The 57671-nt window shown below is 37.4% G+C and carries 49 protein-coding genes and 1 riboswitch (2 of these 50 running past the window's edge); of the genes, 24 read left to right on the top strand and 25 right to left on the bottom strand.

The features are described 5' to 3' along the window. On the bottom strand, positions 1-129 hold the 5' portion of the coding sequence (locus CXF79_RS19970; protein WP_198560106.1) for a putative bifunctional diguanylate cyclase/phosphodiesterase. It extends 1764 nt beyond the left edge of the window; only the first 129 of its 1893 coding nucleotides appear in the window; the start codon lies at positions 127-129; the stop codon falls past the left edge of the window. A 336-nt stretch (positions 130-465) separates the two neighbouring features. Between CXF79_RS19970 and rraA the strand changes: the two genes are divergently transcribed. Then, positions 466-963, top strand: a complete 498-nt coding sequence (gene rraA, locus CXF79_RS19975) for a ribonuclease E activity regulator RraA (protein ID WP_101157435.1) — start codon at positions 466-468, stop codon at positions 961-963. A 36-nt stretch (positions 964-999) separates the two neighbouring features. On the opposite strand, the gene CXF79_RS19980 is transcribed toward rraA, so the two are convergent. The 5 genes from CXF79_RS19980 to orn all read right to left on the bottom strand — a co-directional run bounded on the left by CXF79_RS19980 (position 1000) and on the right by orn (position 8111). Further along, complete coding sequence (locus CXF79_RS19980) at positions 1000-2613, bottom strand: GGDEF domain-containing phosphodiesterase (RefSeq protein WP_101157437.1); 1614 nt, start codon at positions 2611-2613, stop codon at positions 1000-1002. A 99-nt stretch (positions 2614-2712) separates the two neighbouring features. Next, the gene (locus CXF79_RS19985; RefSeq protein ID WP_011045106.1) at positions 2713-3249 is read right to left on the bottom strand and encodes a hypothetical protein; all 537 of its coding nucleotides are present in this window, start codon (positions 3247-3249) and stop codon (positions 2713-2715) included. Next, positions 3249-5192: a tetratricopeptide repeat protein gene (locus CXF79_RS19990; protein WP_101157439.1), complete on the bottom strand. Its 1944-nt coding sequence runs from the start codon at positions 5190-5192 to the stop codon at positions 3249-3251. Before CXF79_RS19990 ends, CXF79_RS19985 begins: the two co-directional genes overlap by 1 nt. A 115-nt stretch (positions 5193-5307) precedes the next feature. After that, positions 5308-5390: riboswitch (cyclic di-GMP riboswitch) on the top strand. A 305-nt stretch (positions 5391-5695) separates the two neighbouring features. Beyond that, a complete protein-coding gene (locus CXF79_RS19995; protein WP_101157441.1) occupies positions 5696-7483 on the bottom strand; it encodes a DUF885 domain-containing protein in 1788 nt (595 codons plus the stop codon). Positions 7484-7565: 82 nt separating this feature from the next. Then, on the bottom strand, positions 7566-8111 hold the full coding sequence (orn, locus tag CXF79_RS20000; protein ID WP_101157443.1) for an oligoribonuclease: 546 nt from the start codon (positions 8109-8111) through the stop codon (positions 7566-7568). A gap of 115 nt (positions 8112-8226) precedes the next feature. Between orn and rsgA the strand changes: the two genes are divergently transcribed. The 5 genes from rsgA (at position 8227) to CXF79_RS20025 (ending at position 13938) form a co-directional block, all read left to right on the top strand. Next, positions 8227-9285: a small ribosomal subunit biogenesis GTPase RsgA gene (rsgA, locus tag CXF79_RS20005; RefSeq protein ID WP_011045110.1), complete on the top strand. Its 1059-nt coding sequence runs from the start codon at positions 8227-8229 to the stop codon at positions 9283-9285. Positions 9286-9349: 64 nt separating this feature from the next. Next, positions 9350-10189: an archaetidylserine decarboxylase gene (gene asd / locus CXF79_RS20010; RefSeq protein WP_101158259.1), complete on the top strand. Its 840-nt coding sequence runs from the start codon at positions 9350-9352 to the stop codon at positions 10187-10189. Between the two features lie 146 nt (positions 10190-10335). Next, the gene (locus tag CXF79_RS20015) at positions 10336-10716 is read left to right on the top strand and encodes a BlaI/MecI/CopY family transcriptional regulator (RefSeq protein ID WP_011045112.1); all 381 of its coding nucleotides are present in this window, start codon (positions 10336-10338) and stop codon (positions 10714-10716) included. Positions 10717-10734: 18 nt separating this feature from the next. Next, complete coding sequence (locus CXF79_RS20020) at positions 10735-12837, top strand: M56 family metallopeptidase (protein WP_101157445.1); 2103 nt, start codon at positions 10735-10737, stop codon at positions 12835-12837. Between the two features lie 96 nt (positions 12838-12933). After that, positions 12934-13938, top strand: a complete 1005-nt coding sequence (locus CXF79_RS20025; RefSeq protein ID WP_101157447.1) for an alpha/beta fold hydrolase — start codon at positions 12934-12936, stop codon at positions 13936-13938. 34 nt (positions 13939-13972) lie between these two features. Here CXF79_RS20025 and CXF79_RS20030 read toward each other — a convergent pair whose 3' ends face one another. Next, the gene (locus CXF79_RS20030; RefSeq protein ID WP_011045115.1) at positions 13973-14878 is read right to left on the bottom strand and encodes a cation diffusion facilitator family transporter; all 906 of its coding nucleotides are present in this window, start codon (positions 14876-14878) and stop codon (positions 13973-13975) included. Positions 14879-15156: 278 nt separating this feature from the next. Between CXF79_RS20030 and trmL the strand changes: the two genes are divergently transcribed. Next, positions 15157-15621 (top strand): tRNA (uridine(34)/cytosine(34)/5-carboxymethylaminomethyluridine(34)-2'-O)-methyltransferase TrmL, encoded by a 465-nt coding sequence (gene trmL / locus CXF79_RS20035; RefSeq protein ID WP_011045116.1) that lies wholly within the window; start codon positions 15157-15159, stop codon positions 15619-15621. 121 nt (positions 15622-15742) lie between these two features. Here the strand turns inward: trmL and gpsA are convergent, their stop codons facing one another. Genes gpsA through CXF79_RS20055 form a run of 4 tightly spaced genes read right to left on the bottom strand, consistent with a single transcriptional unit; the run spans position 15743 to position 18073 of the window. Next, positions 15743-16747 (bottom strand): NAD(P)H-dependent glycerol-3-phosphate dehydrogenase, encoded by a 1005-nt coding sequence (gene gpsA / locus CXF79_RS20040; protein ID WP_011045117.1) that lies wholly within the window; start codon positions 16745-16747, stop codon positions 15743-15745. Between the two features lie 48 nt (positions 16748-16795). Further along, positions 16796-17293 carry a protein-export chaperone SecB gene (secB, locus tag CXF79_RS20045; protein WP_011045118.1) on the bottom strand — a complete coding sequence of 166 codons (498 nt, stop codon included), beginning with the start codon at positions 17291-17293 and terminating at the stop codon, positions 16796-16798. A 38-nt stretch (positions 17294-17331) separates the two neighbouring features. After that, positions 17332-17592: a glutaredoxin 3 gene (grxC, locus tag CXF79_RS20050; protein ID WP_101157449.1), complete on the bottom strand. Its 261-nt coding sequence runs from the start codon at positions 17590-17592 to the stop codon at positions 17332-17334. A gap of 55 nt (positions 17593-17647) precedes the next feature. Further along, positions 17648-18073, bottom strand: coding sequence for a rhodanese-like domain-containing protein (locus CXF79_RS20055; protein WP_101157451.1), 426 nt, complete (start codon positions 18071-18073; stop codon positions 17648-17650). A gap of 211 nt (positions 18074-18284) precedes the next feature. Here CXF79_RS20055 and gpmI point away from each other — a divergent pair, with 211 nt between their 5' ends. The 3 genes from gpmI to CXF79_RS20070 all read left to right on the top strand — a co-directional run bounded on the left by gpmI (position 18285) and on the right by CXF79_RS20070 (position 22054). Continuing rightward, a complete protein-coding gene (gpmI, locus tag CXF79_RS20060) occupies positions 18285-19847 on the top strand; it encodes a 2,3-bisphosphoglycerate-independent phosphoglycerate mutase (protein WP_198560107.1) in 1563 nt (520 codons plus the stop codon). A 72-nt stretch (positions 19848-19919) separates the two neighbouring features. Then, on the top strand, positions 19920-21155 hold the full coding sequence (locus CXF79_RS20065) for a murein hydrolase activator EnvC family protein (RefSeq protein WP_101157453.1): 1236 nt from the start codon (positions 19920-19922) through the stop codon (positions 21153-21155). Positions 21156-21331: 176 nt separating this feature from the next. Continuing rightward, a complete protein-coding gene (locus tag CXF79_RS20070) occupies positions 21332-22054 on the top strand; it encodes a divergent polysaccharide deacetylase family protein (protein WP_232769260.1) in 723 nt (240 codons plus the stop codon). 56 nt (positions 22055-22110) lie between these two features. On the opposite strand, the gene CXF79_RS20075 is transcribed toward CXF79_RS20070, so the two are convergent. Further along, positions 22111-22875 (bottom strand): S1 family peptidase, encoded by a 765-nt coding sequence (locus tag CXF79_RS20075; protein ID WP_101157457.1) that lies wholly within the window; start codon positions 22873-22875, stop codon positions 22111-22113. A 431-nt stretch (positions 22876-23306) separates the two neighbouring features. On the opposite strand from CXF79_RS20075, the gene CXF79_RS20080 reads away from it, so the two are divergent. The 4 genes from CXF79_RS20080 to CXF79_RS20095 all read left to right on the top strand — a co-directional run bounded on the left by CXF79_RS20080 (position 23307) and on the right by CXF79_RS20095 (position 28803). After that, complete coding sequence (locus tag CXF79_RS20080; protein WP_101157459.1) at positions 23307-24911, top strand: acyl-CoA ligase (AMP-forming), exosortase A system-associated; 1605 nt, start codon at positions 23307-23309, stop codon at positions 24909-24911. A gap of 20 nt (positions 24912-24931) precedes the next feature. After that, positions 24932-26182, top strand: coding sequence for a pyridoxal-dependent decarboxylase, exosortase A system-associated (locus CXF79_RS20085; protein WP_101157461.1), 1251 nt, complete (start codon positions 24932-24934; stop codon positions 26180-26182). 88 nt (positions 26183-26270) lie between these two features. After that, positions 26271-27095: a PEP-CTERM/exosortase system-associated acyltransferase gene (locus CXF79_RS20090; RefSeq protein WP_101157463.1), complete on the top strand. Its 825-nt coding sequence runs from the start codon at positions 26271-26273 to the stop codon at positions 27093-27095. 34 nt (positions 27096-27129) lie between these two features. Then, positions 27130-28803 carry an FAD-binding protein gene (locus tag CXF79_RS20095; RefSeq protein ID WP_101157465.1) on the top strand — a complete coding sequence of 558 codons (1674 nt, stop codon included), beginning with the start codon at positions 27130-27132 and terminating at the stop codon, positions 28801-28803. A gap of 109 nt (positions 28804-28912) precedes the next feature. Here CXF79_RS20095 and CXF79_RS20100 read toward each other — a convergent pair whose 3' ends face one another. The 3 genes from CXF79_RS20100 to arfB form a co-directional block, all read right to left on the bottom strand. After that, complete coding sequence (locus tag CXF79_RS20100; protein ID WP_011045128.1) at positions 28913-29764, bottom strand: HDOD domain-containing protein; 852 nt, start codon at positions 29762-29764, stop codon at positions 28913-28915. Between the two features lie 116 nt (positions 29765-29880). Then, entirely contained in the window at positions 29881-30732 is an 852-nt protein-coding gene (locus CXF79_RS20105) for a DUF2797 domain-containing protein (RefSeq protein ID WP_011045129.1), read from the bottom strand. Positions 30733-30805: 73 nt separating this feature from the next. After that, the gene (arfB, locus tag CXF79_RS20110; RefSeq protein ID WP_011045130.1) at positions 30806-31219 is read right to left on the bottom strand and encodes an alternative ribosome rescue aminoacyl-tRNA hydrolase ArfB; all 414 of its coding nucleotides are present in this window, start codon (positions 31217-31219) and stop codon (positions 30806-30808) included. 54 nt (positions 31220-31273) lie between these two features. Here arfB and CXF79_RS20115 point away from each other — a divergent pair, with 54 nt between their 5' ends. Further along, positions 31274-31561 carry a GIY-YIG nuclease family protein gene (locus CXF79_RS20115; RefSeq protein WP_011045131.1) on the top strand — a complete coding sequence of 96 codons (288 nt, stop codon included), beginning with the start codon at positions 31274-31276 and terminating at the stop codon, positions 31559-31561. Between the two features lie 111 nt (positions 31562-31672). Beyond that, on the top strand, positions 31673-32380 hold the full coding sequence (locus CXF79_RS20120; protein WP_101158264.1) for a DUF3581 family protein: 708 nt from the start codon (positions 31673-31675) through the stop codon (positions 32378-32380). A gap of 6 nt (positions 32381-32386) precedes the next feature. On the opposite strand, the gene CXF79_RS20125 is transcribed toward CXF79_RS20120, so the two are convergent. Next, positions 32387-32920, bottom strand: a complete 534-nt coding sequence (locus CXF79_RS20125; RefSeq protein WP_232769261.1) for a hypothetical protein — start codon at positions 32918-32920, stop codon at positions 32387-32389. Between the two features lie 133 nt (positions 32921-33053). On the opposite strand from CXF79_RS20125, the gene CXF79_RS20130 reads away from it, so the two are divergent. Beyond that, on the top strand, positions 33054-33923 hold the full coding sequence (locus CXF79_RS20130; RefSeq protein ID WP_101157467.1) for a DNA ligase: 870 nt from the start codon (positions 33054-33056) through the stop codon (positions 33921-33923). Between the two features lie 38 nt (positions 33924-33961). Here the strand turns inward: CXF79_RS20130 and CXF79_RS20135 are convergent, their stop codons facing one another. From CXF79_RS20135 to CXF79_RS20175, 9 genes are all read right to left on the bottom strand, one after another. Beyond that, positions 33962-34861, bottom strand: a complete 900-nt coding sequence (locus CXF79_RS20135; RefSeq protein ID WP_101157470.1) for a class I SAM-dependent methyltransferase — start codon at positions 34859-34861, stop codon at positions 33962-33964. A 359-nt stretch (positions 34862-35220) separates the two neighbouring features. Then, the gene (locus CXF79_RS20140; RefSeq protein ID WP_101157472.1) at positions 35221-36645 is read right to left on the bottom strand and encodes a sodium-dependent transporter; all 1425 of its coding nucleotides are present in this window, start codon (positions 36643-36645) and stop codon (positions 35221-35223) included. A gap of 340 nt (positions 36646-36985) precedes the next feature. Then, entirely contained in the window at positions 36986-37828 is an 843-nt protein-coding gene (locus CXF79_RS20145; RefSeq protein WP_101157474.1) for an HDOD domain-containing protein, read from the bottom strand. A gap of 101 nt (positions 37829-37929) precedes the next feature. Next, positions 37930-38406 (bottom strand): winged helix-turn-helix transcriptional regulator, encoded by a 477-nt coding sequence (locus tag CXF79_RS20150; protein ID WP_101157476.1) that lies wholly within the window; start codon positions 38404-38406, stop codon positions 37930-37932. A gap of 165 nt (positions 38407-38571) precedes the next feature. Further along, the gene (gene putA, locus CXF79_RS20155; RefSeq protein ID WP_101157478.1) at positions 38572-42399 is read right to left on the bottom strand and encodes a bifunctional proline dehydrogenase/L-glutamate gamma-semialdehyde dehydrogenase PutA; all 3828 of its coding nucleotides are present in this window, start codon (positions 42397-42399) and stop codon (positions 38572-38574) included. A gap of 245 nt (positions 42400-42644) precedes the next feature. After that, positions 42645-45263, bottom strand: coding sequence for a sensor domain-containing phosphodiesterase (locus tag CXF79_RS20160; RefSeq protein WP_232769262.1), 2619 nt, complete (start codon positions 45261-45263; stop codon positions 42645-42647). A 74-nt stretch (positions 45264-45337) separates the two neighbouring features. Continuing rightward, a complete protein-coding gene (locus tag CXF79_RS20165; protein ID WP_101157480.1) occupies positions 45338-45640 on the bottom strand; it encodes a hypothetical protein in 303 nt (100 codons plus the stop codon). A 150-nt stretch (positions 45641-45790) separates the two neighbouring features. Continuing rightward, a complete protein-coding gene (locus CXF79_RS20170) occupies positions 45791-46513 on the bottom strand; it encodes a pseudouridine synthase (RefSeq protein ID WP_101157482.1) in 723 nt (240 codons plus the stop codon). 21 nt (positions 46514-46534) lie between these two features. After that, a complete protein-coding gene (locus tag CXF79_RS20175) occupies positions 46535-46963 on the bottom strand; it encodes a hypothetical protein (protein WP_011045144.1) in 429 nt (142 codons plus the stop codon). A gap of 414 nt (positions 46964-47377) precedes the next feature. On the opposite strand from CXF79_RS20175, the gene CXF79_RS20180 reads away from it, so the two are divergent. The 7 genes from CXF79_RS20180 to CXF79_RS20210 all read left to right on the top strand — a co-directional run. Then, positions 47378-48616, top strand: a complete 1239-nt coding sequence (locus CXF79_RS20180) for an efflux RND transporter periplasmic adaptor subunit (RefSeq protein WP_101157484.1) — start codon at positions 47378-47380, stop codon at positions 48614-48616. Positions 48617-48736: 120 nt separating this feature from the next. Continuing rightward, positions 48737-49471, top strand: a complete 735-nt coding sequence (locus CXF79_RS20185; RefSeq protein WP_101157486.1) for an ABC transporter ATP-binding protein — start codon at positions 48737-48739, stop codon at positions 49469-49471. Beyond that, the gene (locus tag CXF79_RS20190) at positions 49468-51960 is read left to right on the top strand and encodes an ABC transporter permease (RefSeq protein WP_101157488.1); all 2493 of its coding nucleotides are present in this window, start codon (positions 49468-49470) and stop codon (positions 51958-51960) included. The genes CXF79_RS20185 and CXF79_RS20190 overlap by 4 nt, the downstream gene beginning before the upstream one ends. Before the next feature lie 199 nt (positions 51961-52159). Next, positions 52160-53512: a sigma-54-dependent transcriptional regulator gene (locus CXF79_RS20195; protein WP_011045148.1), complete on the top strand. Its 1353-nt coding sequence runs from the start codon at positions 52160-52162 to the stop codon at positions 53510-53512. Further along, on the top strand, positions 53502-54836 hold the full coding sequence (locus CXF79_RS20200; protein ID WP_198560108.1) for a sensor histidine kinase: 1335 nt from the start codon (positions 53502-53504) through the stop codon (positions 54834-54836). Before CXF79_RS20195 ends, CXF79_RS20200 begins: the two co-directional genes overlap by 11 nt. A gap of 205 nt (positions 54837-55041) precedes the next feature. After that, entirely contained in the window at positions 55042-57330 is a 2289-nt protein-coding gene (locus CXF79_RS20205) for a TonB-dependent receptor domain-containing protein (protein WP_101157490.1), read from the top strand. 84 nt (positions 57331-57414) lie between these two features. Then, on the top strand, positions 57415-57671 hold the 5' portion of the coding sequence (locus CXF79_RS20210; protein ID WP_101157492.1) for a sulfatase-like hydrolase/transferase. The gene runs 904 nt beyond the window's last position; only the first 257 of its 1161 coding nucleotides appear in the window; the start codon lies at positions 57415-57417; its stop codon lies beyond the right edge, outside the window.

Below are 57671 nucleotides of genomic sequence, written 5' to 3' on the forward strand. Positions count from 1 at the left end.
GAACGAATATTGGCAAATTTGTAGCAATAATTCAGCTAATATTTGCCAAGAGTCACTTGAAAAATTACGACTAGAATACGGCACAAAAGACTTAATCAGATAACTAAAATTTAGTGCACCTATACTCATTAGCCAATATTTAACATATTTACGCGAAAAGGTGCGATAAAAAATATAAAAGACAAATAATAGTACTGAAAAAACCACTGTTTGTGTCGAAAATAAAAAAGTTCGAGGTGTTATAAATTCGATCATAAAGAAATTTTAATCATGGCTATTAATATACCTGTCTGGAACGTGTAAGCTGCTAAAGTACTTTAGGTTAAACCACTAAACATGTGTGCTATTAAAGAGGCTTTTACCTTTAAATTCAAGTCATACCCGATAAATATATAATAGGTTTTATTTTTAACATAACAATATATACTGGCATAGCCCCTAATCTTCAGACGAAAGAGAACTAACATGCAATATAACACTTCTGAATTATGTGACTTTTATGCCGATTTGATTGATGTTGTTGACCCCATTTTTTGTAATTACGGTGGTCGCAGTTCATTTGCTGGCAAAGTTGTTACGTTAAAGTGTTTTGAGCATCTAGGTTTGATCAATGAACTCGTTGCTACAGATGGCACAGGGAAAGTATTGGTCATTGATGGTGGAGGATCCACGAGACGCGCTCTGATTGATTTAGGTATCGCGCAATGTGCTGCTAACAATGGTTGGGAAGGAATTGTTTGTTATGGCAGTGTACGTGATGTAGATGCTTTAGATGGAGTAGATATTGGTATACAGGCGCTCGGAGCAATTCCAGTTGGGGCAAGTGAGCAAAATATTGGAGAAACTGATATGGCGATTAATTTTGCCGGAGTGACCTTATTACCTGATGATTATATCTACGCTGATAATACCGGTATTATACTGTCGCCTGAAGCACTCGAGATTGCATCAAGTATAGCTTAGCCTACTACCAGAGACATAACTCCTAGTACCTAAGATCTAATAGATAGATGGTCTGACTTCTGGCGGTATTGATGCTGGGTGTTGCAAATACCACTTCTCTAACCAAATTTCTATCTCCTCAGGTACTACTCCTGGGTGAATGATATTACCTTGAATTAACTCTCCCCCCATGCCTGTAAATGCTTCCGAAGCTTCATGTCTGTCAATATCAGTACCCACAAGTGGAATTTTCATACTGCGAGTCAGTGTAACAAGTGCATTAGTTATCGCCTTATCTACGCGGTTACTACTATCATTTGTTAATTGCTGACAATTTATTTTAAGTTGATGAATTGCCATTTTTCTGACATAACGTAACGCCTCATAACTACCTGAAAAATTAGCGATGGAAATGTTTATATCTAATGATTTTAGCTGATCAATAATGGCTTTTACTCGATGACTTGCACTAAGCAATACTTGCTCACTTAGCTCAATCATTAAGTATTTACCGGCAATATTAAACTGTTTTAATTGTTGCTCAATATAATCAACCAAATCTACTTCAAATAAGCTTTCACTCGACAAAGTTACAGAAATACGTTGATGTACGCCTATTCTATGCAAGCTATCTAAAGTAGAGAAAGCTTTGTTAAGCATATATTTGGTCAAAAAATACAATTCACCACTATGCTCAGCAAGCTCAGAAAATTCAGATAACTCCAATGGTTTAACCGAGTCATGTTCATACCAATGAACCTTTAACTGAAAACCTACAATATAATGGTTATTAATATTTACTTGGGGCTTTAAATAACAAAATAACTTCTCTTCTTTAATATCTCGACGTAACGCTTCCATTCGAGCAAGCTGAACTTGGTTATATGAAATACTGTTATTATCAAAATAATTAATTTGCTGCTGCGTCTTTAAACCCTTAAGTAAAGCATCACCTGCGTGATCAATAATTTCATCAAAGTCATCACCATTTTCCCCTGAAATAGCAACACCAAAAGCAAGTTCAAAATTTACAGAAAAACTCTTAAAACTCATAGCATCAGGCACAGCGTCAGCTAATTGATGACACAATTCATTAAGCATACTTTTATCATCAAAACGGCTATCAGTTAAATTGTAAACTACCAAGAATTGTAGGCTTTGTAAGCGAGCTATTCTTACTGGTTGAGGATTAACACCAAAGCTTAGTAAACTTGTATTATCCTCTATTCTTTGCTGTAAACAGTACGCAAACTGCAATAATAACAAGTCAGAATTATGATAGCCCAGCAAACTATTTACTTGTTGAAAATTGATAGGCTTGAATACCACGGCAGCGTAACGTTGCCCAGTGTCAGCCTTGATAGCAACGTCAAAAGCTCTTAGCGCTTGCTGCGCAGTTGGTAAGTTTGTTGTCGGATCATGCGTATAAGAAAATAGCTCTTCAACGCTAATGGCTTTACTATCGTCAGTTAACGATGTAGAGATAAGTAGTTTTTGAATACAGAATAGAGCCAGAACACTGGCCGTAAGAACCATAAAAACATAGCTAACAATAGCGGTCAAATTAAGCGGGAGTTTATCACTATAAAGTTGCGCAAAAAGAGCCGATAAAGCAATAATTATAATTACTATGATAAGTAATACAAAGTACTTAACGTTAAAACGATTCATATTTAATCACCTATCCTAGGAGATTTTATCAAAGCAATTAGTTAGCCTAATAAAATTATTACCTTTTGTACAGAAATACTAAATTTTAAGGATGCCCTTTTAAGATAGACAGCTACTTTTTTGATCTATTACTAATGCGTGGGCGCAATCACCATCAACGGTTAGTAAGGCTTCAACTAAAAAAAGAAAACCATTTAAACTATCACTAGACCAATAGCGTTTTAATTGTTTATTACTCGTGACTAACATAGCAACGAATTTTTTATAAGCTGAGCTGTCTTGATTTTCAAAACACTTCTGACTAATAGCTTTAAGGCGACCTTTCCCTTTTAAACATTCTTGGAAAATAATACTGTAGTTATTAATTAATGGAGTGATCAATTCTGTATGTATTAAAAGTTGCTCATGCTCATTCGCCTTAGCATAAGCGATTAAACGCTTTAATCTTTCCTTAGCAAATTCCTGCTCACGTGTAGCAACAAGGGTCATCGACTCTACTAACACCTTATTTTCCTTGCGGGTAGATGAACTTTCTCGCTGTTGAGTTATTAGCTTTCTCTGCAATTTTTCTGCACGAAAAAAGAAGTAAATACTAATAAATACAAAAACAATCGTTATAACTGAAACAAAAAACATTAAGGTGCCTTAGACGGATTAACTTGCGCAATATTAACAGACTCAGCAATGCGTGCCAAAAATAGATACGGATCAATATCTTTAAAACCTGCCATATTTAACGAATATTTCATTGTCACTGAAAAATCACCTAAATTTGCAAAAGCTCTTGTATTTACAGCTTGCACTAGCTTGTCTAACTTTTCATTAACTTCTTGGCTACTTTGGTGCTCAAAAAGCAGTAAATACTCACCTTCATTTAACAATCCCACATAGTCAAACTCTGCTATATGTTCATTAATTACACTGGCCAAACCTTTAGTCACTTCACTAATCGTTTTACTATTAAAATGAAAAACAAGCTCCTGCCAATTCTCAACAACCAGATAACCTACATGGAAAGGGTATCGAAACTTCCTTGCCTTTTTAAAGGCCAATTGGTAAGTGAATTTTGTTTGCATCGGACTCGCCATACTATGACTTGGTTTTTCAAGCTCTTGATATGCCCTATTTATTTTTTGCGCTCTTGACCTCAAGAACAAACCTACCAAGGTGAGTATTAATAAAGCAACTAATACCGATAAACTTATAATAATGATACGTTGTTTTTCATACTTCCCTATAAAGCTACTTGATAGCTCACTGCTTTCAGCTAATTTAACAGCAAGTCTTTTTGACTCTTCAACAGGCTCAATTTTGGGTGTTTTCCCAACCGCTAAATGAGATAAACCCTGCATTATACTAAACGATTTTCTTTTATCATTAAGGTTGTCGAGTAATATTTGACTATATTTTTTACGCCAGTCATAAGCAAGTCGGTAGTTTTCTTGAGAAAAGTGCATTTCTGCAACCATTCGATAAAAGCCTGTATATTCTGACGCAATATTCTTACCGTTAAGAAGGCGTACCACTTCATTTAGTAAGGCATAACCTTCAGTTATTTGTTCAACACCTAATTTAGCACTAACCAGAGCAACCGACGTTTCTATACGTTCAGAAAGCATATGATGTTGATGAAAAACTTCTATTGCTTGCTGTAAAGGTTCAAGTGCTGCATGAAATTGTTTTTGTCTCATTAAAACGATACCTAACCACTTATCAGCATGAGCAACATTAATAGGTGCATTATTACCCTCAGCAGATTTCTTAGATTCCCAAAAAACATTATATGCATCATCAAAGCGTTGTAGATAAAAATAGGCATACCCTAGATATAAATAGGTTTGAGCAATATTTCTTTTTTGATTCATTTCAAATCTTAATTTTAATATTTTTAACTGCATTGTTAGTGATGTTTGATAGTCTCCTAAATGGTGATAAGCCAAGGCTAAAATAGTCAGTAATTGAATATGCTCTGTTAGTTCACTACTACTGATACCAAGCTCGACTTGTTGTAGGTCGGCCAAAGCCTGCTGATGTTTTCCTAGCATTGCAAACGCGACGCTACGATAACTTAGCGACAATAGTCGACACTTAACACTACGACTAAATTCACTATTCCTTACTGCTTCTTCAGTCACTTCTAACAACTGCTTGTATTCTTTTCTGGCTACATATACATCCGCTAATTTGAATAACAGCGCCAATTTAATTTTTTTATCTAAACTGTTTGCTGCTAAGCCTCTTTTAGTAAACTCAAAAACGTTGTTCATATTTCCTTGATTACTAGCAACCTTTGCAGAAAGTAAATAGACTTTTGCGAGGATATCATTTGAGTAATCGTGTCGATTATTAATGATTTTTTCCGACAGTGACTTCACTATATCAGCATCAATCATTTCATTATCTACTTTCAATAATTGCTGAACTTGATTACTTAATACGGCTTGTTCAGATGCGGCTTGTGCGTGAGCAGTACTGACTAAAATAAAAGAAAGTAACTGCACTTTAAAAGTAAAGACTATAAACAGAAACAATCGTTTTATCGTCATATCTATACCGTTAGTAATTGAAAAATAAAACATTGGAGGTTATCCAATATTACTCATCACTCTTTTTACCTCATAAAGGTAAACAAAAATAGCCTTTTCTGTTTACATTTAAGGAATTCATCTTATAATAATGGGGTTGAGCTACCAAGCTTGATAAGGGCAAATCTAATGAAAGTTAGAGACGCAAAGTTACCGGTCTAATGGGAAACCTATGATAGCGGGACTGCAAATTTTAGATATAGTGGGGGCTTATCTTAATTCGATAGTTCACTATCTGTTTCTTCCGGTTTCTTTGCGTGGCCTCTTTCCCTGTATTTCTCAACCCATCACTTGCTGCTCTTTACCTATAATTTATTTAGCACTATTTAAAAATTGCTAATAAAAATAGTGCTTGTATGTCTGCATTTGAAAGTAATACCAATCGGACTAATTTATTACTCAGTTAGCCCGAATTAATCCGATAAGTATAAGAGCCTAACACAAAGTTCTTTGCGCCAGGCCGCACTAAACTAGGATTGAAGTTCAGAAAGTTTATTTTATGATTTTGTCACACTATTATCTTTGTCGTTTATATACTGAGTGATGATTTTATCTAACATAGATAATGGCATTGAACCATGCTTTAGTATCTGATCATGAAACTCTCGTAAATCAAAATCTTCACCTAATGTTTGTTCCGCCTCTTTTCGTAAGCGCTTAATCGTTAACTCACCTATTTTGTAAGATAAAGCTTGCCCTGGCCATGAGATATATCGATCTATTTCCGTTTTTACATTATGTAGTGACAATGCGGTATTACTGGCTAAAAAGTCCATTGCCTGTTCTCGACTCCATCCTTGCGTATGCATTCCAGTATCAACAACTAAACGGCAGGCACGCCACATCTCATAGGTTAAGCGACCAAAATTATGATATGGGTCTTCATACATACCTACTTCTATTCCTAAATATTCAGAATATAACCCCCAACCTTCACCAAAAGCAGAAATGTAGCTTCTATTCCTAAACTTCGCTACATCCTTCATTTCTTTCGCTAATGATATTTGCAAATGATGTCCTGGCACGGCCTCATGTAAGGTTAGTGCTGTTAAAACATAAAGTGGTCGACGATCTAACCTATAAGTATTGACCCAATAATTTCCTGGCTGATCATCACGTGATGATCCAGCATATCGTCCCGTTGTATATTTAGGCGCTATATTGGCAGGTACTGCCATCACACCATAAGGTGTTCTTGGTAATGTTTTAAATAACCTCGGTAATTTAGCATCCATTTTTTTAGCAATAAAAGATGCTTCTTTTAACAACTCTGTTGGTGTGGAGGCATAGAATTGAGGATCGGTACGTAAGAATTCGACAAATTCACTAAAGCTGCCATCAAAGTTGACCTGTTCAATGATAGCGTTCATCTCAGCTCTGATACGCTTTACTTCTCCTACCCCCTGCTGATGAACTTCCGTTGCAGTCATAGGTAACGTAGTATAATGCACTAATCTATTTTGATAGTATTCCTTACCGTTAGGTAGCGAAATAGCCGCAATATTATCCCGAGCATTTGGCTGGTATACATTAACCATAAAATCATAATATGCCGTATATGCAGGCATCACTTTAGTGCTTAATACTTGCTTAGCTTGTTGCTGTAAATCTTTTTTCTGACTCGTAGTTATAAAAGCAGACATTTTATTAAATGGTTGGTAATACGAACTTTCAGTGACATCTTCTTTTATGTAAGCCGCAATAGATTGTTCAAATCCCTTCAGTACGATTTTCGGTTGACTAATACCGCTTTTTAGCCCTTTTTTCATCCAATAAGTTTGTTGAGAAAAGTAGGCTGGAAGTAAGGATAAACGCACTAAATAATCTTGATAATCAGTAAAGGTTTTAAAGTCGACTTGCTTAGAGATATTTGCAATCCACACATGAAAACCCGACTCTGCCGTGAGCGGCATATAATGTTCTTTGTTAATGTAACTATCTAACTGGTTTTTAAGACTATAGGTAAGTACAGAAAAATTAATCTGATTTTCTTGTGTAAGCTTTTCATTATCCAATGCTATTAACTGTTGATAAATAGCCAAACCTTGTTGATATTGCGCTAGCAAAAAATCGGCTGACAGATCAGGTAATTTAGCGTTATTACCAATAACCTCTGGTTGATTAAACGGACTTGATTTTAGATAGAAGGCTTCATGAGTTTCGATAATATTTGCTAGCTGTTGATCTTCACTCCGGGTGTTTTTTGTGGCGTTGGCAGCATAACTGTAATTTATCAGGCAAATATTAATCAGTATAAGCACTAGGTAAGTGACTACATTTTTCATAGGAATTACTCAAAAGTAGGAAGGAGCATGATAATAACGATACAAACATTATCATGCCTTTAATATGGTTTTATTAGTAAAGCTATAACTTGAAGAAAAGTTCTCTATATACTTTTAACTCAGCGATCGACTCTTTGATGTCATCTAGGGCTAAGTGAGCCCCCGTTTTAACAACAGACTCTAGTACTTCTGGCTTCCAACGTCTTGCCAGCTCTTTTATTGTACTAACATCTAAGTTTCGGTAATGGAAATGATCTTCAAAATCAGGCATATATTTATTTATGAATCGTCTATCTTGACCGATACTATTACCACACATGGGTGACTTACCTTGAGGTACCCACTCTTGAACAAAAGCTAAGCTTTCTTTAGTTGCATGAGCCAAGCTCACTTCACTGTCGCGGCAACGTTGAGTTAATCCTGATTTCCCGTGATGTTCAATGCACCATGGATTCATGTTATCTAGCACATCATCAGTTTGGCTAATGGCAAAAATTGGCCCTTGCGCTAAGATATTTAACTCGCTATCGGTAATAATGATAGCGATCTCTAAAATTACATCTTCTACAGGCTCGAGGCCTGTCATTTCCAAATCAAGCCAAATTAAATTACTGTCGTTACCCGCCATAACCTTCCCTTAAAAAAATGCACAAGCATTCGTATATAATTGTTAGTATAATACGCCAGAACCAAGTCGGGTCAAATTAAATATTGGATCAAATAAAATCGTATGAATAAGTCACTTGTCTAAGGTAAAAAAACTGACCAAAGGTCAGCAAAGGCGCATTAAAGCCAATCATGATAATAGATTACATGGTAAAACCACTAAAAATAAAGATAAAGTGCAATGGGAAGATGACGACTTAGGCACTCCTCAGCAAGGCGTTATTATTAGTCGGTTTGGCCAACATGCCGATGTCGAAAGCGAACTTGGTGAAATATACCGCTGTAATTTACGTCGTTCTATTGGCTCGCTTGTCTGTGGAGACAAAGTACTTTGGCGTCTTGGCAGAGAAACTCAACATAGTATCACAGGTATAATAGAGGCTGTTCATGAACGTGACTCTGTATTAAGTCGTCCCGATGTTTATGATGGCGTTAAACCTATCGCGGCAAATATCAGTCAAATCCTCATTGTCTCTTCTGTGTTGCCTGTTTTTAATAGCGATATTATTGACCGCTACTTAGTAGCTGCAGAGCAAACGGGGATTACTCCTGTTATTGTGCTGAATAAAACTGATTTATTAGACAGTATAAGCGCTGAAGAACAAGAGAATATAGCCAAGCAATTGAAAATTTATCAAGATATTGGCTATCAAGTGCTTTACGCTAGCAGTAAGTCTCGCGATGGTATAAGTGAACTAAAAATGCAGCTTGCCCAGCATACCAGTATTTTCGTTGGTCAGTCTGGTGTCGGGAAATCAACGTTAGTTAATGCTCTCATGCCAGATTTAGGGATATTAACAAAAGAAGTCTCGGACAACTCAGGTTTAGGGCAACATACCACGACAGTGGCACGCTTATACCACTTTAATGAGGGGGGGGATTTAATTGATTCACCAGGTATTCGTGAATTTGGTTTATGGCATTTAACACCAGAACAAGTATGTCATGGTTTTGTTGAGTTCTCGGAATTTCTTGGCTTATGTAAATTCAGGGATTGTAAGCATCAAACAGATCCTGGCTGTGCTCTAATCGCTGCAGCAGAAAATGAACAAATAAATCCAGCTCGCTTAGCAAGTTTTCAACGTATATTAGCCAGCCTAAATGATAATAAATTAACTTCTCGCTTTAATAATTAAGGAAAAATGAGTGTCTTCAAAAAATAGTCTTAGCGATAAAATTAAAATCACCTTCCAGTACATTATGCCTAAACATGCTATTTCACGTTTAGTTGGTAAGTTAGCCGCTGCAAAAATGGGTTGGTTAACCACTAAGCTGATCAGTATGTTTATTAAAGCCTATGGCATTAATATGAATGAAGCTAAGCTTAAAAAGGCCAGTGACTTTGATACCTTCAATAACTTTTTCACTCGCGAACTAGAAGAGGGTGCTCGAATTATTGATAATGATGAGAATACAATCTGTTATCCCGTTGATGGTGCAATCAGTCAACAAGGCGATATTATTGATGGGCAACTTATTCAAGCAAAAGGTTTCAACTATAGTGTCACCTCCTTGCTCGGTGGTGACGAAAAAACAGCAGCGCCTTTTCAAGGGGGGAAATTCTCTTGTATTTACTTAGCACCAAAAGATTATCACCGTATTCACATGCCAATGGCAGCAACCTTACGTGAAATGATTTATGTACCCGGTGAACTATTTTCAGTTAATCCATTAACCGCTCAAAATGTACCCGACCTTTTCGCGAGAAATGAACGCGTAGTTGCCATTTTTGATACTGAAATGGGTGAACTCGCCATGGTATTAGTCGGTGCAACGATTGTTGCCAGTATAGAAACTACTTGGGCAGGTACGATTACGCCTCCTGCAGGAAAAGACATTTTTAGGTGGCAATACCCTAAAGACGGGGCTGATGCGATTACTTTTGAAAAAGGTGATGAAATGGGTCGATTTAAACTAGGATCGACAGTTGTTAGTACTTTCACACCTAATATGATTAGTGAATTTGCAACCGATGCTGGCCCAGGTACTGTCACTCGACTTGGCGAAATCTACGCTGCACTAGATAAGAGTGCTTCATAACTGGCAAGAAACAGTCAACGAACAAAACTGTTGCTCATTTAGTGTACTCATTATAAGCTTAGAGGAAATACGATCAAATTCGTAACACCTCTAAAACTTATATTCAATAAAAGTATAACTAAAACAATTAAATAAGGGACAAGTACATGGCACAAGAAAATTCCACAGTAAAACCTACACAGGCTGAGTTAACTTTACTTAATGTGCTATGGAAAATGGGCCCTGCAACCGTAAGACAAGTTCATGATGTCGTGAGCACAACACAAAAAACTGGCTACACTACGGTATTAAAAATACTTCAAATAATGCATGAGAAATCCCTGGTCATCCGAGATGAAAGTAATCGTGCTCATGTCTATGCCGCTGCCAATAGCCAAACACAAACACAATCATCACTCATTAAAGACTTAATTAGTAAAGCTTTTGGAGGCTCGACCTCAAAATTAGTCATGCGTGCTATCGACGACTCAACTAGTGAGCAAGAAATTAATGATATTCGCCAGTTACTAAACTCTTTAGAAAAGTAGGACCATTAAACTTTAACTATGTTTGAACAATTATTTAACAGCCCTTTTTTATATAGCTTATCGCTAACCTTAGTGCATTTTTTATGGCAAGGTTTACTGGTGGCGCTTATCTTAAAGTCCTTGTTATATATAATTGATAAGAATAAATCAAAACTGCGTTACACACTCGCTACGTTTGCAATGTTATCAAATGCAATACTTGCGGTACTGACCTTTACCATGGTTTACCCTGACACAAGCTCAGGCATTAATAGTTATCTCAGTCCCATTCCCCTTACAAGTTTAGTAAATGAGTTAACCCAACAAAATGCCTTGTTTACTTATCAAGAATTGTTGCCCTCAATTTTAGCCTATTCATTACCTTACCTGTCATTACTTTGGCTAGCTACCATTGCAATTCTTTCTAGCAAGCTACTCATTGAAATTCGTAATGTAAATAACTTACCTCTGCATTCGAGCATTTCCCCCTCTTTGGCTTTATCAGCCCGCTTTGAAGAATTGGCCAAACAAATAAAGTTAGCTAAAACACCCAGATTACTTATTTCATTGAAAGCTGAAGTACCTATGGCAATAGGGTGGTTAAAACCTGTGGTATTGCTACCCGCTAGTATGGTGACCGGACTAAACGCGGCTCAACTTGAAATGCTTATTTTGCACGAACTTGCACATATTCGCCGTCATGATTATTTAGTTAATTTTTTACAAGCACTGATCGAACTACTATTTTTCTTCCACCCAAGTGTGCATTGGATCGGCAAGCAAATGCGTAATGAACGTGAATATTGTAGCGATGATATTGCTGTTCAACACTGCGGTGATGCCATAGCTTACGCACACACCCTAACGGATACCGCCTCTTTATGTGCTAAAAATCACTTCCATACGATTCCGACCATGGCAATGGCAGCATCCGGCGGTGATTTAAAAGAACGAGTGCTTCGCCTTGTTGATCATCATTGTGCCCCAACAAATAACACCAGCAAGTGGTTAGCGGCAGTAAGCCTACTTTTAGCGCTAGCATTATTGAGCATGAATCAATTATTGACCATGCCTTTTGCTCAACAGCTAAACAACAAATTCCCATGGCAAGAAAAAAACAGTATTAACAGTAATATTGCGAGCACAACGATTGCAGCAATTAATTTTAATAAAGACAACACAAGTAATCGGAATACAACACTGAACAATGATTCGATTGCTCAGCAACTACTCCATCGCGAAGAGACGTTACCTCATGCTTCTGTTGTAGAGTTAGAGAATAATCAGAATGCATTTGCTCTGAAAAGTAAAAACGAATCAGAGTTAACCACTGCTATTGTAGAGCCTTTGGCTATCAGCAACTATCAAGATACCATCAAAGCAAAGGAAACGGCTCAGATTAATCGAAGTGCAACAATTAGCAGTACAAAACAGATAACTGCGGGTGATAACGAGGTACTAACAGCCCTAAGGGTGAAAGTTCAGCGTGATAGTAGAACAACACCTCAACTGACTTCAGCAAAATCAGACCTAAATGTAGCAAAAAATAGTTTATCATCAACAACTAATTTACAGCCGTTAGCTATTGAAAAATCACAACCTCAATTAATATTATCATCGATTTCAGCAGACAAGTTTACTGCGCAGCCAGCTATCATTAATTCATCTCAAGAAGGTAATATGCAATTATCCCTCTTAAATGATAAAGCGTTAAATAGCAAAAAAGACTCGTATCACAAGTTGGCTTATAACCAAGAAGTTAACAAACTAGCCGAACAAAGTGAATTTTATAAAGCCTCAAACACAGTTAAAGTTGGAAAGGCGAGCGAAATTGAACCATCAAAGCAAGAAGTATTGCAGATGCCAACCTCATTTGAGGCAAAATTACTTAACTCTATTAATCCAGTATATCCAAGCCTTGCAAAGCGCCGTGGCCTTGAGATGGAAGTACAAGTAGATTTCATTATAGATCGTGATGGTAAAGTTAAAGATATTAGTTTCGCCCAACAAAGTAAGCTTATTTATTTCAAATCAGCTATCCGCTCAGCTATTCGTAAATGGCGATTTAGTCCTGCTACGATAAACAACCGAAAGGTTGAAAGTAAGATGACAAAGATATTCTCTTTTAGCTTGCATGCCTAGTAGTAATAACGAATAAAGAAATGTTTCAACTCGCCTCATCTTAGCTGTATATCTCCATATAGCTACAACTAAATATAAGCATACAAAGGCATATTTTTGAGTAAATACCACTCCTTTAATTCAGAGAAAAACATCAAATACAAACTACCAAATGAGATTACCTTATTTTGGAATAAAGGCCTATTTGACTCATTTATAGGGATAGATAAAGTAAACATACACTATGCGCAATTTATTCAAGAGCAAGTAGAGTGTCCTACGATAGTCATAGTGCCAGGGCGCTGTGAGAGCTACTTAAAGTACCAAGAGCTGTCATTTGATTTATACCAGCAAGGGTATAACATTTTTATCATAGATCATCGAGGTCAGGGACTATCAGGACGAATGCTGCTAAACGTAAACAAAGGTTATGTTACAAAATTTCAAGACTATGTGGATGACTTACGGTATTTCATTGAAAATATCGTTACACCCAAATCTTCAGAAAAACCATACCTCTTAGCGCACTCAATGGGTGGGACTATTGCCACTCGTTTTATGCAAGACTCTCCAAGTGCAATTAAAGCCGCCGTGATATCTTCACCTATGTTGGGCTTTTATTCTGGTTTGTTACCAAAGAGCATAGCTAAAATACTGGTAGCCATTAAGCTGAAATTCAATAATATTATCAGCAATACGCCATGGTATTTTTTAGGACAAAAAGACTACTCCCCTGTCAATTTTACTGATAATAAATTAACTCATTCAATACCGCGCTATCAATATTTTGTTGATTTGTATAAAAAGAATAAAATCATCCAACTTGGTGGTGTTACCACTCACTGGTTAGCACAAAGTATCGCGGCTCAAAAAGAGCTTTTCTCTAAGATTGTTCAGCTTAAGACGCCTATATTATTGCTTCAAGCTAGCGGAGATACTGTCGTTTGCCAACAAGCACAAGATTATTTTTGCCAGCAATTACATACATTGCAACCACAATCATGTCCAAATGGCGTACCGAGTAACATTGATAACGCCTTCCATGAGCTATTTTTTGAGACCGATGATCTTAGAAATAAAGCAATAACACAAAGCCTTGCTTGGTTTGAACAACATACTTAACGCTTTAAAGTGATGTAAACTAACAGGTAACAGTCTATTTTGACTGCTCACTTTGCACTACAGAGCTAGGATCTTGATGAATAAAGACTTCACAAGGAGCTAACACTTGGCAAATTTCAGCCTCTATCTCATCGCCTATACTGTGTGCTTCTAATAAAGATAAGTTGTCACTCAACTCTAAATGAAATTGGATAAATTTCTGTACTCCTGACTGTCTAGTGCGTAATTCGTGAATGCCCAATGCTTGTTTATGTTTCAAAACAATAGTTTTTATTTGCGACAATTCTTCATCACTTAACTCGCTATCCATTAACTGAGAAACACTTTGCACCATAATTTGGCCAGCACCAAAAACAAGATATAGAGCGACCAATATAGTGAAAACACCATCAGCTTGTAACCATATTCCCTGACTCAATATAATTGCCGCTAAAACGCCTAAATTTAGAAATAAATCAGATTGGTAATGCAATGCATCACCACTGATAATAATAGAGCCAGTACGCTTTATTACGTAACGCTGAAACACAACTAGAATAAGAGTTAATACAATAGAGATAATTGTTACCCAAATAGCGACTTCACCATGAACTATCGCTTGTGGATTAAGCAGCCGAGACACACCACTAAAAATCAATAATATTGCAGAGCCAAGTACGAAAGAAGCTTGTACCAACCCCGCTAGACTTTCAGCTTTACCGTGACCAAAACTGTGCTCTTTATCTGCAGGAGCTAAAGCAAAGCGCAAGATAACAATACTCATTATCGAAGCAAATAAGTCTAAAATAGAATCAGTGGTAGAAGCGAGCATGGCACTAGAGTCAGTTACCAACCACGCATACAATTTAATCACCACTAAGATAAACGCGGTAGAAGTAGAAAATATTGCTGCTAGTCGCACCCAAAATGCATAATCGTCTGTTGAGCTTTTTATAGCCATAGCTAATCCTTGGAGAAAAATTAAAACCTGAAAGTTATTACTTGTTAACCCGAACTCTAATAAATAGATAGTTAAGGCATTGAATTATAACATCTAAACTACTGTAATAGCGCCAGCTTAATACTTTTTATTAACGTTAGGTAGACTTAAGCTTTAAGTACTGAATATTGTAAATAAATTTAACAATCAAATGAGTAAAAATCACCGGTATATAAATATATATTAAGCGGGGTTCAGGTTCGTTATAATAACAAAAAATTTATTACAAGATGATTGTTATGCTAGATGTTGTTCTTTTTCAACCCCAAATCCCACCAAATACCGGTAATATAATTCGCTTATGTGCAAATTCAGGCTTTCGTTTGCACTTAATAGAGCCATTAGGTTTTGATTTAGATGATAAAAAATTACGTCGTGCCGGTCTAGACTACCATGAATTTGCCGCCATACAGCGCCATGCAAACTTCAATGCTTTCCTTGAAAAAGAGCAGCCAAAACGTGTGCTAGCGATTACCACTAAAACCAATAACTTTTATGGTGATATCAGCTTTGCAGCCGGTGATTATTTATTGTTTGGTTCAGAAACAGCGGGGTTACCAGAGGAAGTTCGTGCACAAATTCCTGACGAAAATAAGCTTAGAATTCCAATGCTAAAAGAGAGTCGCAGCATGAATTTGTCAAACGCAACAGCAGTAATTGTTTACGATGCATGGCGTCAGCTGGGTTTCCCCAACGCCGTATAACAAAAAATCATATCTTTATTATAAAATAACTGTAAATCAAATTATGATCAAATTTACAGTTATTCTTTTTAAAATTTCTTTAAAGTACTTATTTAAAGTATTTCTTTTAAATGTGATTAGATTACTCAAATTTCTTATCACGAGAAAGTAAATCAGCCGCTGCCAACTTAGCATCTTTTCCGCGATAAAGTACCTGATATACTTGCTCAACAATAGGCATTTCAACATCATGTCGCTGGGCAAGCATATAAACTTCTTTGGTATTTCGGTAACCTTCAACGACTTGACCGATATCAGTTATCGCTTGTTCAACTTCTTTGCCTTGACCTAACGCTAAACCAAATCGACGATTACGCGATTGATTATCCGTACAAGTCAGTACCAAGTCACCTAAACCTGCCATGCCCATAAAAGTAGCGGGCTCAGCGTTTAATGCTAAACCTAAACGAGTCATTTCAGCCAATCCACGAGTGATTAACGCTGTACGTGCATTTGCACCAAAGCCAATACCATCAGCTATACCTGCGGCAATAGCGATAACATTTTTAACCGCTCCGCCGAGCTGCACGCCAATAAAGTCTTTATTAGAGTAGACTCGAAAACGTTTTTCACAATGCAGTAAGTCAGATAATTCAGCAACAAACTCATCGTCCTCAGAAGACAACGAAATAGCCGTTGGTAAGCCTGAGGCCATTTCTTTAGCAAACGTTGGGCCAGATAAAACAGCTAAAGACACTCTATCGCCAAGTACTGTTCTAGCGACGTTTTGCAATAAATCACCGGTTTGTGGGTCAAGCCCCTTAGTTGCCCAAGCAATTTTTGCATTCTCGGTTAACATAGGTTTAATTTGCTTTAGCATATCTGCAAAAGCATGGCTTGGCACTACCACTAACAGGTTATCACTCGCTTGCACTGCTTTTTCTAAATCTGCTTCTAGTGCTAAATTTTCAGGGAACGGGCAATCAGCAAGATACTTATTATTTTCTCTATCTTGCTCCATTGCAGCGACATGATTATCATCACGTCCCCATAACAAGGTTTTATGACCATTTCTGGCTAAACAAATTGCTAGCGCAGTGCCATAAGACCCTGCACCTAACACTGTAATTTTTGCAGCTAAAGACATATAAAACCCTATTTATAAGCTAATGTTACTTTTGTATATTGCTACTAACTAATGTGTTTCACTACTTTGTGCCACGTTTTCTTGTGTTGCACGTTGTTGTACATAAGAAGCGTATAATCCTTCAAAGTTAACCGGTGTTAAGTTAAATTGTGGGAAAGAACCACGGTTAACTAAGCTTGCTACCGTTTCACGAGCATACGGGAACAATGTTGTAGGACAGAAAGCGCCAATTGTATGTGCTAATTGTGCTTCAGGTAAGTTGCCAATAGTAAAAATACCCGCTTGTTGTACTTCAGCTAAAAAGGCAGTTTTATCTTCCACTGTAGCAGTAACCGTTACCGATAAAACAACTTCATAAGTATTGTCAGCTAGCTTAGTTGAACGTGTATCAAGATCTAATTGGATTTCTGGTTTCCAATCTAATTGAAATACAGCTGGAGAATTAGGCGTTTCAAAAGAAACATCTTTAGTGTAAATACGTTGAATTGCGAATTCTGGAGATTGTTGTGCTGCTTCACTGTTCTCTACTTGATTTTCTTCAGCCATGAGTGGCTCCTTTATTATATTTTTTCTAATTGAATTTATTATTTTGCGTCTAAAAGCGCATCTAATTGAGTATTTCTTTCTAAGGCGACTAATTGATCGCAACCGCCAATATGAACATCATTAATGAATATTTGTGGCACTGTGTAGCCACCATTAGTGCGTTCAATCATGGTGCTACGCATTTCCATATCACCATCAATCTTAATTTCATTATATTCTGTCTGTTTACTCTTTAATAAGGCAACAGCATGAGTACAATAAGGACAATATTCTTTGGTATATATTTCAACTTTTGCCATTTTAATCACTCTTTATTTTCTATTTAAACGGATAGCGAAAATTTCAGTAAATATTCTATTTAGCTACAGGTAAACCTGCACTAGTCCAGCTATTCATGCCACCTTTAAGTACGCTAGCTCGAGTGAAACCACCTTTATATAAATCATTAGCAATTTGCACAGCACTCATACCCGCAGCACATACTACTATGATGGGCTTGTCTTTATATTTTTCAAGACTAGTGAAGTCATTTTTGTTAATTTTTTCACTTGGTAAATTGATTGCATCGAGAATATGTCCCGCTTTAAACTCTTTTTCCTTGCGGATATCAAGCGCAATACCTTCTTCCTTATTCATCAAAAAAGTTAAATCTTGAGTACTGATTTGTTTAATCGGTGACATTTGCATTTTAACTGTCGTGACGATTATCATTACCACTAAGGCAACCCAAACCGCGCTCAGCATGCCATTATCGCTTGCAAAAGTAATTAATTGTTCCATAAATAAATGCCCGTTTTTATCAAATTTCGAATCGGCACATTATACGCAAATGACTTAGAATTGCGAGCATATACCGCGAGCTAAAACTTAGTAACCCTTTACGGAACATTTCAATGTTAAATCCTTAGTGAATAACACAATCTGTGGGTGTACAATACTTGCTCATAAAATATATAAATCACATAAGATACTAAATTTAACGGGAAAAATAATGGCGAATAAGAAATCAACGGTACTGATGATTCTAGATGGTTGGGGATATAGAGAAGAAACGAGTTCAAACGCGATTCATCAAGCGAACACACCAGTATTAGATGATTTAAAAGCCAAGTACCCAAATATGCTTATTGATACCTCAGGCATGGCCGTTGGCTTACCTGAAGGACAGATGGGCAACTCCGAAGTAGGCCATGTGAATTTAGGTGCTGGCCGTGTGGTATATCAAGACTTTACGCGTATCACTAAAGCGATAAGTGATGGTGACTTTATTGAAAACCCTACGCTTTGCCACGCAGTAGATACCGCGACATCAAACAATAAAGCGGTGCACATTTTCGGTTTACTTTCTCCAGGTGGCGTACATAGTCACGAAGAACATATCTTCGCCATGATGGAACTAGCCAAAAAACGTGGCGCGCAAAAAGTTTACTTACATGCATTTTTAGATGGTCGGGATACACCGCCACGCAGTGCACAAGCTTCTTTAGAAAAAGCCCAACAAAAATTTTCAAAGTTATTTACAGAAACAGATACTGGCGAAGGCCAAATAGCTTCAGTTATTGGCCGGTACTATGCTATGGATAGAGATCAACGCTGGGATCGAGTTGAAGCGGCTTATAACTTAATGGTTAATGGCGAAGGTTTACACCAATATAATAGTGCCTTGGATGCTCTTGCAGCGGCCTATGAACGTAATGAGAATGATGAGTTTGTTGGAGCCAGCGCTATAACCAGCCCATCAGGTAAAGCTATCAAGGTAAATGATGGTGACGCTTTGATTTTTATGAATTTTAGAGCAGATAGAGCGCGTCAATTTAGTCGTTGTTTTACCGACACAAACTTTAATGGTTTTGAGCGAAAGCGAATTCCAGCAATAAGCAATTTTGTTATGCTGACACAGTACGCTGCAGATATTGATGCTCCATCAGCTTTTGCTCCCACTCCGCTCACTAACGTTATGGGTGAATGGTTAGCTAAACATAATAAAACTCAATTACGTATTTCTGAAACGGAAAAGTATGCCCATGTTACCTTTTTCTTTAGCGGTGGCAAAGAAGATATGTTTACGGGCGAAGAGCGTATTTTAGTTCCTTCACCTGATGTTGCAACCTACGATTTACAGCCTGAAATGAATTCAACTCTACTTACCGATAAGCTCGTTGGCGCAATTGAAAGTGGTAAATATGACTTTATCGTTTGTAATTACCCAAATGGCGACATGGTTGGCCATACCGGTAGTTTTGATGCTGCAGTAAAAGCCTGTGAAGCAGTAGATACCTGTGTTGGTCGTGTTGTTAAAGCTGCGCAAGATAACGGTGGTGAGTGTTTAATTACTGCTGATCATGGCAATGCTGAACAGATGCAAGATCCAGTATCAGGACAAGCTCATACTGCTCATACCTGCGAACCAGTACCCCTTATTTATGTTGGCCGAAATGCCTCGCCAGCAGCCTCTGGCACCTTGAGCGATATTTCGCCAAGCGTATTGCATTTAATGGGAATGGAACAACCTGGGGAGATGACTGGTTCAGTACTAATGCAGTTAATCAAGTGATAGTAAATTACCTGATAGTAGATTAGTAAACTATAACTATTTCACCTCAAGAGATGCACTTCTTGAGGTGACATGGGTATAAGTGATACATTGGCTTTTGATTTATTTCCATCATCAATTATGAGATTGTTTATCCACACGTATTTAGCAAATAAGCGCCTTCAACATATAGCTACAGCAATCATAGTAATACTAAGTTTTATACTTGCTTTTCCCTTGCAAGCTGAACAAAGTAACCTCAATGAAAGTGCGCAAAAAAAGAACCGCGCAAAACTCAGCGATGTCCAAAAGGCTATTGCGCAACAAGAGTCGAATATTTTTGATGTTAATAAACAACGCAGTAGTTTGGAGCAACAATTAAAAAATGATGACTTAGCGATTGCAAAAGTAGCCAAAGCAATTAATAAAATTGAAACTGATCTAGAAACGACTCAAGAAAAAATTACTGCCTTAGCCATAAAGAAAAAACAGCTAACTATTGCTAAACAAAGACAAGAACGTTTATTAGCACAACAACTTAGAGCGGCCTACACTACTGGTCAACATGATTATCTCAAGTTGTTACTCAACCAAGATCAAAGTGAAAAGATCCAGCGCACCATCAGCTACTATCAATACTTAAATCAAGCACGAACTAAAGAGATTGATAATTTTCAAGTGACCATCGCTCAACTTCTCCAAGTAAGTACCGAACATCAAACACAGGTTGACCATTTACAACAACTCAAAGACGAACAATTACAGCAAGATACCCAGTTTCGAAGTAGTAAATCGCAGCGAAGTCAAACCCTAAAAAAATTAAGTCGTAAGTTACTTTCCAGCCAACAGCAATTGAATAAGCTTAAAGCAGAAGAAAATAATTTAAACCAAGCATTGAATAAGCTAGCGGCACTTATCCAAGCTGAAATTGATTTAACCGGTTTAAGTAAATTGAAACGAAAGTTATCTTGGCCAGTTAAGGGTCGCATATTGCATCGGTTTGGCACTCGAAAACAAGGCTACTTAAAATGGAAAGGTGTATTAATTAGTGCTCCAATAAGCCGACAAGTACAAACCATTCATAATGGTAAGGTATTATTTTCAGATTGGCTTAAAGGCTATGGTTTATTAACCGTGATTGATCATGGTAATGGTTATATGAGTTTATACGCACATAATCAAACCTTATTGAAATCAGTCGGTGATCGTGTAGAAACAGGTGAGCCCATTGCGTTAATTGGACAAAGTGGTGGTTTAGAGCAATCAGGTCTTTATTTTGAAATTCGCCACCAAGGCAAAGCGCTCAACCCTAAACTTTGGTGTCGGTAATTATTGAATCATTTATTAAACAAGATCTCTCAACATCATTGCGCTAACTTTATATATTTTTTAACTAAATAACTGCTACGCTTTCTTATTATAATAACTAAAAAGACAAATATTACCCTGTGCTAAATACTTTTTTAAAAATTATCTCTATACGTTCTTTTATAATACTTTATCTAATGCTTTTTAGTGTTCAAAGCATTGCTCAAGCGAACCAAGTTGCTATCGTCATTGATGATATGGGGTATCGGTATACCGACAAACATGCGTTAACTTTACCTGGAGCAATTACCTATGCTTTTCTACCTCATACCACCTATGGTAAAAAACTTGCCATGCAAGCCAATAGCACTAATCATGATGTGCTGATTCACATACCAATGGAATCTGAAAATAGAAAAAAATTAGGTCCTGGTGCGCTAACAAGTAATATGGATGAACAAGCATTTAGTCAAAGCTTAACTAAGTCCTTCGCTGAAATTCCCTTTGCGATTGGTATTAATAATCATATGGGGAGCTATCTCACACAATTATATCAACCTATGGCTTGGACTATGACGTTTTTAAAACAGCATGATTTGTTTTTTTTAGACAGTAAAACCAGTCCTCATTCAAAAGCACAACAAGCTGCTATCGATTTTGGCGTACCGGTTAAAGCAAGGCATATATTTTTAGATAATGAATTAACTGAAAAGTATATTAGTCAGCAATTTAAGCAACTCATTCATTTCGCTCAAAAACACCAAACAGCTATTGCTATCGCCCATCCTCATCCCGAAACTGTGGCAACCTTAAATAAACTCATTCCTACCTTAAAGTTACACGGTATTGAGTTAGTTCCATTATCACGATTATACCCAACATCGATCAATAAGGTAGTTAGCTCTTCAGCAACTGAGTAAATTATCGCTAGAACAATGAAATCCCTAACGCCATATAATTCAGTCTAAAGTATCACTTAAAGTTTAATGTTATTTTCTCGTAAGACTTGATGTAAATATTTAACAGGTATTGCATAAGTGATGCCACTAGGGTTACTAATAACAGCCTCTTTAGTTGCTTGTACAAAAACTTTATTAATTATGCCAACCACTTTCCCTGTTTTCATATCATACATAGCACTGCCACTGTTTCCAGGATAGGCCGTCGCATCAAGCTGATAAACCAAATAAGGATTTCTCATACGTTTGAGCATTTTTAAATTAATTTGTCCCGCAGAAGCCGCAGGAACAACAGTAGGAGTAATACTGGCAATCATGCCTCGATGGGTCACGGGATAAAGGCCCAACACGCCACCAATAGGGAAACCAGTGAAAGCAATATAGCTACCGTCTGCGTACAAATCTTCATTCGCTAAAGTCATCGCAGGTAAGGCTGCTCCAGAGATCTTTAAAATGGCGAGATCGTATAAACTTGATGTTGCAACAATTTCGGCTTCTCTAACTTTAGCATTTTTACCAGAACCAATGAAAACAGCCATTTTCTGTAACAAGCTTTCATCTAATAAGGTCGGCAATACATGGTCATTAGTAACAATGTAACGACCATCACCAATAACAAAACCTGTGCCTCGTAGAATATTTTGTGGTCGACTCGTCGGTGTATGTATTCCAATACCAACGACAGACGGTTTGATTTTAGCAACAACGCCAACAAAATCTGCTTGCGCGTATGATGTAAATAAAGAAGCAATAACTAGCAGTAAGGGAATATGTATGGACATAAATTTTTCCTAAGTAAAGTGAGCTATAGTTGTTATCGAGCACAAATACTATCTTATAGCAATCGGACTCATTTATTGATTACTTAGCGATAATTAAACCATGCGGCCTACAAAATGCTTTAAGATTATAGTTGGCATACAATATTTTTCACGAATATATCATCAAGCAGTTTTGGCATAACACTATCATAATAAATATAGATGAATATTCTGTGGTCTATTTTAAAGTGACCAAAGAAAGAAGTCTGACCTGTATAGAATTAGGTCTCAAACTTCAATAGAAGCTATTCCAATTAAGATTAACATGGAAACTCATGATATAGCTCATTAAATTATAAGCATTTTTTCTATCTCATACTTGCCTATGTAATGCTTTCACAGTCATAATAGCGCTGCTAAGAAGTGTCCCATATTAATTTTCAGGATGATAAATGATTACCTTTGTTCACGAGCTTATAAGCCACAGTGTACAACGCTCTCCCGAAGCAATTGCGCTGCAAGTTAAAAATATGAGTTTGAGCTATGCCCAGCTTAATGAAAAAGTAACTAAGGTAGCGCAAGCTTATGCTTCACTCGCCATTACACGTGGTGATCGCATTGGTATTTATTTAGCAAAAAATCAAGAAAATGTTCAAAGTATATTTGCCTGCTCTTTACTCGGCGCCGTCTTCGTCCCTATCAATCCTGTATTAAAAGCCCAACAAGTTCACTATATCGCTAACGATTGTCAAATTAAGTTATTGGTCACCAATCGTGCAAGACTCACTGCACTCTCTTCCCTATTAGATGACTTTACAGAGTTAAAAACCATAATTGTCATTGATGCTGATCAGCAAGAACTAGAAAAAATAGCATGTTCTAAATCAGTTAAGCTCGTTAGTTGGCAGTCTTTTATCTCTCTAAAAGATAACCAAGATAACCTACCGTGTTCAATATCGCCTAATGAACTTGCTGCCATTTTGTATACTTCAGGCAGTACTGGTCAACCTAAAGGCATCATGCTCAGCCATACTAATATAGTGCTTGGCGCAATGTCTGTTAGCCAGTATCTAGAATTGACGTCTAAAGACAATATTCTTGCTGTGTTGCCCTTAAGTTTTGATTATGGTCTGAACCAATTAACTAGTTGTTTCTTAGTAGGAGCCAAATGTGTATTACTCGACTATTTATTGGCAAGTGATGTAGTAAAAGCCATTGCCACTTATCAGATTACAGGCTTAGCTGCGGTGCCACCTTTGTGGATACAGTTAATAAAAGCAAACTGGTCAAAGAGCTCAGTACAATCCATGCGTTATTTCACCAATTCAGGTGGGGTATTACCTTTAAAAACTCTCGCTGCATTGAGAGAAAATATACCACAAGCTAAACCTTATCTTATGTACGGTTTAACTGAGGCTTTTCGATCTACTTATTTATCTCCAGTGGAGATAGACAATAAACCCAACTCAATGGGTAAAGCGATCCCTTACGCTGAAATTCTTGTATTACGCGCAGATGGCAGTAATTGTGATGATGACGAAGTGGGTGAATTGGTTCATATAGGCCCATTAGTAACTTTAGGCTATTGGCAAAATGAGACCGCCACAGCAGAAAGCTTTAAAGAAACGCCTAAACAAGCAATAAATGTTCAAAATACGCCTCTAGCAGTATTTTCGGGAGATTATGTTAAACGCGACAGTAACGGTTTTCTATATTTTGTTTCAAGAAAAGATGTCATGATTAAGACGTCAGGCTACCGCGTGAGTCCGACAGAGGTAGAGTCTGTACTATTACAACTGCCTGAAATTACTGAAGCGGTGATCATTGCCAGTCCCTCAGCTGAACTTGGCCAAGCTATCATTGCATTAATAGTAAGCTCAAGCGATGAACAAGAGTTATTAACAAAAAACATCATGAAACATTGTCAACTAAACTTACCTAACTACATGATACCAAAAAAAATAATATTTTTAATTGAGTTTCCTCGTAACGCCAATGGTAAAGTTGATACTAAATTGCTAACAGTAAATTATAACAAAAAAGTTAATCTCATTTAATGAACATAACGGACAGTAACATGAAACTATCAACGACTGATTTAACGACATCACTCAAGGATTATCCCTCTTCAAGTAGTGAATTGTTCGTTGGTAATCACCCTTTGAGTCACCTAGAAAAGCTCGTTTCAAATACGCCGTTTTATGCCTATGATCGTCAACTTATTATCAATAGAGTTACTCAATTAACGAATACTCTACCAAAAAAGATATCGCTACATTACGCAATTAAAGCAAACCCTTTTCCCAGTTTAGTGCAACTGATGTCGACACAAGTGTCTGGATTTGATGTCGCTTCAAGAAAAGAAATGTTATTAGCAATACAAACGGGCATGCCAGCTGACAAAATTAGCTTCGCTGGTCCCGGAAAAACGACTGAAGACATTGAAGCAGCAATTATTGCCGGCGTAACCTTACATGTTGAGTCTGCCGGTGAAATAACCAAAGTAGAGCTTGCTGCCGGTCAATTATCGCTTAAAGCAAATATTGCCATTAGAGTGAATCCTAAGTTTGAATTGAAATCATCAGGCATGAAAATGTCTGGAGGAGCAAAACCTTTTGGTATCGATGAAGAGCAAGTCCCTCAAATACTAAAAGAGTTAAATTTAACGAAAATTAATTTACGTGGTTTTCATATCTTTGCAGGGTCACAAAATCTCAATGCAGAAGCTATACTTTCAGCACAACAGCAAACGTTTATGTTGGCTGAAGAGTTAGTTGCGCTATCAAGTAAAATAACCAAAGGTAAAATAGACTATCTCAATATTGGTGGTGGTTTTGGTGTTCCTTACTTTGCAAATGAAAAATCATTAGATGTCACGGCAATCGCTAACAACCTAGAATCTCTTTTGAAAAAGCATGAAACATTGGTTGACGGTTTAGAGTTGATATTAGAATTGGGCCGATATTTAGTCGCTGAAGCGGGCATTTATGTTTGTAAAGTCGTCGATAAAAAGGTGTCTCGTGGTACTAACTATTTAGTTTGTGATGGCGGTTTACACCACCATCTTGCTAACTCTGGTAATTTTGGTCAAGTAATACGAAAAAACTACCCCGTAGTTATTGGAAACAAACTCAAAGGGGATGTTCAAGAACTCGTTAACATCGTCGGTCCCCTGTGCACCCCGCTTGATATTTTAGCTGATAAAATAATGTTACCTAAAGCGAGTATGGGCGATTATGTTGTTGTCTTTCAATCAGGAGCCTATGGCGCGACAGCGAGTCCTAAAGATTTTCTTAGTCAGCCGCAAGTAAGTGAACTATTAATTTAAATATTATCTTCGCATAATTACAGATACTTTGTCTTAACGACTATACTGAAATTAGCCTAGTTATTTACAATTTCATCATGGAATAAAAATGAACTGGAACAAACGATTATTAGACACACCCATTATTGGTAATATCACCAAAAAAATTGTCTCAGCTAAGGCAAGTAGAGAGGCGCATAATATATCAGATCATTTTACGCAATTTTTACAGCCTTGTGTTGCCGTCAGCCAAACCTTAAAAGAAGAAGCATTTAAAATTCGTCATAATGTTTACTGTGAAGAACTTGCTTTTGAAGAGATTAGAGAGAATGGCCAAGAAACAGATGAATTTGATCACCAATCAATGTTTTCTTTAATCAAACATAAACCGTCTGGTACATTCACTAGCTGTGTACGCTTAGTCACTTCAAGTGGTCCTGATGAATTACTTCCCATTGAAAAATATTGTTTGGACTCGATCACTAACGAAGAACTTAGCCCTAAACACTTTAATCGCAATGAAATAGCAGAAATATCACGCTTAGCCGTTAAATCTGATTTTCGTCGCCGTAAGGCCGATAACTATAAAGGCTCAGGTACTGGCGTTATCAGTGAAATTACCTATTCAGAAACCGAGTTACGTTGCTTCCCCTTCATAGCCATAGGATTATATATGGCGGCAGCCACTATGAGCATGAATACCGGTATTCGTCATGTTTATGTGATGATGGAGCCACGACTTGCCCGTAGCATGAAATTTATCGGTATTAATTTCCAGCAACTAGGTCCCCCTGTTGATTATCATGGTTTACGCGCCCCTTATTATATTAATCCTGAAATTTTTATGAAAAATCTCTCTCCTGGTTTTAAAAGCCTTTTTAGTATCATTGAAGAAGACATTTGCTCACAACTGAATCAATTAGATTTAGCCTAACAAAATTACAGCGGAAAACCACTAAGCACCTCTTATGCCACAGAAACTTATTCCTCTCATTGAAAATGTATTAACAATTGATTCGAGTTTATCATTTGATCCTCAGCAGGTTTCTCGCTTTATGCTTGGCACTGAAGGATTGACTTGCTTTGAAAATAAACAAAGAAGTATATTTGCCGTAATTACACTAACTCAGTCCCATGAGATCAAAGCACTACTTGATTTGGCCAACCACTGTGCGACCGATGAAGAACTCGCCTTTTCTCTTTATCCTATTAGCACAGGGAAAAATTGGGGTTATGGCACCAGTCAGCCTGCTGGCACAGCTAAAAACATTATTCTTTTGGATTTAGGTCAATTAACCGATATAAAACACTTTGACAGTGAACTTGGTTTAGTGACGATTGAACCAGGGGTTACTCAACAGCAATTGTGTGATTATTTACAGCTACATAATCATGACTATATGGTGCCTGTCACTGGGGCAGGACCAGACTGCTCTATACTAGCCAACGCCTTAGAGCGCGGTTACGGTATAACACCCTATACAGACCATTTTGCTGCCGTTAACAGTATTCAGGGGTATTGGGCCAACGGCACGCCTTATCAATCAGCCGTCAATGAACTAGATGCCAGCGATGATAAATTTGTCGATAAAACGTTTAAATGGGGACTTGGCCCCTATTTGGAAGGACTATTTACCCAGTCTAACCTTGGTATAGTGAGCCAAATGACCATTCGGTTAGCCAAGAAGAAAGCTGGTTTCACTTCATTTTTTATCCAAATGGAAGATGATGCATTACTTGAACAAGCGGTGCCCTTAATACGACAAGTATTACAAGACTATGAAGGTATTGTTGGCTCAATTAACTTAATGGATCAACGCCGTTTATTATCAATGTTTGCCAAAAACCCCAATGGTAACGACGTCCATCAAGTAATGGAAAATCAAGATATTGAAAGATTGGCTAAAGAATTACAAGCGCCTAACTGGACCATTGTTGGTAGTATTTACGGCAGTGTCGGCGTGGTCAAAGCAGTAAAAAAAGAAATTAACCGTATTTTTAAACAATTGCCTTGTAAACGAATATATTCAAATAGCTTAATCATCGTTGTAGCGAATAAAGTTATTAAATACATCCCCTCATTATTGATTAATAAAGTGCCGCCTTTATCTGTGGCAGTAGAGCAACTGGATTCGTTTAATAAGGGTAAAGAGATTATGCTGGGCAAGCCGAATAAAGTTGCCCTAAAACTCGCTTACTGGCGTCATACCGAGACTGCAGGTTTTGATAAAAATGAATTATCACCAGGAAAAGATGGCTGCGGTTTACTTTGGTATGCTCCATTAATAACGATGAAAGCAAAGAAAATGCGAGAGTTTGTCGAGTTTGTTAGAGCAACTTGTCCAAAATATAATATTGAGCCTTTCATCACCTTTACTAACCTAAAACACGACTGCGTTGATAGCACTATTCCTATCGTTTTCGATTTAGGTAATCCTCAGGCAGTCGCCGATGCTCATGATTGTTTAAAAGCTCTAGTAACAGAAGGTCTTAAAAAAGGGTTTGTCCCCTACCGTCTTAATATAGATCAACAACAGTGGTTACTTAATAAAGACAGTGATTTTTGGCAAACAGTCAATAAAATCAAAGGCAGCTTAGATCCACATAATATCCTCAGCCAAGGAAGATATAATCCTAGCTAGCTCTTTTTTAACGTAACATATTCGTCATATGTTTTAATTGAAAAAACCCGACAAGCTTGTGCTCATCGGGCTTTTTTAATTAAGCTTTTACTTGAATGACTACTTTGTATTAATAAAGCATGCAAGCGCTAGGGTTTAAAATTGATAACAAACCTAACCGTTCTAAATCACAATAATCAACGGCATTTTCTAGCATTTTTTTATCTAGACGAATAGGCTCTAACTGCTCTTCAGTTAACAAGTCGTTGAAATCTAAGTTTTGATCTTTAAACACTTGCTGCTTACTCATCACACGCTTGGCGATATATAACAACTGTGTTTCTGCAGTGTATTGGCTTAGATCGTCAATATCCTGATCACGAATAGGTGCGAAAATGCTATAAGGTAACTGCCATTGTTTTAATAGTTCGGCAGAACATTCACCAAACGTAAATCCTAATACATCCTGTTGCTTCACCCAAGGTAATAAATTGATATCCTGGCTATCACAAGCACGCTGTTTTTCCGTTGTTATTTGATGAACAACTAATTCACCTAAATTATGCAACAAGCCTAAAATAAATAAACGTTCAGCATTAATAATACCTAGGCTAGTTCCTAAAAACTTCATCAACAACGCGCAATCAACACTTTTTATCCAAAACTCATCAAGATAATCTTGGTTAGCATCAATATTTTTGAAAGCTTCCGTAGTAAAGTAGGCGATAACAAGGTTATAAACTTCCGTAATCCCAAGTACCAAGACAGCCTTAGATATGGTGTCTATTTTACCTGGATAACTAAAAAAAGGACTATTCGCTAATTTTAATACCGTACCAGAAAGGGCAGGATCGAGTAAGATAACCTCTGAAATATCATCTATGGTAGATGATTCATCATCAATTAATTCCCTAATTCTGATAAAAGAATCGGATAAAACAAAAATTTCACTGGCTTGTTCTACATAATCATCTGCGGTCATATTGTTACCTTTAATACTGCAGTCTAGAAACTCGACATATAAAGTTGCCGAACAAATAAATTCGATCTTTGGCTGAATATAGCTATATACAGATCGCCATTCTCAAGTTCAAGTTACTAATAGTCAATACTTATTTGATATGAGCTAAATTTCCTCATATTAATTACGCCTTTATCGAAAATTAAATACTGACCTTTAATACCCAAAAGCACTCCCGATACAGTTTCCGTTTTATCAAAATTAAAAGAACTAATTTTAGTTAAATATTCACTTACTGGATAATGAATTTCTTGCACACTTTCATTTAGTTCTTGAACTGCATCACTACCAAATTGAAGCCTAAGTTGCGATAAGCGCATACTGATCTCTGGGATTAACTCTTCTGCTTTGGCTTTTAGGTCTATAGGCTCTGGCTCACCTTTTAACATAGCGCGCCAATTGGTTTTATCACTAATGAATTCTGCTAGTGCAGTTTCTACTAAACCTGATTGTAAGCGAGTACTCACCTTAAATATAGGGAGAGCTTGGCATGCTCCTTGGTCAATCCAACGAGTAGGTAATTGAGTATGTCGGGTTATGCCCACTTTCAAGCCTGAGCTATTAGCTAAATATACATAATGATCAACCATACAATGACTTTCCCCCCACTCTGGCTCACGACAAGTGCCTAAATGAAAGTGGCAAGTTTCAGGTTTCATAATACACAAATCACATTGAGCAAGTTTAGCCATACATGGATAACAATATCCCTGAGAGTAACTTTTTTTAGTACGCTTTCCACAGTGCTTACAGGCTATAGTGCCGGAAAAGTGTAAGGTTATTTGCTTTCCTATTAAAGGATTTAGCTCAATACTCTGTTTAGTGCCATCACCATTAAGGCTAGCTAATGGTAGTTGATACTGAACTAAATTATTACTATCAAGTTGTGCGGTAAGTTTCTCTACTGCACCGACGTCACTAATTGGCATAGTTGCTCTCTATTTTATATTAGGATTTAATTTTTATTTGTTCGTAAAGGACTTCCATAGCGATGTTCATTCACTAGAGTTGTACTTTTTTCCGTGTTTGTTTGACGTCTTTACGATTAGCCTTCCCGGTTAAGCGTCTTTGCACTGAACCTTTGGTTGGCTTGGTCGCTCGTCTGTTTTTTTGTACTACCATCACGGATTTAATGAACTCTTTCAGTCGCTTTAGCGCATCTTCTTTATTCATTTCTTGTGTTCTAAAGCTCTGCGCTTTAATGATAACTACACCATCTTTGGTAACTCGACTGTCTTTGGAAGCAAGTAACCGCTCTTTATAAATTGCAGGTAAAGTAGATCGCTTAATATCAAAGCGTAAGTGAATAGCGGTTGCCACCTTATTTACACGCTGGCCGCCATTACCCATTGCTCGTATAGCACTAAGTTCTATTTCCCAATCAGCCAAGCTGACATTATTTGATATCTCAAGCACTTTTATTTACCATTTAGATACCTTCAATATTGATACTAGTAATTATCACGTTATATGACCGAAATAAACAAGACGAACACCTGGTGGGTTTACTTTTTACGCTGTAACGATAATAGCTTATACGCAGGCGTTACCACAGATATCCTTCGTCGCATTGACGAACATAATAACAGTAAACTTGGTGCAAAATATACCCGAGCAAGACGACCTGTAAGCTTGGCCTATCTCGAAGAGGCCGATGACAAAAGTACAGCATGCCAAAGAGAGTATAAAATTCGTCACCTCACTAAAGTCAAAAAAGAGCTGTTAGTAAGCAAATATAGCCAAACCAAACAGGTCTGATCAGCAAGGTATATGCACTTTATTTCGATTTAACACTAAAGTACTGTTAGAATGCTTCGATCGAATGTCGTTTACTCACAAAATGAAGTTGCAAAGATGTCTATAAAAGAAATGTTTATTGAGAATTATTGCCCGATTAGTGCTGATAGGATCAGCTTCACACGCCAACAAGGTAGTGATTTTGCCAAACAAGTAGCAGATGACTTTAACCCACTACATAATATTGATGCTAAACGTTTTTGCGTACCTGGAGATTTACTTTTTTCAATAATAATCGCCAAATCTGGACTACATAAAAACATGACCTTCGATTTTTCAGGCATGGTTAGCGATGATGTTCACCTTACTTTTCCTCAGGAAATTGATGAAAGTTTTGATATAAAAGATGATAAAGATAAAACGTGCCTAAGTGTGCATGTTAGTGGCGATAAAACGCATAAATCTGTACTGATTAATGCACTGACAAAGGCCTATGTCGATTTTTCTGGTCATACTTTCCCTGATATTTTAGTGAAATTAATGGCTGACAATAGTGTCATGATTAATCCTGCTCGCCCCATGGTAATGTATCAATCAATGTCTATTGATTTACATACATTAGCGGCTGAAACAGTCACATTAAAATTAGCCAAAACCAGTTTATCAATAGAAGGAAAGCGCGGCGATGCATGGCTTGAATTTGACTTGTTATCAAATGATAAAGTTATCGGCCACGGTAAGAAACATATGCTTTTGAGCGGCTTACGTACCTATGAGCAAGAGACGATTGACGCTATGGTAAATCAGTACCGCGACAGTAAAAAGAATTACCAAGCATAAAGTCATTTACTGAATATATTTATGCTCAAATGTTTCTCGCTGCTGTAGTTTGTCTTCACTACAAAAAGCAAAAACGTTAATATTTTTAGGACGCTGGCACTTAATAGGTTGTTGATAAAACTGCAACCAAGCCAGCTTTTTATCTCCATGATATTTTGACTTGATCACAATTGCACTATCTTGGTTAAACGTAGCCATCTTCTTTGGTAACTTGAGTTTTACCTTATTCAATTTGGCATAATGGGTTGTGCTTTTCTGCTTCTTCTTGGCTTTCTTTTTTTTTGTTCCATATTTCGACTTAAATGCTGACAAAGAGCTATTTTCACACTGCCACCACTTATCTCTCGCTTTATCTTCCTTTGCTCGCAAAGACTGCCCTCTTTTTAAAGAGTAGTTTTTACGTTGCATCATTTGAACATTATGTAGTTTTTCTAATAAAGGTTTACACCTTTTTTTAGCGGACGAGTTTGTGCTAAAAATTAGCAGAGATATGGTCACAACAACATAAAAAAAAGTAAACATAGTGAGTTTTTTCATCATAGCAATCCTTGCTAATGCAATTAACTTCGCCAAATAAAATTTGGCAAATCACCTTAATGGCTAAGGTCTCCCTTTTTTCAAATATAGACTAGACTTTACCTTTTTAGCAAGTCTCATTACATGGAGTTTAGTGATGAATAAGTATGTTCTACGGATTTTCTTTACCTTTATTTTATCAGTCCATTTGTCTTCAACTGCACAACAAACAACTCAAAAATTTAAGCCTAATATTCAGCATGGCGTGAGCTACCAAAAGGTCGATGACATTAGCCAGTATTATGTCTCTGAAAAACTGGATGGTATTCGTGGTTACTGGGATGGAAAACAATTGTTTACTCGCCGAGGAAATTTAATCAATAGTCCTAGCTGGTTTACTCAGCATTGGCCTACATATCCAATGGACGGTGAACTCTGGCTTGCTAGAGGGCAATTCCAACTATTACTTTCTTGTGCAACTAAACGCATAGCAGTCGAAAATAAAACGACTAGTTGCTGGAGAAGTGTTCGCTTTATGATATTTGATCTTCCAAAACATCTAGGGGATTTCAATGAACGAGTAATTAAGATGCGGACTTTATTTGTACAAAATCAATCGGTTTACTTAGCCATGATAGATCAGGTAAAACTGGAGGAATTAAGTGCGCTTGATCACAAACTTGATGAAGTCATCGCAACTCACGGTGAGGGCCTTATGCTACACCTCGCTAGCGCTCACTATCAACAAGGCCGAAATCCCGCATTGATGAAGCTAAAGAAATATCAAGATGCAGAAGCAACAGTCATTGGTTATACCGAAGGAAAAGGTAAATATCAGAACCAACTTGGCGCAATCAAAGTAAAAACAAGTGATGGAATAATTTTCAAAATTGGATCAGGTTTAAGTGATATTCAGCGTGCCAACCCACCAAAAATTGGCACTATTATTACCTTCAAGTACAACGGGCTCACACAAGCGGGTATACCAAGGTTTGCCCGTTTTTGGCGTATAAAAGCTAGCGGTTAACTCTCATAAGCTCAACCAGCTAATATTTGATTTCCAAATTATTTTGGCTGATAAGTAAAAATTAAAACTTTAAGGCCCTTGCCTTCATGGGCTTCCTTGAAGGCTTCAGGATTTTCAAGCTGTTGCTCAAAGTAACAATCAGGGCATTCACGCTCAACCTCAGCTTTTAAAAAGTTTGCATCTAAATCTGGGGAGTTTAAACATAACATCAAGCTAGCACCTGGATTCATCCATTGTGGAATACGGCGGATTATTTTAGCGTAATCTCGTTCGATATTAACACTACCCTTTTGAAATGAAGGAGGATCACAGACTAAAATATCATACGGTCCATATTTTTTAATGCGGCTATTCGATTTAAAAATATCGACACCTTCAAAGACAACTTGTTTGCCTTGCTTTTTAGCCAGCAGGTTAAGTTGATGATTTTCTCTACCTTTACTTAGAGATGATTTGCTTAGATCAATATTAACCGCTTTACTGGCTCCACCTGCAATGGCACTTAGCGAGAAGGCACAGGTATAGGCAAATAGATTAAGCACATTTTTACCTTCGGCTCGCTCTCTTAACCATGACCTTCCATTTCTCATGTCCAAAAACAAACCACTATTTTGGGCTTTACCAAATTCAATATGATAATTGAGTCCCTGCTCACTCACGATAGTATTACTTATGGACTCACCTAATAATAACTCGGTGGGCGCAAATTTTTCATAGCGATGTTGTACTTGCACCGAGCGACATTCTTTAATCAATTTTTTTAATGCATCAGCTTGTTCTGCTAACCATTTGCTATCAACAGCTTGGTATAAAGTGATAAGAATAACCGGAGATAGCCAGTCAACATTTACATGGCTTAAATTGGGATATGCGTGTCCTCGACCATGAAATAATCGTTGGGCATCGGTAAAATCTGTGCTGGTAATATGTTCTATCATGGCTAGGGTATCGGGTAATTAATAATAAAAAACGCCGAATAATAACATCGATACCATTCAGCATAAAGAAATGTCCACTTAGAATGGCATGGGCGGCATTAGAACAAACAAAATGAATATTGATATAGTTATTCTATATCTTATTAATTTTGTGAAGTTATCATGGTGTTCCATGCATTCCCAAGGGCGATTTTTAAAGGCTTATCGCTGCGTTATTGATTTTGAGAAGGGAATAGCCATTCTCTTCAATCCAAGCCTTGCCTATTAGCCTTTAAATTCTCGCTAAGTGAACATTTTCTTATACTGATTGGTATAACTATTCGGCGTTTATATCGTTTAAATCTATTTAGATGTTTTAGCTAGAAACCAAAAAGATTAGCTGCAAAAAACTTTGTTGCCACAGTATTAATAAAAATAAGCAGCACGATAACAGGGATAAAAGTACCCAATGAAAAGTTAATATATTTTTCTACCCATGAACCTTTGTAGTTTTCATTACCGATACTTAGTTCTTCAGATAGTTGCTTTTTCTTCCAACGGTAACTCACAAAAATACACAGTAAGAAACCATTAAGCGGTAAAATTGTATCGTAAAAAACATCATAAATAACATCGAATAAGGACTTAGTACCGCCAGCGTACGAAGTAAAATCGGTAAAAAATGGCACCATGCCAAACGATGCTGTGGCAAATAAAGTTAGCACACCAGCAGTAAGCGTTAAGTAACCTAATGCTTTTTTACGACTGTGCTTTTTCTCAGTGACTAAATATGAAACCGGTACTTCAATGATGGAAACTAACGAAGTAATTGCGGCAAAGAAGACTAATAAGAAGAAGAATGCAGCCACAGCACTAGCACCCACATAACCCAATGAGGTTTGTAGTGCTAAAAATATTTTAGGTAGGAAGGTAAAAATCAATGACACTGAGCTATCACTTAACTCACTTGGATTAACTTCAGGGTTAAATGAAAATACTGCAGGAAGAATCATCAAACCAGCAATAAATGCCACACTCGTATCCGTAATCGCCACTAATTTAGCGGAATTAGGAATATTAGTTTGTTTATTTATATATGAGCCATAGGTTAGTAATATCCCCATACCCAAAGAAAGTGAGAAAAAAGCTTGCGACAAAGCACCGTTGACTACACTTGGCGTTATTTTATTAATGTCTGGGACTAAGAAAAAAGTAACCCCTGCCATAGCATTATCAAGAGACAATACAAATACAACCATTAAAATAAGCATAGTTAGCAATGCTGGCATTAATATTTTAGCTGCTTTTTCAATTCCGTCTTTGACCCCGGCCGCCAAAATAAAACTGACAATACCGGCAACAGCTATTAAAGCAATATATAAGTACGGGCTGTTAATAAACTCGCCAAAACCAACATCACTTGCTAAATAGTCTAAATGACCTGTTACCGTTAAGGCAATATAGCCAAAAATCCAAACAGTGATCACCATATAAAAAACGGCAATCATAAAGGGAGTTAATACCCCTAAAAAGCCAGCGGCTCCCCATAACTTACTGCCTTTACTCAATGTTTTAAATGCGCCAACAGGCTCTTTAGCCGTATTACGTCCAACAGCCATTTCAGCAATCATCACAGGCAAACAAATAAGAAAAACAAATAATGCGTACATTAACAAAAATGCACCGCCACCATTTTTAGCGGCGTTAACTGGAAAACCAACTAAATTACCTATACCTACTGCAGAGCCTGCAGCGGCTAAAATGAAGCCAATTCGTGAGCTAAAATGCTCTCTAGAAGCGGACATACTTACCCTTTTTATAATTATTATGATAACGCGATAAATGAGATCTCTCGATGCTAACAAGCTTTACTAACTTTGTCTTCTTTTTAGCTGAGCTTTGCTATTACCAAGCAAATAACAATATGTAAATCTGTAAAGTTACCTTGAGTGTACTCTGGACAGATAGCGTCAAAATATCACTCCCAATTAACTTAAACCGCGAATACTGCCCTGTAAACAGAAGCAAACACTACTCGCTTATAAATGAAGCATTGAGCGGTCATCCAACAACCATTCGCTACTTTGAGTTATTAAAAAATACAGATGTATTCAATTTTATTAATATTAGTTAAGCCAACTTAAATTACTTAGAGAAAAGTTTAGGGTTCATAATAGATAAAATACTCGTTGCTTCTTTTTCAGCAAAATCAGCAGCTTGTGTTAAATCATCCACTGATAAACCTAAAGGTCTGCATAAAGACTCATCAATGACATCAGCATAAGAGAACTCTTCACTGTGACTATCAATAAGAGCCAGCCTAGACGCTAAATTCAAGATTTTTACATCTTTATTAATTTCAATAGATGATGCGGCATTGAAGTGCCTAATTGGTAAAATTATTTTTTCAGGAATTTGCCATATTTTTAATAAATCAGCAGAGATTTCAGTATAAGTATAGCCCAATACCTGTTCTTGCAATTGCCATGGCAGCTGGCTTTTATCATATTTTTCACATTGTTGAGCAACTTCAGGGTTTATTTTAGCCACTAATAACTCACCAAAATTTTGCAATAATCCCGCTACGAATAGACGTTCAATATCACGGATTCCGGCAGAAATGGCTAGATTTTTCGATACCAGCCCACAATAAACACTCATACGCCAAAAACGCTTTAAATCAATTGCCTGGTTTTCAAAATGCTTAAAAGCGGTGGCGGCAACATCAACTAGCATCATATTATAAATGGCTTGCGTGCCGATGATGGTAATGGCACGTGAAATAGTACTGATTTCACCTGGGAAGCTATAAATGGCACTGTTAGCTATTTGTAGCAAACGAGAAGTCATAGAGGGGTCGATACCAATAACATCAGCAAAATTTGAAATTTCAGAACTTTCATCAGCCATCAATGCTTTTACTTTAAAACAAGCATCAGGTAAAGCAAACGAACCGTTAGCTTGTAATGCATAATCATGTGCGTTCATAGTCATCCTTAGAAGTTGATCCCTTAAACAAGGCGCTTAAAGCAAACCTCATTAATGTAAAATCTGGAAATATTAGTGAATATTAGTAAAGCCCTACAGGCTTAATTGAACGGCAAACCGCCATCTTGCTTTATATGTTCAGTTACTATGTAAGTACTTGTTTGTGCAACATTAGTCAGTCTGCCAATATTTTCTAACACCAATCTATAGCTTTCAATATCGGCAAATCGTATTTTCAGCAAGTAATCATATCCACCTGCCACTAAATGACACTCAACAACTTCTTTAATAGTCACAACTTCTTTATTGAAGAGTTTGAATGAATCTGAAGTTGTTCTGCTTAAGGTGACTTGAACAAAAGCACTCATACCAAAGTTTAATTTTCTGGCATTTAAAAAGGCACCATAACGTTCAATATACCCTTCAGTTTCTAAGCGTTTAACTCGATCTAAACAGGGGCTAGCACTTAGGTTTACTTTTTTGGCTAGATCCACATTTGAAATTCTACCATCTGACTGCAAAGTAGAAAGGATCATAAGATCAATACGATCTAAGGGTTTTGTTTTGCTATTACTCATGTTCACACTACTTAGTAGGGAAGATAATGGATATTGTCACAGTAATCTCAATAAAAACAGTAAAAAAAACGCGAACGTTACCTGAAGGTATTCATTCGCGTTTTATTTCATCTAAACTTATAGCTATTTAATCATTACTTAATAACTACAAGGTATTCAAACAATTTAGTCTTCTTCAACCAGGGTCATCAGCGAGGTATTTCCCCCTGAAGCCGTAGTATCAATACTAATGGTTTTTTCTGTAACCAAACGTTGAATCATAGTATCAAAATATTCAGAGGTTATTACCGGTAAAATAGCCCCATGACGTAATGCTAATTTTTCACTAATATAATGCTTGATTTCACAACCACTATCGACCACAACACCCGACAAAGCGGGGTGTGCTAGCATAGCTTCTAAATGACATTGTTTAGCTACCTGAAAAACATCTTTACCGGCGCCTGTGGCAACAAATTTGTCTCTAAATTCCAATGCTTCTTGATAAAACAGATCAGAAACAACAGCAATAACGGTATTGCCTGTAGCAAGCGAGGTAACAATAGATTGCACCCAAAAGTGAAAACTAACATTTTCATCCGCATAACAAATAATATTGCCTCGGTTTTCCAAATAAATAATATTTGATTCACCTGTTGGCCCTGGTAATTGTTGTGGTTTTTTCAAACGCTTTTCAATATCAATAAGCTGTGAACGCGCCAAGACTAGGGTATGGTTTAAATCTTCAGCTAGATCATCGACAATTTCAACGTGCGCTATTTTAGCCAATAATTGGCGAACACAAGAAATTCGGGTATTTAGTTCTGTTGAACGCCACTCTTTCTCCGCCCAATTCGCTTTATCCATCAAATGATTTGCTTGATGATTCTCAGCAGCATCACCTGATAAGGTAATCGTTTTATTTGCTGAAAAGTTAAAATCCCGCTCATCTGGTGTAGCTTTTTCTTTAACTAAACGCGTTAAATAATTTGGGCCACCCGCTTTAGGGCCTGTACCAGAAAGGCCTCGACCACCAAATGGTTGTACACCAACAATCGCGCCAATCATGTTACGGTTTATATAAATATTACCCGCACGTGATAATTTGGCTAAATTAATAGCTCTATGCTCAATACGCGTATGAATACCCATAGTTAAGCCAAAACCAGTGCCATTGATTTTATCCACAACACTTTCTATTTCATTACCTTTAAAGCGAACAATATGAACACAAGGACCAAAAACTTCTTGCTTTAACACGCTAATATTATCAATTTCATACAAGCGTGGTGCAAAGAAAAAGTGACCATCTTCATCTACAACATCTTCAGAGAACTCACATTGGTAAAGTAACTTGCCATGTGATTTCATATATTCGGCGTGAGTATTTAGCGAATCTAGGGCTTTTTGGTCAATAACTGGGCCAATATCAGTACTTAATTTTGCAGGATTGCCAATATGTAACTCCGCCAATGCACCTTGAAGCATGGTAATAACATTATCTGCAATATCTTCCTGTAAAAAGAGTACGCGTAACGCTGAACAACGTTGACCTGCACTCTGGAAACCTGATGAGATAACATCATCAACAACTTGTTCAGGTAATGCCGTTGAGTCAACAATCATGCAATTTTGACCACCCGTTTCAGCAATTAGCGGTACTTGATCACCACCACGGTCTGATAACGTTTGTGAAATACGCGTGCCAGTTTCTGTAGAGCCAGTAAACATGACTGTTTGAATACGGCTATCTGGAATAATAGTGTTACCTACGGCACTTCCGCGCGCAATAACAGCCTGTACTACGTTTTCAGGCAAACCAACTGACTTCATCAATTCAATAGCACGAAGCGCAATTAAACCTGTTTGTTCCGCGGGTTTTGCTAAAACAGTATTACCGGTGGCAATTGCCGCAGCAACTTGGCCTAAGAAAATAGCCAAAGGAAAGTTCCACGGACTGATACATAACACTACACCACGTGCTTCTAATCTTTCATCACTGCTTAACTCAATAGCGCGAGCGGCGTAGTAACGACAAAAATCAACAGCTTCGCGCACTTCATCAATGCCATCTTGCGCGACCTTACCGGCTTCTTTGATACACATTGCAATGAGCTCATCCATATGGCGCTCTAAAATATCACCAATGCGACAAAGCAAGGCAGCGCGATCTACTGCAGGCGTTTTTGACCAAGTACTAAAGGCTGTTTCGGCCTTATCAATCATCAGTAACATATCACCATGGCTTGCATGTTGATGGAAGCCGATAATTTCACTACGGTTCGCCGGGTTCATTACGGCATTGGCGCCATCAGGAACTTCATTTTTATCCAATAAATGGTCGACAAACCAATTATCTAAAGCGGCTTTTAGCGGAATGATTTCATTAATATCCGTTAGATCTAGACCTTTTGAATTATCTCGGCCTTTCTCGCCTTCACCTCGATAGAGGTCAATAGGCATAATTATTTGGTTATTGTATTTAGCTTTAAGGCGTTGAGTTTTTTCTACTGGATCTTCCAATAATGATTCAACTGGTTGATCTTCATCAACAATAGCATTAACAAACGATGAGTTAGCACCATTTTCTAATAAACGACGTACCAAATAAGCCAGTAAGTCTTCATGATGACCTACTGGCGCATAGATTCGACATTGAATACTTTCTTCTTTAACAATTTGGTCGTACAAAGAGTCCCCCATGCCATGTAAACATTGGAACTCAAAACCAGCTTTATCATCGCCAGCTAATTCAACTATGGTTGCTGCAGTATAAGCATTATGCGTGGCAAATTGTGGATAGATAGTATCGCGATATTCTAATAATTTATTGGCACAAGCATGGTAAGAAACATCGGTAGATGACTTACGGGTAAACACAGGAAAATGATTCAAGCCATCTTTTTGAGCATTCTTAATTTCAGTATCCCAATAAGCACCTTTAACAAGACGCACCATCATTTTTCGTTCAGTACGCAACGTTAAGTCACGCAACCAATCAACAACATGAATAGCACGTTTTTGGTAAGCTTGCAGTGCTATACCAAAGCCTTGCCAATCACCAAGCTCACTATCAGAAAATACCGCTTCAATGATATCTAATGAGATATCTAAACGCTCTGATTCTTCCGCATCAACCGTTAAACCAATATTGTATTGCTTAGCTTGTAAACATAATGCCTTTAACTTAGGCACTATTTCAGTCATTACCCGTTCTTTATGAGAAAACTCATAACGAGGATGAATAGCAGAAAGTTTAATTGAAATGCCAGGTACTTTACGCGGATCGTTCTTACCTGAAGCAACAGCAACTTCACCAATAGCATTAATAGCATCTTGATAGGCTTTTAGGTACATATTGGCATCAGCCATAGTACGGGCACCTTCACCAAGCATATCGTATGAATAAACATAACCTTGCTGTTCTTTCGTCGCTGCACGTTCGGTAGCAGCTTTAATGGTTTCGCCCATAACAAACTGTTTACCCATTACTTTCATGGCATAGTTCATTGATTTACGAATAACAGGCTCACCTAAACGACCAACAGTTTTCTTTAGTAAACCAAATTGTTCTTTTTTACGCTTATCAGCGTAATTAACCATAGAGCCTGTAAGCAATAAACCCCATGATGAAGCATTAACAAATAATGAGTCACTGGCACCTAAATGGGAACTCCACTGACCTTGAGAAATTTTATCGCGAATAAGCTCATCTTGAGTATGTTTATCTGGTACACGTAATAACGCTTCGGCCAAACACATTAATACCACGCCTTCCTCTGAAGAAAGTGAGTATTCATTGAGTAGCGAATCAATTGCGCCATTACCTTCTTGGTCTTGACGAATTTTTAAAACCATTTTACGTGCGCGTTCCCACGCACGGCTTCTGGCGCTAACATTTACTTCTGCAGCAGGTAAAATATGATCAACGGCAACATTTTCGTCAATTCGATAAAACTCACGAATTTTTTGTCTTATTGGACAATCAGTAATCAATGAACCAGTAAATAGCATAACCATTCCTCAAAGTGTGACAGGTAGAAATCCTGCTTTAGTTATAGTCTTTTTTTCCACTAATACATATATTATTAGTTGGTGACGACATTAAATTTATGAGCGCATTTTAGGGTAACAACCACAGGATGTGCTGGTTATTTTCAGGATTTAAGACATTTTTATATGGAGAATAACGAAGTAAGCAGTATAAAGTGCTGCAAATCGTTTTTTATAATTTGTAGGGAGTGTTCGTGGGTTATTATTTACTCACTTGATGAATAATATAATTTTTGAATAATATAATCCTTTGTATCTTGAGACGACATAGGTTTGGCAAAGTAGTAACCTTGGCCGTACACACAGTCCATCTGTTGTAGTAACTCGGCATCAGCTAAACTTTCAATGCCTTCTCCCACGGTTGACATTTGTAGATTATTAGCCAAATCAACAATGGTTCTAATTATGGCTCGGTTATTATTATGCTCATCAACATTACTAATAAAGGAGCGATCTATTTTCAGCACATCAATCGGAAAACGATGCAAATAGCCCAAGCTTGAATAACCGGTGCCAAAATCATCGAGTAATATTTTTACCCCCATATTTTTCAAGGCTTGCATATTAGTCAAAACTATCTCAGCATTTTCCAACAAGGCACGTTCAGTTAATTCAACGCGAAGATGATGGGGAGCTAAACCTGTTCTTTTTAATACTTTTTCAATATCTTGCGGTAAGCTAGTACTAAAAAATTGCTTGGAAAATAAATTACAACTGACATAAAGATCATCACAGCCTAATTCATCATGCCAACGCTTCAACTGCTGACAAGATTTTTCAATAATCTGAATATCAATTTCTTTAATTAAATCAGTTTCTTCAGCCAGCGGAATGAAATCATTAGGGTAAACAAAACCACGCTTAGTACTTTGCCAGCGAGCTAGCGCTTCAAAACCTTTAAGTTTTTGGTTATCCAGTTTAATAATTGGTTGGAAATAAGGGATGAACTCTTGCCAAGTAATCGCTTCTCGAATATCCGCTTCAAGGCTTAAAGCATTCTGTACTTTCTGATGCATACTGTCGTCAAAGACTTCATAGCGCCCTCTACCATTGTCTTTAGCATGGTACATAGCAGTATCAGCATCTCTGAGCATAGTATCAGCATCAGTATATCGTATATTGCTAAACGATATGCCAATACTAGTGCCTGTGTATACTAATTGATTATCGATAGTAAAAGGTTGTTGAAGAAAAGCCGTGATGCGCTGCGCTACTTCAAAGGCTTCATTGTTACTTTTCAAGTCTTCAATTAAAATGACAAACTCATCGCCACCTAAGCGAGCAACGGTATCTACTTTACGAACAATAGCCAATAATTCTCGCGCTATTATTTTCAATAATACATCACCCGCATGATGTCCTAAACTATCGTTAACTACTTTGAAACGATCTAAGTCTAAAAACAGCACAGCAAAAGAAAAGTCATCTTTTCGTTTTGCACAAGCTATCGCATGATTAAGTAAATCAAGGAATACCATTCTGTTGGGTAACCCGGTCAAACTATCATGGGCGGCGGTGTGTTTTAATAATTTTTCAGCTTGTTTACGATGGGTAATTTCATCTTCAAGGGCAAGTGTGCGTAGTTTAACTTGTTGCTCTAATAACTCATGACTGCGCCTTTCAAAATCAGCGAGTTCTCGACGTTTAATGGCTGCTGAAACGTGGTTCGAGACAAAATTAAGTAACTCGGCATCTTGTTGGTTGTAGGTGGTTTTATAATAATAGCTCTGTAAAACCATGACTCCAAGTAACTGACCTGAATAGATTAATGGTACGCCCAACCAAGAGTGGATGTCATCCTGTGGTTTTTTAGTCTCACCTTCAAGATGTAGACTCATCATTTCTTGATAAGTAAGTAATACTGTCTCTCGACGGCGAAGTACTAACTCGGAATATCGATTTGAGAGTTTCCTTGGTTTAAAATCCTTAGCTAAATTAGATGTTTTTTCATCCACATAATAAGAAAAACTTAACGTGTCTGAATCTTTTTCATATTTAGCAATAAAGAAGTTCTTAGCATTGATCAGCTGTCCGATAATATTGTGAACTTTACTATAAAAAGTATCTATATCGAGTTCAATATCCGTGGTTAATTCCGATATTCGATATAAAGATTCTTGTAGTAACTCAGATTTTTCTCGCTCACGAATTTGAGCCATCAATTCTTTGGTACGTGCATTAACCGCATTTTTCAAGCGTTGCTGATCTTGTAAACGTACCATAGCACCAACAATATGCTGGGCGGCAAAAGTGAGTAAATTTAAGTCATTTTCATTATATCGAATTTTTTCATCATAACTTTGTATAGTTATGGTACCGATCACTAAGCCATTTTGCAGTAAAGGCACACCCAACCAGTCAGTACCGCGGACCCCAAATTGTTTGATCTTATAATTATCAAATAACTGTTTTTCTAGTTCTGGAGTTAATAGAAGTGGTTGCTTTGTTTCAATAACTAAATTAGTAAATGAACCATCATAATCTTGGTAATCTATGATGCCTAACGGTTTTTCATCTTTCTCATCAAGATAATAAACGAACTCTAAGGTTTCAAACGTTTGATCATAGAGCACGATGAAGAAGTTTTTCGCGGTCATTAACGACGCGATAGTAGTATGCACTTGCGGATAAAAGCTATCAAGATCATTACATTCTTGAGATAGCTGGTTTAATTTAAAGAGTGCGGTATAGCGAGCTTGCAAATCAGCATTTTTTTTCTCTAGAAAATCCACATTTCCAGAGAGATCAGCAATGCTAGCCTCTTTGGCACGTATTAGCAGCTCTGCTGCTTGAGTCGTGTTTTTTTGTTGACTTTCTGGTTTCAAAATTACCATACCATTTAGTTATTTGCTCGCTCATCTATCAAGCACTTAATAAATAATTATTAAAAATTGCTTATTTATTGCTGAGCATCAGCTTTAGCTGACTTACTAATTTCTTTAACTTTATGTTTATTACCACAAATAGCTGCTTGTTTTTCATCTCGATAATAACGAATATCAATACAATCTTGCTGATAGCGACGTTCTAATTCGGTACGAATAATTACATCCCCTTTAGTATTAATAATGCGTTTATGTAAAGCTTGGCACTCTTGAATTTGTTCAGAGGCTAAAGTGACATCTTCGCAAACATTATCAACACTTGAACAACTTGCTAACAAAGTGATAAAAGGTACCACTAATAAAACTATTTTATTCATTTAACTATTCCATTACATTAAGAAACAACTTGTTACTGCAAACTATTATACCCAAGCAAGACCAAATTGCGAGAGCCTATATAGTTATTAACAATATCAATTGATTAGTATAAATATTCACTTTTATTGTTTTATTTTTCACCACTTACATCAGCTATTTATACTAGTCACCTCTGATACATTTAAAAATCTACTTTCTCCGTCATTGAGTGATTCATCTAAGCGTAAGCTTCCTATTGAGTAACGGTGCAATGCAATAACAGGGTTACGAAAACGGCCAAACATACGCTTTATTTGATGATAACGCCCCTCGGTTAAGCTCACTTGTGCTTCAAAGAGAGAAACAATATGCAAAATTGCTGGTTTTGTCGTTATGTTCTCATAAGGAAAATACATCCCTTTTGCAAAAGCCTCTATATAGTCTGGCGTTAACGTGTTTTCTAGTGTCACTTGATAACATTTAGAGACTTTATGTTCCGGTGATGTTAGCCGCTCAGACCAACGACTGTCATTGGTTAGTAACACCAGGCCTGACGTATTTAGATCGAGTCGCCCGACGATATGTAAACTATCCAAAACATCTTGATCAAATTGTGCAGCAAGTAAATCAATCACAGTCTTATGTTTTTTATCCTTGGTTGCACAAACCACACCAATAGGTTTATTCAGCATAATATAGTGTGTTTGATTAGCCTGTAGTACTTCATTATCCATAACAACATGTGAAAACTGGTCAACTAATTGAGCAATATCAGTCGCTAACACACCATCAACATAAACCCTTTTTTGCGCTAAAATCAACCTTACTTTTTTACGATTGATTTGGCGTGAATCACTAATCAAGCGATCTAAACGTGCCGTGTTAATAGCCATATTTTAAAAAAAGCCCATCAATTAGATACTAGTCAAAGATTGCTGCTGTGCAATTAAATTAAGTACTTTACGCAATTTAGCCTGAATATAACCCGCTAATAACGTTGGCTGCAATACCAATAAATCCGATTCTGAAGCCGTTATCGCAATAGTGCAAAGCAATTGCTGTTCGTCTTCGTTAAAACAACAAATAACATCATCAGAGAAATGACTGATGTTAACGCTACGGGTCGATAAGCTATCTAACCCTTTTTTAAATTGTTCGAAACTTGTCGGTGTTACTAAGGATAATTGAATCGTTAAAATTTCCTCTTCATCACCATACCAATTGGCAGTTAAGGTTTGAAAATTAAACTGCGCCTCTAGTTTGTTGATCACTGATTTTATATTGGTAAACTTATCGAGTAAGTCTTTATTTACGTTAATTGTTATCGGTAGCGTTTCGGTCATCTTCTATATTCTTTCTCTTATAACCAATAAAGTATTTAGCCAAAGCACAATTTTAATAGCACTTTGTTATGCCGCATATCATAACCGCGTTGCATCCAAACTTCAGCTTGTTTGCTCAATATCATTAAAGTGATTCTACTAACCTACTTCAGATATTAAATGGTTAACATTACACCGCATTACAAAAACAACTAATGATCAGAATAAAGCGAGAAAGATTGTTATCGGAAATGGTTGCCTATTTCTCTTTATTTAAAATAGAGTTTACTTTCGAACATCTTCCCTTTAAAAGCGAACAGTCTTAGTTCTGAAAAAAAACACAAAAACAGCAAGCAACTGATTCTATTGAACTTTAAATTATGGCATGGTTATTTCATTACTTATAACATCAAGTAAAAATAACAGTGAATATTTATGAAGATTGCATTAACTAAAAAACAACCTTGGAAAAAATGGGTCGCTATCGCCAGCTTTACGCTAGTGCTAAGTTACGCCGGTTATAGCGTCAGTGGGAAGGCAACAAAATCTGTCCAATTAAAAGATTTAAGCTTTCAAACAGTAGTTCAAGGTGATTTAGATATTTATGCTAATGCCTATGGTGAATTTGCTTCAGCAAAAGAACGTTTATTAACGGCGCCTGCATTAGGTAAGGTCTCTGAAATTTTAGTTCGTCCTGGCACTAAAGTAACACCTGACACTATAATTTTGCATTTATCAAACCCTAAATTAGTACAAGAAGTAAATGCTGCTAATGGCCAACTTGCTCAACAGTTAGCCCAAAGAGAAGCATTCAAATATGAACAACAAAGTGAACGTTTAAACTATCAAGGTCGCATTGCTGACATAGAAGCCGAGATTGAAAAAGCTGAGCTTGAGCTCTCGGTAAACATGAATCTGATGGACTTAGGTGTTTCTTCCAAAATAGAATTACAACGCGCTAAATTGGCCGTGAAACAGGAAAGTAAAAGGCTTGGTTTCGAAAAGAAGAAATATAAGCAATTTATTGAAATGCAAAGCCACCAACTAACACAGCGTGATATCACTATAAAGCAGCAGCATGCACAAGTTAACTTACTTGAACAACAGCTTGATGATATGAAGGTGAAAGCAGGTATTAATGGTTCACTACAAACCTTAGAAGTTGAACTAGGTCAGAGCGTTCAATTAGGTCAATCACTAGCTAAAGTAGGTAGTGATGAAGTATTGATTGCTCGTTTACGCTTACCACAAAACCAAGCAGACCAAATAGATATCAATGCTCTAGTCTTAATCGATACCCAAAAGGGCATTATCAAAGGTCACATCACCCGCATCGAAAGTGTTGTTAACAATGGGTCGGTGCTTGCTGAGGCTGTCATTGATGAAGACTTAACTTCTAATGCACGTCCTGCGTTATCAATATCAGCACAAGTATTTGTCAGGCATCAACAAGAAATCAGCTATATAGAACAAGTACCAGGGTTTCGCCCGCGCAGTAAACAAAGCCTTTTTGTCCGCGACACTAACGACTCATTAGTGCAGAGAGATGTCACCTTTGGCGAGTTATCAAAAAATAAATTAGTGATCACTTCAGGATTGAAACCTGGTGAGCAATTAGTGAGTAGCGATACGCAAAAATACACTAAATATCCGCAACTTTTAATTATTGAATAAAAACGAATAAAGGCGATTACGCAATTAGTCGCCATACAATAAAACAATTCATCTTAAGATAAATGTATAAAAATAAGCAGTAAATACATTGCAACAGCTAAACAAATTAAGGAAAACTTCATGAAAAATATAGTTACCATGTCAAACATCCACAAACGTTACGATGGTCAGCAAATAGAAACCCATGCTTTACAAGGCGTTAGTTTGGAAATAAATCAAGGGGAGTTTGTTGCAATTACCGGTCCTTCTGGTTGCGGTAAATCGACATTGCTTTCTATTATGGGTTTAATGGACTCAGCTACAGAGGGGACATATCAACTCGCCAATATTTCGACTGCAGGCTTAAAAGTGGACCAACGCACCCAAATTCGTAATGAGCATATTGGTTATGTTTTTCAATCATTTAACTTAATAGATAACTTGACTGTATTTGAAAATGTCGCCTTGCCACTTGAACACAGAGGTTGTTCTAAAAGTGAGATAAAAACCCGCGTTGAGAAAGTATTGACGCAAGTTGATATGTTACATCGCCAACATTATCGTCCAAACCAATTATCTGGCGGTCAACAACAACGTATTGCTATTGCACGTGCCCTTGTTGGTAAACCTGATCTAATTTTAGTTGATGAGCCAACGGGTAACTTAGACAGTAAGAATGGTGACCAAGTGATGTCACTATTAGAACAACTTAATAGAGATGGATCCACCATAGTCATGGTAACCCATGACAGTCGCTATTCACGTTGTGCTAGTCGCCAAATTCAACTGCTCGATGGTCAGATTGTTTCAGAGATTAATGCAGGACTAAGTCCACACGTTGAAAACAATGAAAAGTCATTACAGGGGGTTGCATGAGTTTATTCAAAAAGTCCTTATATCAAGGAATAACACGGGTCTTTTCACTGCCCCGCCTAAGCGTGCCACTAATTTTAACACTTGGCTTAACGTTAGGCGCAGTATTAAGTGTTATTTCAATTTCATCGACCTTGTTGTATCAACCGCTGCAAGGCATAAAAAATGAGGATTCGTTACAAACCTTTGATTATCGTTTTAAAATGTCAGATACCTTAAGTGTTTCCTATTGGAACATGAATCGTTTAGTCGACTTTAGTGAGCAATTTAGTGATTTAGGTGAATGGGCTGGTGTCGCACTTTCAGAGCAAGATGTGGTGGTAAATAACACTACGTTTGCAACGACGCGTTATGATGCGTCAAGTAACATTCTTTCAGTGTTAGGTAGTCAGCTGTTACTAGGCGATGATGTCACTATTGAGTCAACAGAAAAGTATGTTTGGATTTCTCAAAGCCTTTGGGAGAATGCTTTTGCCAGCGTTAAATCTGTCATTGGTAAACAAGTAACAATTACCAATAAAAATTATATCATTGCTGGTGTTATTGAAGACGTAATGGCGATAAAGAGTACCCGTGCAGTTTTACCACAGCAAGTCTGGTTTATCGCCAATTTAGCCAAAGTTAAGACACAAACTGACTCAGTAGGTAATATTAGCAACGATATTGATACCCTAATTCTAAAATCTGCTAACGGCCAAGCAAAACTACCATCACTAGCCCAAGTAGATGCTTGGTTAGAAGATTATGTCACTCGAAATGTCGATGGCGAGCAAGTGCAAATGTTTTTGGACTTCATGAATAGTACAAAAAAAGAAGCTAAAGGCAGTAATTATCGTAGCAACATGTTAGGTGAAACTGAAAGTCTACTCATCGCATTATTTACCGCCGTTATAGGGCTGTTATTAATGGCGACGCTAAACCTACTAAATTTATTCATCGCGCATTATCAAGGAAGAACTAAAGAATTCGCGATTCAAATAAGTTTAGGTGCAAGCTTAACAAAAGTGAGATTATTGGTATTACTTGAGAACCTACCGAGTTTTGTTTTAGCGGCCGTAACGGGTTTATTAGTGACTGGTTGGGCGATAAAAAGCTTACCGCTAATCGCGGGTGATAGTTTACCTATGATAGACGCCATTGCTATAGATAGCACCACCATACTTGCCTCAGTAGCCATTATATTAGCGCTAAGCGTACTATTTAGTTCCCTCGCATTGGTTGATATTGATAAACATGCACTTGGCAATAACTTAAATAGTAGTGGTAAAGGAATACAGGCACAAAGTAATCAATGGCTGAGCCGAGTATTAATGGTTTTACAACTTTCAATTGCCTCGATATTACTAACCGCTTCAGTAATGATAGCAATGCAAAGCTATCAAGCTGTATACCAAGATACCGGCTATGACATAGGCAATAGTTATGAAATTGGCATGACAGTTAGCGATGAAGAATATATTACTCAATTAAATACCTTTGACTCCTATGGCAAAAGTGAAGCTAAACAATTACTTGATGGTGTGTCAAACTTGATAGAACAACAGGTAAGCAATAGCCGAGTTATTATCCCTAACTATGGCCCTTTGTCTGATTCTTTACGTGTAAATGCCTTTCGTGATGAAGAATCAGGAGAGCGCGTTATTCACCAAATAAAGACCTTAGGGGCAAAGTATTTTTCAACCTTTAATATCCCTATGTTAGCTGGAGCGAATGTCAGCCAAGCCCAAATTGATAACGATGAAGATAGAATTGTTATCGATGAAAATATGGCAAAATCCTTATTTTCAAACTTAAGCTACCAAGAGGTTATCGGTAAAATTATTCAAATGAGTCCCGATGGTTCAACACCACCATCAATTGTTACAGGGGTGGTAGCTAATACTTTAAGCCAAACCGGTATTGCAGAGACCTTAGGTTTACCTTCGGTATATTCTCATCGAGTAAACCCAGGTTCTACCTTACAATTTACTGTGATGTTACCCGCAGGAAAAACCATTACACCAGCGATGTTAGAAAGCGAAATTAAACGTCAATTCCCACGTTTAACGAACTTAACCGTACAATCATTAATAGATATTGGGCAGAGACAAACATTAAATCAACGTCTTAGTTTATGGATAGTGCTTGCCATGACGGGTTTAACGTTATTTCTTGCTGCTATTGGTGTAGCTGGTCTAACACAAATGACCACAAACCATCGAAAATATGAACTTGCTGTGCGTATGGCAACGGGCGCCAAACAAGCTAAATTGGTCAACTTTATTTTAAAAGATGCTTTGTCTATGTTAGTGGTTGGATTAGGTTTAGGTTTTATTATTTCTGTTTTTGGTTATCAACAAGTATCACAAAGCTTAGAAATGTTACCTGACTTTAACTGGTTTGCAATGGCCTCATTAGATGCCGCGTTAGTGATTATTGTTATCTTGTCGGTAATTATGCCCGCATGGCGAGTGATAAGCAGTGACCCAATGCAGGCCTTGCGAGAAGAGTAAATTTATTAGTATGATTTTTAATACTAGCCAAGTTACTAAAGTAATTGGCATACTAATATCAACTGCAGTTATTCCTAAGGGTTAATATCTACTGTAAAAGTGAAGTAAACGACTTACCTCGTTTCTTTCACTTTTATTTTTCATTGCTATTATTTACCTTTGTATTAGCTAAAAACCGCTTAATTTTATGGAAAACCCAATGACAAACGCCACCATTTTAATTGCTGATGATGATGAAGACATTCGCTTAGCATTAAACTTATTACTTAGTGCACAGGGCTATCAGATTATTGAAGCGGCTAACGCTAAAGAAATTATCATAGAAAGTAACCGACAACAGCCAGATTTAGTATTGTTGGATATGAACTTTTCTAGAGATACCACTAGCGGTCAAGAAGGTTTAGCCATTTTAGAACAGTTACAGCCATTAAATATCCCAGTGATTTTAATGACAGCGTGGGGTTCAATTGAATTAGCGGTAGAAGGCTTACAAAAGGGCGCCAATGATTTTATAGAAAAACCATGGAACAAGCTTAAGCTACTAAACAGTATTAAACAGCAATTAAGCTTTTCTCGGGCAAAAGAACAAAACCAAGGTTATCGACAATTACTTGCCGGCGATAATAAAAAGGCTTGGGTTTGTCTATCAGAAAGTATGCAGGCTATTGAAACGCTAGTCGCGCAAATAGCTCCAACAGATGCCAACATCTTAATTTTAGGTGAAAATGGCACAGGTAAATCATTGCTTGCTGAGCGAATTCATCAGTTATCATCACGCCAGCAAGCTCCACTTATCGCGGTTAATATGGCCGCAATTCCTGATAATTTATTTGAAAGTGAACTCTTTGGTCATCAAAAAGGCGCCTTTACTGACGCTAAACAAAATCGTGTTGGCCGATTCCAACTCGCTGATAAAGGGACTTTATTTTTTGATGAGATAGGATCTTTACCCCTAACACTTCAGCCTAAATTATTACGAGTGTTAGAAACGGGTCACTATGAGATTTTAGGTTCGAGCCAAACACAAGTTGCTGATGTGCGTTTAATTAGTGCAACCAATGCCAACCTCAATCAACTGATAAGTGAACAGGCGTTTCGCCAAGATTTATTATACCGTTTAAATACAATTGTGATTACTATTCCACCCTTGCGTGAACGACTCGAAGATATTCCAGGCTTGGCTAATTGCTTTATCACTAAATTCAGTGAGAAGTACCGGAAACAAGCATTAAACATCAGTCCATGTGCGCTCAGTAAATTAAAACAACACAATTGGCCGGGCAACATACGTGAATTTAGTCATGTGATTGAACGTGCAGTTTTACTCACCAGCGGCGGAGAAATAACAGCACAGCAATTATTACTAGAGAACGCCGATAGCACTAATGATACGGTACTGTTACAACCACTTGAACAAGCAGAGAAACAGTTGATTGAAAAAGCGATGACAGTCACCGGTGGGCAAGTGATAGAAGCAGCAAAATTACTCGATATATCTCGTAATGCACTTTATCGACGTTTAGAAAAGTTTGCCATTCATCATGTCGAATAACACCATTAAATCTAATAAACAGTTAAGCTTGAAATTCAGTCATGAACAGTGGCTGATCTTTGGCTTAGCAACTACATTAATTGTTATATTGGCCTTGACCATTGCGCTCACTTATACCTTGGCCTGGAGTAAATTGGCCACAGCCACGTTAGTGTTTTTTTTATCTTATCCGCTCATTTGGCTTGCTTGGCGTAGTTATAATTTTTGGAAACAAGCCATCATGCAACTTACTACCTATACACAAGTTGTCCGGGAGGGTGAAACAAATTTACGCTTCAAAGTGCAACATCAAGACAATTTATTAGCTGAGTTACAGCAAGAAATATCAGCCCTCGCCCTAGGTAATGCACATAAGTTACAGCAAAATCAAACACTGGAAAATGTACTGAGCCATATACTCGATTCTTGGCCTATCCCTGTGTGTTTATTTGATGAGAATAATCAATTAAGCTATCGCAATATCGCTATGAAAGAGAAAATTCAGCAACCTATGCTTATTGGCACAGCCGCTGAAGATTTAGGTTTTGTTATAGAAAATGGTAATTTAACCCACAGCCAGTTCAATCAGCAATGGCAATGTCAGAGTATCAGTTACCTCTTTCAACAAAAAAAATGTCATATTTTTTCTGCTTTAGATATCTCTCAACCATTGCATCAACAACAAAGCATTACTCAGCAAAATCTTATTCGGGTATTAGCGCATGAGCTTCGTAATTCTTTAACACCAATGGCATCGATGGCTGACACGCTTTTATGCAATGACAGCTTTAACGAAGATCAAGTACGCTTAGTCTTAAGTCGGATCAGACAGCGAAGTAATCGTTTACTTAGCTTTATTGAACAGTACAGTCAGTTGAGTCAATTACCTGCTCCACAATCGAGTTGGTTTGGATTTAATGATTTACTGGAAGATGCTAAGTCCATGATCACCGAGCCTTGTACAATAAATTATCAAGGCAGTAATCAATGTTTTGCTGACGAGCAACAAATGGCACAAATACTCATTAATATTTTCAAGAATGCTCAAGAAGCTTGTGATGAAGAACGCTGTGAAATTGACGTTAGCTTATACTACCGACAAGAAAACTCACAAGGTTACCAACAGACCAAGCAAGTCATTGATATTAGAGATAATGGCCCTGGATTTGCTAACCTTGATAATGCTTTAACACCTTTTTACACCACTAAGAGTCATGGCTCAGGTATTGGCTTATCACTGTGCGCTGAAATCACTCGTAATCATGGCGGTGAATTCACCTTAGAAAATACTGAACATGGCGCAAGAATTAGAATGGCATGGCCAGTAGACAATAAAGCTCACTAATATCTTGATAGTTTAATTTCATCATTCATCGAATAATCCTATTCCCTCCCAAAATACACACCTCATCAGATAAGTCATTTAGGTAAGCTGTCACAATTCATACGTTAAACGGTCATGATTAAGTCATTATTTAGTCGATAATCCGTCATAAACAGTGAGCATACTTCCCCGCAATTAAAACAATAAACATTTATCTAGGGGATATATGACTATTCAATGTTCAAAAAATCTTATCGCTATAGCCATTGCTTCAGCATTGTCGTTACCTGTTTCAGCAGCTGACAAACAAGAAAGCGAAAGCACTATGGAAGAAGTTACAGTCGTGGCTAAAAAACTATCTCATGCCAATCATGTGATTGAGTCATCGATGATCAAACAGCAATCACCTGCGAGTAGCATACTCGCTATTATGGACAACCTGCCCGGCATTAGCATCAATGAAGGCGATGCTTTTGGTGGTGATGATTGGTCAACATCGATTACGATGCGCGGCTTTACTATTGATGGTAATCAGCAGCAACTTGGAATGACAATTGACGGTATCCCAAATGGTGGCTCTAACTATGGCGGGGGCGCAAAAGCAAATCGCTATTTAGACAGTGAAAATATGCGTACCATTGAAGTATCACAAGGAACTTCTGATATTTCATCTGCCTCATTAGAAGCGTTGGGAGGTACTTTCAATTTTGTCAGTGCAGATCCTGCTTTTGAAGAAACAACAACATTGGCCTATACCGATGGCGATCATGATGCATCTCGTTATTTCATTCGTCATGACACCGGACGCATTTTCGATAATACCTACGCTTACGCGAGTTATTCATCCACTTCCACTAGCCGCTGGGTTGGCGAAGGTTCAAACGGAGGTATGGAGAGAGAGCACGCTGAGGTTAAGTTCATTACTGAGCTAGGTAACTTAAGTATTACCGGCCGTTTATCTTATGACGATGCCGATGAAGATAATTACAATTCGGTTAGTTTAGAGCAGTTCAATCAAACACCTGACTGGGATCAGTTAACATGGAACTGGACCGGTACTCCCCATCTTGATCAAATGTTTGCCGAGGGTTGGTCGACCTTACGTGAAAATACTTTAGGTTATGTGAAATTTGATTATCAACTGTCAGACAACTTCTCTTTTCAAATTACCCCCTACTTTCATAAAAATAAAGGTCGAGGTGATTGGATCCCTCCTTATTTAGTGTCTGCGGTTGATGATGAAGGCAATCCCGTCAATCAAGGTGGCTCAATAGGGTCTACTTATGGCTTTACCGATCAAAATGGTACGCCATTAGCCCCTGCTGCGGGTTGTGAGCAAAGTTTTACTTGGCCATGGGATTCTGGCCCAGGTTTACACCCTGCCTGTTATAGTGATAGCGCTGTGCCAGTCATGTCATATCGTCATACTCATTATGAAAAAGATCGTGTAGGTTTAACTGCAAACGCACAATGGTCTATTGCCATGAACGATATTAAATTTGGTTTATGGGCAGAATCAAATGAGCGTAATGAATCGAGAGATTGGCATAAAGTGATTGATGCACGTGTTTATCATCACTTTGATGCAACACCTTATTGGACACAATATAGTAATGAATTTCAAACCGACACTTTAAAGTTCTATCTACAGGACACACTAGATTTTGGCGATCTCTCATTGAATATCGGCGCCCAAAAATACTTAGTAGATATTGAAAAAACGGATGGCTTTACCAACCAACAAACGGGCAAAGTTAATAGTGACTCAGATGTACTCTTTAGTACTGGAGCCATTTACCAAGTAAACAGTAATATAGAATTATTTGCCGGTTACAGTGAGAACTTTTCAGCCATTAAAGATGGTGTGTTAGAAAGGGATGCTTCGACTCTTGAAAACATAGAACCAGAAACAGCTGAGAATATTGATTTAGGCCTGCGCTACAACACTGAAGATATTAGCTTTTCGGCCACTTACTACACCATTGATTTTGAGAATAGAATTACCTTCATAGCCCCTGGAAGTGATTCAGATGGTATTGATTACACCATTGGTACTAATGGCTCTTACCTCAATGTTGGTGGTATTGAGTCCGATGGTTTTGAACTCAGTGTAAACTACCGCTTAAATGATCAGTGGAGTTTATATTCATCTTATACCAATAATGATTCACGTTATGTCGGTGATGCCCCAGGTTTTACCGCCGGTGATAAAGTCATCGATTCCGTGGATGATATGTTTGTCTTATCAAGCGATTACACTAAAGGTGATTTCCGCCTTGGTGCATCGGGTAAATATACTGGAGAACGTGGTGATGCGCCTTCTTACACTACATTTGATTTCAATGCCGGTTACTTTGTTCCTTTTGACGGTCAAGCAATTAGCTCAATTGACATCGCTTTCGTTGTTACCAACATTACCGATGAAAGTTATTTATCAACGGGAACAGGCAATGGCACTACCTTCTTTATTGGTGCACCTCGAACGGCCTCAATGACCTTTACTGCCAGCTTTTAAAGCTTAATAGACAACATTGAAAACAAAGCCAAGTAGCTATTACTTGGCTTCTTTCATTTAAACTAATTGATAACGGGTCTACACATGTTAAAAAATCTCTATTTAATCATGCTACTGCTAACCTGCTTTAGTATTAACGTTAATGCAGCAACCGATACTTCTGCCATTGATAATTCAGCAACAGGGAAGAATTTAGTGTTAGTCACCATTGATGGTCTTCGTTGGCAGGAGTTATTTTCTGGCGCAGATGCTGCTTTACTCAATAATAAAAAATTTGTTCGAAAAGGTCATCACGTTCAGGAGAAGTTTTGGCATGACAATGAAGAAAATCGTCGTCAATT

Source organism: Colwellia sp. Bg11-28, assembly GCF_002836245.1.
GTDB lineage: Bacteria > Pseudomonadota > Gammaproteobacteria > Enterobacterales > Alteromonadaceae > Colwellia > Colwellia psychrerythraea_A.

What these genes read in the sequence shown, in the direction of transcription:
- rraA (WP_101157435.1), top strand. Translation starts at nt 466, where the DNA reads ATGCAATATAACACTTCTGAATTATGTGACTTTTATGCCGATTTGATT.
- CXF79_RS19980 (WP_101157437.1), bottom strand. Translation starts at nt 2,613, where the DNA reads ATGAATCGTTTTAACGTTAAGTACTTTGTATTACTTATCATAGTAATT.
- CXF79_RS19985 (WP_011045106.1), bottom strand. Translation starts at nt 3,249, where the DNA reads ATGTTTTTTGTTTCAGTTATAACGATTGTTTTTGTATTTATTAGTATT.
- CXF79_RS19990 (WP_101157439.1), bottom strand. Translation starts at nt 5,192, where the DNA reads ATGTTTTATTTTTCAATTACTAACGGTATAGATATGACGATAAAACGA.
- CXF79_RS19995 (WP_101157441.1), bottom strand. Translation starts at nt 7,483, where the DNA reads ATGAAAAATGTAGTCACTTACCTAGTGCTTATACTGATTAATATTTGC.
- orn (WP_101157443.1), bottom strand. Translation starts at nt 8,111, where the DNA reads ATGGCGGGTAACGACAGTAATTTAATTTGGCTTGATTTGGAAATGACA.
- asd (WP_101158259.1), top strand. Translation starts at nt 9,350, where the DNA reads ATGCCTAAACATGCTATTTCACGTTTAGTTGGTAAGTTAGCCGCTGCA.
- CXF79_RS20015 (WP_011045112.1), top strand. Translation starts at nt 10,336, where the DNA reads ATGGCACAAGAAAATTCCACAGTAAAACCTACACAGGCTGAGTTAACT.
- CXF79_RS20020 (WP_101157445.1), top strand. Translation starts at nt 10,735, where the DNA reads ATGTTTGAACAATTATTTAACAGCCCTTTTTTATATAGCTTATCGCTA.
- CXF79_RS20030 (WP_011045115.1), bottom strand. Translation starts at nt 14,878, where the DNA reads ATGGCTATAAAAAGCTCAACAGACGATTATGCATTTTGGGTGCGACTA.
- trmL (WP_011045116.1), top strand. Translation starts at nt 15,157, where the DNA reads ATGCTAGATGTTGTTCTTTTTCAACCCCAAATCCCACCAAATACCGGT.
- gpsA (WP_011045117.1), bottom strand. Translation starts at nt 16,747, where the DNA reads ATGTCTTTAGCTGCAAAAATTACAGTGTTAGGTGCAGGGTCTTATGGC.
- secB (WP_011045118.1), bottom strand. Translation starts at nt 17,293, where the DNA reads ATGGCTGAAGAAAATCAAGTAGAGAACAGTGAAGCAGCACAACAATCT.
- grxC (WP_101157449.1), bottom strand. Translation starts at nt 17,592, where the DNA reads ATGGCAAAAGTTGAAATATATACCAAAGAATATTGTCCTTATTGTACT.
- CXF79_RS20055 (WP_101157451.1), bottom strand. Translation starts at nt 18,073, where the DNA reads ATGGAACAATTAATTACTTTTGCAAGCGATAATGGCATGCTGAGCGCG.
- gpmI (WP_198560107.1), top strand. Translation starts at nt 18,285, where the DNA reads ATGGCGAATAAGAAATCAACGGTACTGATGATTCTAGATGGTTGGGGA.
- CXF79_RS20065 (WP_101157453.1), top strand. Translation starts at nt 19,920, where the DNA reads ATGGGTATAAGTGATACATTGGCTTTTGATTTATTTCCATCATCAATT.
- CXF79_RS20070 (WP_232769260.1), top strand. Translation starts at nt 21,332, where the DNA reads ATGCTTTTTAGTGTTCAAAGCATTGCTCAAGCGAACCAAGTTGCTATC.
- CXF79_RS20075 (WP_101157457.1), bottom strand. Translation starts at nt 22,875, where the DNA reads ATGTCCATACATATTCCCTTACTGCTAGTTATTGCTTCTTTATTTACA.
- CXF79_RS20080 (WP_101157459.1), top strand. Translation starts at nt 23,307, where the DNA reads ATGATTACCTTTGTTCACGAGCTTATAAGCCACAGTGTACAACGCTCT.
- CXF79_RS20085 (WP_101157461.1), top strand. Translation starts at nt 24,932, where the DNA reads ATGAAACTATCAACGACTGATTTAACGACATCACTCAAGGATTATCCC.
- CXF79_RS20090 (WP_101157463.1), top strand. Translation starts at nt 26,271, where the DNA reads ATGAACTGGAACAAACGATTATTAGACACACCCATTATTGGTAATATC.
- CXF79_RS20095 (WP_101157465.1), top strand. Translation starts at nt 27,130, where the DNA reads ATGCCACAGAAACTTATTCCTCTCATTGAAAATGTATTAACAATTGAT.
- CXF79_RS20100 (WP_011045128.1), bottom strand. Translation starts at nt 29,764, where the DNA reads ATGACCGCAGATGATTATGTAGAACAAGCCAGTGAAATTTTTGTTTTA.
- CXF79_RS20105 (WP_011045129.1), bottom strand. Translation starts at nt 30,732, where the DNA reads ATGCCAATTAGTGACGTCGGTGCAGTAGAGAAACTTACCGCACAACTT.
- CXF79_RS20115 (WP_011045131.1), top strand. Translation starts at nt 31,274, where the DNA reads ATGACCGAAATAAACAAGACGAACACCTGGTGGGTTTACTTTTTACGC.
- CXF79_RS20120 (WP_101158264.1), top strand. Translation starts at nt 31,673, where the DNA reads ATGTTTATTGAGAATTATTGCCCGATTAGTGCTGATAGGATCAGCTTC.
- CXF79_RS20125 (WP_232769261.1), bottom strand. Translation starts at nt 32,920, where the DNA reads ATGATGAAAAAACTCACTATGTTTACTTTTTTTTATGTTGTTGTGACC.
- CXF79_RS20130 (WP_101157467.1), top strand. Translation starts at nt 33,054, where the DNA reads ATGAATAAGTATGTTCTACGGATTTTCTTTACCTTTATTTTATCAGTC.
- CXF79_RS20135 (WP_101157470.1), bottom strand. Translation starts at nt 34,861, where the DNA reads ATGATAGAACATATTACCAGCACAGATTTTACCGATGCCCAACGATTA.
- CXF79_RS20140 (WP_101157472.1), bottom strand. Translation starts at nt 36,645, where the DNA reads ATGTCCGCTTCTAGAGAGCATTTTAGCTCACGAATTGGCTTCATTTTA.
- CXF79_RS20145 (WP_101157474.1), bottom strand. Translation starts at nt 37,828, where the DNA reads ATGAACGCACATGATTATGCATTACAAGCTAACGGTTCGTTTGCTTTA.
- CXF79_RS20150 (WP_101157476.1), bottom strand. Translation starts at nt 38,406, where the DNA reads ATGAGTAATAGCAAAACAAAACCCTTAGATCGTATTGATCTTATGATC.
- putA (WP_101157478.1), bottom strand. Translation starts at nt 42,399, where the DNA reads ATGCTATTTACTGGTTCATTGATTACTGATTGTCCAATAAGACAAAAA.
- CXF79_RS20165 (WP_101157480.1), bottom strand. Translation starts at nt 45,640, where the DNA reads ATGAATAAAATAGTTTTATTAGTGGTACCTTTTATCACTTTGTTAGCA.
- CXF79_RS20170 (WP_101157482.1), bottom strand. Translation starts at nt 46,513, where the DNA reads ATGGCTATTAACACGGCACGTTTAGATCGCTTGATTAGTGATTCACGC.
- CXF79_RS20175 (WP_011045144.1), bottom strand. Translation starts at nt 46,963, where the DNA reads ATGACCGAAACGCTACCGATAACAATTAACGTAAATAAAGACTTACTC.
- CXF79_RS20180 (WP_101157484.1), top strand. Translation starts at nt 47,378, where the DNA reads ATGAAGATTGCATTAACTAAAAAACAACCTTGGAAAAAATGGGTCGCT.
- CXF79_RS20185 (WP_101157486.1), top strand. Translation starts at nt 48,737, where the DNA reads ATGAAAAATATAGTTACCATGTCAAACATCCACAAACGTTACGATGGT.
- CXF79_RS20190 (WP_101157488.1), top strand. Translation starts at nt 49,468, where the DNA reads ATGAGTTTATTCAAAAAGTCCTTATATCAAGGAATAACACGGGTCTTT.
- CXF79_RS20195 (WP_011045148.1), top strand. Translation starts at nt 52,160, where the DNA reads ATGACAAACGCCACCATTTTAATTGCTGATGATGATGAAGACATTCGC.
- CXF79_RS20200 (WP_198560108.1), top strand. Translation starts at nt 53,502, where the DNA reads ATGTCGAATAACACCATTAAATCTAATAAACAGTTAAGCTTGAAATTC.
- CXF79_RS20205 (WP_101157490.1), top strand. Translation starts at nt 55,042, where the DNA reads ATGACTATTCAATGTTCAAAAAATCTTATCGCTATAGCCATTGCTTCA.